The organism is Bradyrhizobium denitrificans, assembly GCF_013179005.1.
Taxonomy (GTDB): domain Bacteria; phylum Pseudomonadota; class Alphaproteobacteria; order Rhizobiales; family Xanthobacteraceae; genus Bradyrhizobium; species Bradyrhizobium denitrificans.
In genome coordinates this window covers 1-57,529 of the sequence record NZ_JABFDP010000023.1, presented here as the reverse complement: position 1 = coordinate 57,529, position 57,529 = coordinate 1, and the positions used below count along the sequence as shown (strand labels likewise).

General features: G+C 64.7%; 51 protein-coding genes (1 of these 51 cut by a window edge). 8 read left to right on the top strand and 43 right to left on the bottom strand.

Going from position 1 to position 57,529, the window contains the following annotated elements:
* Positions 1–269 carry the 3' portion of a toll/interleukin-1 receptor domain-containing protein gene (locus HL671_RS25085; protein WP_172239875.1) on the top strand. It extends 469 nt beyond the left edge of the window, so the window shows 269 of its 738 coding nt (coding positions 470–738); the start codon falls outside the window, past its left edge; it ends in the stop codon at positions 267–269.
* Between the two features lie 212 nt (positions 270–481).
* Here HL671_RS25085 and HL671_RS25080 read toward each other — a convergent pair whose 3' ends face one another.
* The 12 genes from HL671_RS25080 to deoC all read right to left on the bottom strand — a co-directional run bounded on the left by HL671_RS25080 (position 482) and on the right by deoC (position 13,802).
* Positions 482–1,249: a hypothetical protein gene (locus tag HL671_RS25080; protein WP_172239611.1), complete on the bottom strand. Its 768-nt coding sequence runs from the start codon at positions 1,247–1,249 to the stop codon at positions 482–484.
* An 82-nt stretch (positions 1,250–1,331) separates the two neighbouring features.
* Positions 1,332–1,712: a type IV toxin-antitoxin system AbiEi family antitoxin domain-containing protein gene (locus HL671_RS25075; RefSeq protein WP_246705923.1), complete on the bottom strand. Its 381-nt coding sequence runs from the start codon at positions 1,710–1,712 to the stop codon at positions 1,332–1,334.
* Between the two features lie 182 nt (positions 1,713–1,894).
* The gene (locus tag HL671_RS25070) at positions 1,895–2,158 is read right to left on the bottom strand and encodes a hypothetical protein (protein ID WP_172239608.1); all 264 of its coding nucleotides are present in this window, start codon (positions 2,156–2,158) and stop codon (positions 1,895–1,897) included.
* Between the two features lie 316 nt (positions 2,159–2,474).
* Positions 2,475–3,833 carry a tyrosine-type recombinase/integrase gene (locus tag HL671_RS25065; RefSeq protein ID WP_172239605.1) on the bottom strand — a complete coding sequence of 453 codons (1,359 nt, stop codon included), beginning with the start codon at positions 3,831–3,833 and terminating at the stop codon, positions 2,475–2,477.
* Positions 3,834–4,336: 503 nt separating this feature from the next.
* Positions 4,337–5,428: an ABC transporter ATP-binding protein gene (locus HL671_RS25060; RefSeq protein ID WP_172239602.1), complete on the bottom strand. Its 1,092-nt coding sequence runs from the start codon at positions 5,426–5,428 to the stop codon at positions 4,337–4,339.
* 83 nt (positions 5,429–5,511) lie between these two features.
* Positions 5,512–6,951 carry an extracellular solute-binding protein gene (locus HL671_RS25055; protein ID WP_246579368.1) on the bottom strand — a complete coding sequence of 480 codons (1,440 nt, stop codon included), beginning with the start codon at positions 6,949–6,951 and terminating at the stop codon, positions 5,512–5,514.
* Between the two features lie 48 nt (positions 6,952–6,999).
* Entirely contained in the window at positions 7,000–8,037 is a 1,038-nt protein-coding gene (locus tag HL671_RS25050; RefSeq protein WP_172239596.1) for a carbohydrate ABC transporter permease, read from the bottom strand.
* Complete coding sequence (locus tag HL671_RS25045) at positions 8,034–8,909, bottom strand: carbohydrate ABC transporter permease (RefSeq protein WP_041751785.1); 876 nt, start codon at positions 8,907–8,909, stop codon at positions 8,034–8,036. Before HL671_RS25045 ends, HL671_RS25050 begins: the two co-directional genes overlap by 4 nt.
* Before the next feature lie 8 nt (positions 8,910–8,917).
* Entirely contained in the window at positions 8,918–9,841 is a 924-nt protein-coding gene (locus HL671_RS25040; RefSeq protein ID WP_172239593.1) for a ribokinase, read from the bottom strand.
* A gap of 5 nt (positions 9,842–9,846) precedes the next feature.
* The gene (locus HL671_RS25035) at positions 9,847–10,302 is read right to left on the bottom strand and encodes an RbsD/FucU family protein (RefSeq protein WP_012047536.1); all 456 of its coding nucleotides are present in this window, start codon (positions 10,300–10,302) and stop codon (positions 9,847–9,849) included.
* Between the two features lie 81 nt (positions 10,303–10,383).
* A complete protein-coding gene (locus HL671_RS25030) occupies positions 10,384–12,771 on the bottom strand; it encodes an aldehyde dehydrogenase family protein (RefSeq protein ID WP_172239590.1) in 2,388 nt (795 codons plus the stop codon).
* A gap of 2 nt (positions 12,772–12,773) precedes the next feature.
* On the bottom strand, positions 12,774–13,802 hold the full coding sequence (deoC, locus tag HL671_RS25025; RefSeq protein WP_041751164.1) for a deoxyribose-phosphate aldolase: 1,029 nt from the start codon (positions 13,800–13,802) through the stop codon (positions 12,774–12,776).
* A 221-nt stretch (positions 13,803–14,023) separates the two neighbouring features.
* On the opposite strand from deoC, the gene HL671_RS25020 reads away from it, so the two are divergent.
* On the top strand, positions 14,024–14,818 hold the full coding sequence (locus tag HL671_RS25020) for a DeoR/GlpR family DNA-binding transcription regulator (RefSeq protein ID WP_012047539.1): 795 nt from the start codon (positions 14,024–14,026) through the stop codon (positions 14,816–14,818).
* Between the two features lie 72 nt (positions 14,819–14,890).
* Here HL671_RS25020 and HL671_RS25015 read toward each other — a convergent pair whose 3' ends face one another.
* The 14 genes from HL671_RS25015 to HL671_RS24950 form a co-directional block, all read right to left on the bottom strand.
* The gene (locus HL671_RS25015; RefSeq protein ID WP_148221571.1) at positions 14,891–16,039 is read right to left on the bottom strand and encodes a substrate-binding domain-containing protein; all 1,149 of its coding nucleotides are present in this window, start codon (positions 16,037–16,039) and stop codon (positions 14,891–14,893) included.
* A gap of 102 nt (positions 16,040–16,141) precedes the next feature.
* Positions 16,142–17,134, bottom strand: a complete 993-nt coding sequence (locus HL671_RS25010; protein WP_012047541.1) for an ABC transporter permease — start codon at positions 17,132–17,134, stop codon at positions 16,142–16,144.
* A complete protein-coding gene (locus tag HL671_RS25005; protein ID WP_041751165.1) occupies positions 17,131–18,711 on the bottom strand; it encodes a sugar ABC transporter ATP-binding protein in 1,581 nt (526 codons plus the stop codon). The genes HL671_RS25010 and HL671_RS25005 overlap by 4 nt, the downstream gene beginning before the upstream one ends.
* A gap of 640 nt (positions 18,712–19,351) precedes the next feature.
* Positions 19,352–20,446, bottom strand: a complete 1,095-nt coding sequence (locus HL671_RS25000) for a protein-glutamate methylesterase/protein-glutamine glutaminase (RefSeq protein ID WP_012047543.1) — start codon at positions 20,444–20,446, stop codon at positions 19,352–19,354.
* 13 nt (positions 20,447–20,459) lie between these two features.
* Positions 20,460–21,344 carry a CheR family methyltransferase gene (locus HL671_RS24995; RefSeq protein WP_049795537.1) on the bottom strand — a complete coding sequence of 295 codons (885 nt, stop codon included), beginning with the start codon at positions 21,342–21,344 and terminating at the stop codon, positions 20,460–20,462.
* Entirely contained in the window at positions 21,325–21,813 is a 489-nt protein-coding gene (locus tag HL671_RS24990) for a chemotaxis protein CheW (protein WP_012047545.1), read from the bottom strand. The genes HL671_RS24995 and HL671_RS24990 overlap by 20 nt, the downstream gene beginning before the upstream one ends.
* Before the next feature lie 41 nt (positions 21,814–21,854).
* The gene (locus HL671_RS24985) at positions 21,855–23,684 is read right to left on the bottom strand and encodes a methyl-accepting chemotaxis protein (protein ID WP_172239584.1); all 1,830 of its coding nucleotides are present in this window, start codon (positions 23,682–23,684) and stop codon (positions 21,855–21,857) included.
* A gap of 62 nt (positions 23,685–23,746) precedes the next feature.
* Positions 23,747–25,852 (bottom strand): HAMP domain-containing methyl-accepting chemotaxis protein, encoded by a 2,106-nt coding sequence (locus tag HL671_RS24980; RefSeq protein ID WP_172239581.1) that lies wholly within the window; start codon positions 25,850–25,852, stop codon positions 23,747–23,749.
* A 19-nt stretch (positions 25,853–25,871) separates the two neighbouring features.
* On the bottom strand, positions 25,872–26,339 hold the full coding sequence (locus HL671_RS24975) for a chemotaxis protein CheW (protein WP_012047548.1): 468 nt from the start codon (positions 26,337–26,339) through the stop codon (positions 25,872–25,874).
* Positions 26,339–28,408, bottom strand: a complete 2,070-nt coding sequence (locus HL671_RS24970; RefSeq protein ID WP_172239578.1) for a chemotaxis protein CheA — start codon at positions 28,406–28,408, stop codon at positions 26,339–26,341. The genes HL671_RS24975 and HL671_RS24970 overlap by 1 nt, the downstream gene beginning before the upstream one ends.
* A 120-nt stretch (positions 28,409–28,528) precedes the next feature.
* Entirely contained in the window at positions 28,529–28,849 is a 321-nt protein-coding gene (locus HL671_RS24965; protein ID WP_041751790.1) for an STAS domain-containing protein, read from the bottom strand.
* A gap of 302 nt (positions 28,850–29,151) precedes the next feature.
* The gene (locus HL671_RS24960) at positions 29,152–30,348 is read right to left on the bottom strand and encodes an acyl-CoA dehydrogenase family protein (RefSeq protein WP_172239574.1); all 1,197 of its coding nucleotides are present in this window, start codon (positions 30,346–30,348) and stop codon (positions 29,152–29,154) included.
* 137 nt (positions 30,349–30,485) lie between these two features.
* Positions 30,486–31,034, bottom strand: a complete 549-nt coding sequence (locus tag HL671_RS24955; protein ID WP_172239571.1) for a TetR/AcrR family transcriptional regulator — start codon at positions 31,032–31,034, stop codon at positions 30,486–30,488.
* A 19-nt stretch (positions 31,035–31,053) separates the two neighbouring features.
* Entirely contained in the window at positions 31,054–31,515 is a 462-nt protein-coding gene (locus tag HL671_RS24950) for a nuclear transport factor 2 family protein (protein ID WP_012047553.1), read from the bottom strand.
* Between the two features lie 264 nt (positions 31,516–31,779).
* On the opposite strand from HL671_RS24950, the gene HL671_RS24945 reads away from it, so the two are divergent.
* Positions 31,780–33,369 (top strand): ATP-binding protein, encoded by a 1,590-nt coding sequence (locus HL671_RS24945; RefSeq protein ID WP_172239568.1) that lies wholly within the window; start codon positions 31,780–31,782, stop codon positions 33,367–33,369.
* Between the two features lie 92 nt (positions 33,370–33,461).
* Positions 33,462–34,022: a hypothetical protein gene (locus tag HL671_RS24940; RefSeq protein WP_172239565.1), complete on the top strand. Its 561-nt coding sequence runs from the start codon at positions 33,462–33,464 to the stop codon at positions 34,020–34,022.
* A gap of 29 nt (positions 34,023–34,051) precedes the next feature.
* Here HL671_RS24940 and HL671_RS24935 read toward each other — a convergent pair whose 3' ends face one another.
* The 7 genes from HL671_RS24935 to HL671_RS24905 form a co-directional block, all read right to left on the bottom strand.
* Positions 34,052–35,437: an O-linked N-acetylglucosamine transferase, SPINDLY family protein gene (locus HL671_RS24935; protein WP_172239562.1), complete on the bottom strand. Its 1,386-nt coding sequence runs from the start codon at positions 35,435–35,437 to the stop codon at positions 34,052–34,054.
* A gap of 743 nt (positions 35,438–36,180) precedes the next feature.
* Positions 36,181–36,432 (bottom strand): hypothetical protein, encoded by a 252-nt coding sequence (locus HL671_RS24930; RefSeq protein ID WP_244424282.1) that lies wholly within the window; start codon positions 36,430–36,432, stop codon positions 36,181–36,183.
* A 224-nt stretch (positions 36,433–36,656) separates the two neighbouring features.
* Complete coding sequence (locus HL671_RS24925; protein ID WP_012047558.1) at positions 36,657–37,787, bottom strand: ABC transporter permease; 1,131 nt, start codon at positions 37,785–37,787, stop codon at positions 36,657–36,659.
* A gap of 3 nt (positions 37,788–37,790) precedes the next feature.
* Complete coding sequence (gene rbbA, locus HL671_RS24920) at positions 37,791–40,538, bottom strand: ribosome-associated ATPase/putative transporter RbbA (protein ID WP_172239559.1); 2,748 nt, start codon at positions 40,536–40,538, stop codon at positions 37,791–37,793.
* Entirely contained in the window at positions 40,535–41,635 is a 1,101-nt protein-coding gene (locus tag HL671_RS24915) for an HlyD family secretion protein (protein WP_172239556.1), read from the bottom strand. Before HL671_RS24915 ends, rbbA begins: the two co-directional genes overlap by 4 nt.
* Before the next feature lie 126 nt (positions 41,636–41,761).
* Positions 41,762–41,974: a hypothetical protein gene (locus tag HL671_RS24910; protein WP_041751167.1), complete on the bottom strand. Its 213-nt coding sequence runs from the start codon at positions 41,972–41,974 to the stop codon at positions 41,762–41,764.
* Positions 41,971–42,987, bottom strand: a complete 1,017-nt coding sequence (locus HL671_RS24905) for an AraC family transcriptional regulator (protein ID WP_172239553.1) — start codon at positions 42,985–42,987, stop codon at positions 41,971–41,973. Before HL671_RS24905 ends, HL671_RS24910 begins: the two co-directional genes overlap by 4 nt.
* 224 nt (positions 42,988–43,211) lie before the next feature.
* Between HL671_RS24905 and HL671_RS24900 the strand changes: the two genes are divergently transcribed.
* On the top strand, positions 43,212–43,634 hold the full coding sequence (locus HL671_RS24900; protein ID WP_172239550.1) for a GFA family protein: 423 nt from the start codon (positions 43,212–43,214) through the stop codon (positions 43,632–43,634).
* Positions 43,635–43,796: 162 nt separating this feature from the next.
* Complete coding sequence (locus tag HL671_RS24895) at positions 43,797–44,975, top strand: helix-turn-helix transcriptional regulator (RefSeq protein ID WP_172239547.1); 1,179 nt, start codon at positions 43,797–43,799, stop codon at positions 44,973–44,975.
* Between the two features lie 9 nt (positions 44,976–44,984).
* Here HL671_RS24895 and HL671_RS24890 read toward each other — a convergent pair whose 3' ends face one another.
* The 6 genes from HL671_RS24890 to HL671_RS24865 form a co-directional block, all read right to left on the bottom strand.
* Positions 44,985–46,931 (bottom strand): tetratricopeptide repeat protein, encoded by a 1,947-nt coding sequence (locus tag HL671_RS24890; RefSeq protein ID WP_172239544.1) that lies wholly within the window; start codon positions 46,929–46,931, stop codon positions 44,985–44,987.
* 83 nt (positions 46,932–47,014) lie between these two features.
* On the bottom strand, positions 47,015–47,758 hold the full coding sequence (locus HL671_RS24885; RefSeq protein WP_012047566.1) for a di-trans,poly-cis-decaprenylcistransferase: 744 nt from the start codon (positions 47,756–47,758) through the stop codon (positions 47,015–47,017).
* A gap of 38 nt (positions 47,759–47,796) precedes the next feature.
* Positions 47,797–48,177 carry a winged helix-turn-helix domain-containing protein gene (locus HL671_RS24880; protein WP_012047567.1) on the bottom strand — a complete coding sequence of 127 codons (381 nt, stop codon included), beginning with the start codon at positions 48,175–48,177 and terminating at the stop codon, positions 47,797–47,799.
* Positions 48,164–48,781: a hypothetical protein gene (locus HL671_RS24875; protein WP_172239541.1), complete on the bottom strand. Its 618-nt coding sequence runs from the start codon at positions 48,779–48,781 to the stop codon at positions 48,164–48,166. The genes HL671_RS24880 and HL671_RS24875 overlap by 14 nt, the downstream gene beginning before the upstream one ends.
* A 128-nt stretch (positions 48,782–48,909) precedes the next feature.
* Positions 48,910–49,206: a DUF3551 domain-containing protein gene (locus HL671_RS24870; protein WP_012047569.1), complete on the bottom strand. Its 297-nt coding sequence runs from the start codon at positions 49,204–49,206 to the stop codon at positions 48,910–48,912.
* 140 nt (positions 49,207–49,346) lie between these two features.
* The gene (locus HL671_RS24865; protein WP_012047570.1) at positions 49,347–50,321 is read right to left on the bottom strand and encodes a Bug family tripartite tricarboxylate transporter substrate binding protein; all 975 of its coding nucleotides are present in this window, start codon (positions 50,319–50,321) and stop codon (positions 49,347–49,349) included.
* A gap of 112 nt (positions 50,322–50,433) precedes the next feature.
* On the opposite strand from HL671_RS24865, the gene HL671_RS24860 reads away from it, so the two are divergent.
* Positions 50,434–50,844 (top strand): VOC family protein, encoded by a 411-nt coding sequence (locus HL671_RS24860; RefSeq protein WP_172239538.1) that lies wholly within the window; start codon positions 50,434–50,436, stop codon positions 50,842–50,844.
* Between the two features lie 16 nt (positions 50,845–50,860).
* Here the strand turns inward: HL671_RS24860 and HL671_RS24855 are convergent, their stop codons facing one another.
* The gene (locus HL671_RS24855; protein ID WP_012047572.1) at positions 50,861–52,189 is read right to left on the bottom strand and encodes a DUF2330 domain-containing protein; all 1,329 of its coding nucleotides are present in this window, start codon (positions 52,187–52,189) and stop codon (positions 50,861–50,863) included.
* Positions 52,186–53,010 (bottom strand): RnfABCDGE type electron transport complex subunit D, encoded by an 825-nt coding sequence (locus tag HL671_RS24850; protein WP_172239535.1) that lies wholly within the window; start codon positions 53,008–53,010, stop codon positions 52,186–52,188. The genes HL671_RS24855 and HL671_RS24850 overlap by 4 nt, the downstream gene beginning before the upstream one ends.
* Positions 53,011–53,166: 156 nt before the next feature.
* Between HL671_RS24850 and HL671_RS24845 the strand changes: the two genes are divergently transcribed.
* Positions 53,167–54,741: an AMP-binding protein gene (locus HL671_RS24845; protein WP_172239532.1), complete on the top strand. Its 1,575-nt coding sequence runs from the start codon at positions 53,167–53,169 to the stop codon at positions 54,739–54,741.
* An 8-nt stretch (positions 54,742–54,749) separates the two neighbouring features.
* Here HL671_RS24845 and HL671_RS24840 read toward each other — a convergent pair whose 3' ends face one another.
* Both HL671_RS24840 and HL671_RS24835 read right to left on the bottom strand, forming a co-directional pair.
* Positions 54,750–56,051 carry a cytochrome P450 gene (locus tag HL671_RS24840; RefSeq protein ID WP_172239529.1) on the bottom strand — a complete coding sequence of 434 codons (1,302 nt, stop codon included), beginning with the start codon at positions 56,049–56,051 and terminating at the stop codon, positions 54,750–54,752.
* Positions 56,052–56,165: 114 nt separating this feature from the next.
* The gene (locus tag HL671_RS24835; protein WP_012047576.1) at positions 56,166–57,275 is read right to left on the bottom strand and encodes an HD domain-containing phosphohydrolase; all 1,110 of its coding nucleotides are present in this window, start codon (positions 57,273–57,275) and stop codon (positions 56,166–56,168) included.
* Positions 57,276–57,529 lie beyond the last annotated feature (254 nt).

Sequence of the window (57,529 nt, the reverse complement as noted above, 5' to 3'; positions counted from 1 at the left end):
CAGCAAGCCTCGTCATTGCTTTGCTCGGCGGCTGGTGGACGTGGGACACCTACTACGCTTTTAAGACGCAATATTGCGCGGCAACCATCGAAAAGTTTGGCGTGCCCGAGTGCCTTGCCGAGCTCACGCCGGCAGAGTGGCAGGCGAGCTTGAGCTGGCGCCTGACTTCGCAGGGCGGCCGCTTACTGGAGAAGGCGCGGGTGAATGGGTTGGGAATTCCGGTAAGTTGGCAAGAAACCGATGCGCTGCCGAGCCTGGAGGATCTATGAGGATTATCGCACTCGCAGCGGCGACACAGCTTATCGCCTAGCCAGCGCTTGGTCATCCGAGGGGCCGCTGCGGGAGAATGCGTAGTGCTCGTGCGCAAACTCGGCGCAGCACTTCAAGCGGCAGCCGAGGCTTCCCTGCTCTGAAAGGCTCGCGCTCCTGATGCGGCGGTGGATGGCTCGCCAGCGCGCTTGCGATGAACGCATTGGGCGTCTTAAGACACGTTACTTCTCAGCTCGGCCGCGAGTGCAGCTTTCTGGTGCCCGATGGACGCATCAACCCGCTTGAACTCTGCGATGTCGAAAGTCCCCTCAATGATCTGCTCCTTTGTCGCCGTGAGGTGCCGGAACATATCCTGCACCAACGGCGCCATGCGCTCATCCTTGAAGGTTGCAATTTCGTAAGCGTGCGCCTCATCGTCCGCGAAGACGTCATGCGCAAGATCCATGATGCCGATTTCGAGCATATAGATGTCGCGGCCATACTGCTCATGCAGCTTGATTTGCAGCTCGGTGGCTTCGTCAAATTTGTAGAACGATTTACCAACAGTCGTGAGTACGGCATTGGTGCAGAGGGCGACGAGATAGAATTGCAGGGCATAGTGCTGCAATTCTTTAATGGTCCGATTCGACCACAATTGGCGTAATTTCTGAAGAACGATCTCTTTTCCGAGCGGCGTTCGAGCCTGCTTGAGGCAATACTCCCAATTTGCCCAATGCGCCTCGTTCAGGATTTCTCGCAGGCAGGTGGCGCGTTGACGCTCCCACGTCGGCTCCGAAGCAATCCTTTCCAAAGCCGGCGTTAGATAGTGGCGTCGATAATATTCGACGAGCGAGATTCGGACGCCTTCCCAGCGAACATGCAGATCCTGCATGGCCCGGACCAACTCCGCAGGAGCCGGCGGCTGACGGATCATGGATTCGCAATATGCAAAGAGATCGGGACGGCTCAAGGCGCGACGTCCGCCGGCTGTTTTCGCCATCAACCAAAGGTTCTTGCCGATCCCCATCCGTTGAGAATACCGGAAATTGCAATCAGGGAAAGGCGCTCCTTCAGTCCGGCGGCTAACTCGGCAGTCTAGGAACGAGGCGGTCCAGCTGCATGGGTGGGTTGGTGGCCTGCGGTTCGCGGTCCTTGGGACCGATGGCCATCCAGACCATGGAGGGCATGACGTCGGTGAGGTCGTGGAAGGCAAGCGCCGAGGTCAGCGCGATAACCCCCTTGGGCGCGCGTTTGGCGGCTTCGGCAAGAGAGTGGTGGGTCTCGATGGGCGCGTCGGGGAGTTGATAGAGCCCGCGCCCCAGTTGGGCGACAAGACCGTTTTGCTTCATGCGGGCAATAGTCGCCGTCGAGACGCCTGCGGTCGCGAGTTCGGAAGAGCGCGCGATGCCGCGCTCCTTGAGGAAGGCGATCGCACGATCCTGTTGCGTCGGGCGCTTAGCCATGCCTGACGATCTAATTCGTCGGATATAACATATTTATATCCGACATTTTGTATCAGACGGAACTTCGGCTGACAATCGGTAAATGTTCCGCCATCAGCTGATACGTATAGCTTTCCTATGGTTCCTGGGGTTAGCTCCGCTTGTCAGGAGGGGAGCCGCTCGGTTCCAATGAAGAAGCTGGATCATCTCGTCACCACCCACTTGATGGAACGCCCAATCAATCTTGAGCGGTTAACGGCCAATCTGGCCTCGGTGTTGGGCAAAGACAGCCGAAAAAGGCGATTGGTCGATTGGCGCTTCTCACCATCCAAACCGAGGTCACCGAAACGGACGAAAAATTGAAGCGCCTTTACAAGATGGTCGAGGATCACATCACCGGTCTCAATGATCTGCTCAGGCAAAGAATCGCGAGGCTCAAGTTCGACCGGGATCGCGCCAAAACGCATTGGAACGGATCAAGTCCAGACGGCCGGCGCCACGGTCTTGGATCGGAAGCCATTAATCGTTTCGGCAGGCAATGCGCGAGAATATCACCTCCGGCGATATTCCTTTCCGGAAGGTCTATATGCAGGGGGTGTCGTTGACCCAATCAAGGTCGACGACATTGTTATCCGTATTATCGGACATAAGGCGACGTCGGACCAGGCGTTGTCGGCCGCGTCGTGACGGCTGGCGGTGTTCGCAGGTGTGTAACGAAGTGGCGCACCCGAAACGATTGAAACGTCTGACCTTAGATTTGTAATCTGCAAGTCACAGGCATCGCTAGGCAGCGAGGCTCCTCTGATCTTCAACCTCGGCGGCCCGGTCACCGACAGCTTGAGCTAAGAAACGAGCCAACGCTGCTTTCCGCGAGTCGCGATCGAGTGCGTAAGCAGTTTGCTTGAATTTCACCCCGTCGAGGAGCCCTTTGATGTAGCCCGAAACTGTATCGGCGGCCATGATGAGCGCGGTGTCGAGTGTATGGATGTACTTGCTGGTGACGGAACCCTTCGAATGGCCAACCAGCGCTGCGATCGTAACCTCGGTAAAGCCGAGATCGTTCGCAATGCTAGCAAAACTGTGGCGCAGCACGTGAGGCGTGAAGTTTGGAAGCGACGATTTGCTGAACAACTGTTCCCAGTGGTTTGGAAAGCTGCCGAATGCGTTATCGTCCCCGTACCCCGGGAAAACATAAGAACCGACTTTCTTTCTCTTTCGGGCGTCCATGAATTCCACTACAGGAAGCCCAATCGGTCGGATTGAGGCTCCCTCCTTGCTGTCCGCTAGACGGAAACAGCTCGACTCGGTATCCACTTCCGACCACCTCAGGCCGATGATTTCACTACGACGGCAGCCGGTCAGCGCGATCTGGCGGATGATGTCGACCGTTATGGCGTACTTTTCGTCCTTTGCTGCTTCTTCCAGCATCTCACCCAGCGTCCGGTACTCGGCCTCCGTGAGCCGACGATTGCGGACATTGTCCTTCGGCTTGCGAATGCCGTGGGCTGGATTGTGCTCGATGATCCCGGCCTCCACCGCATAGGTGAGAATGCCCCCGAGGAGACCGACGGTTCGCGTTGCCGTGCCAACGCCGCCACGTACATTGGCTCGGCCACGAAGCTTCTTGGTCTTGACGCTGGCACGAGTCTTCCCGGCCATGATGTCCTTCAGGACCTTGTTGACGTCTGCTTTGACGAGATCCTTGACTCGGCGTGTGCCAATCAACGGAATGATGTGACGATGGATGCGCCCAGTGTCCGTCACCAACGTTGTCGACTTCTTCGGGCGTCCGCCCTTGCCTAGAATAAGACCCGCTTCAAAGTCTTTGAGGTAGAGTTCGCAGAGCTCCTTGACCGTCACCGCCTTGTGGTCGAGCTGCCGCTCCTCGGCCGGGTTGTCACCTTGTGCGACCCGCCCCAGCTGAATCTTGGCTTCCTTACGGGCAAGCTCAGGCGTCCAAACACCGTGAACCCCGATGCTATAGCGGCGAGAGCGGCCCGCTGAACGGTATTGAATTAGGTAGCTGCGCTTGCCCGACTTGAAGACGCGCAGGCCAAAGCCAGGCAGTTCGTCATCCCAGATCACGTAGTCTGTGCTTTGAGGTTCAGCGCCTTCGACAACGCGTTTACTGAGCTTAGGCATGGATTTTCTCTCCTCCGAAGCCCGTCTTCCGCGTAAGCACCACGTAAGCACTTGGAGGAAAACAGGAGCGTGTCGCAGGATATGCCCGGCGCAGGCTCATTCCAGATTCGATAATGATTAGAGTGGGATATCGTAGCATTGGATGTCCTGGCGTTTTCTCGCGCAGTACAACTTAAAATGCTCCGAAGGCAAAGGTCACACGTTCGAATCGTGTCGGGTGCGCCAGCGTTTCTGTCGGTCTGCCAACGCCTTAGAGCGTTGGTGGCAGCTCATCGGAAGCTCCTCGAACCAGCTGGTTGCACCCTGGTCACACGGGAGGAGCCGTTTGCATGGCGAGCCTGCGTCCAGACACGGCATGAGCCAAGTCCAGATCAGACATCACGGTCCCGCAGCGCCGGCCAAGTCGTTCCAGGCCAGATCCGGCGCCCAGCGCCCCAAGCAGAACCCCATACGACGTTCTTCGCGAGCGATGGCGACGTGGACCGCCGCGCCGGTGCCGCCGTTCAGGGAATGGCCATCCCCGTCGCCTTGTCGAAGAGGTGCGTTCGCTCCAGGTCGAGAGCGACGTCGATGAATTGATCGGGCGCCGCAGCCACCCCCACCGGCATCTGCGCCGTGAACGGAAAGGCGCCGACAGTGCCGATCACCAGCGTATGCGGCCCGAGCGGCTCAACGTCCTTCACCAGCAGGCGGATGGAAGCGCCCGCCGGGGCGTCCTGCCGCAGCACGTGGTCGGGGCGCACGCCGAGAACAACCGGCTTGCCGACGCTGCCTGCATAGGCGGCCTCCCGGGATTTCGGCAGTGTCAACGCCGTCCCCGACGGCTCGGTGAACACCAGCGCGCCATCGCGGGCGAGGATTTCGCCGTGAACGAAATTCATGCTGGGCGCGCCCATAAAGCCCGCCACGAAGAGATTGCTGGGCTTCTCGTAGATCGTGATCGGATCGGCCGCTTGCTCGATCCGGCCGCGATTCATGACCACGACGCGATCGGCCATGGTCATGGCTTCGACCTGATCATGCGTGACATAGACGATCGTCTTGGCGAGACGGCGATGCAATGACTTGATCTCGGTCCGCATCTCGATGCGGAGCTTGGCATCGAGGTTCGACAATGGCTCGTCGAACAGAAACACGTCCGGACTGCGCACGATGGCGCGGCCGATCGCCACGCGCTGGCGCTGCCCGCCGGAGAGCTGCTTGGGCCGGCGGTCGAGATATTGCTCGAGCTCGAGCACCCGCGCCACCTCCTGGACGGCTTTCGCGATACTGGCGCGTGGCTCGCCGCGTACCTTCATGCCGTAGCCGATGTTCTCTCCGACCGTCATATGCGGATAGAGCGCATAGTTCTGGAACACCATCGCGCAATTGCGCAGGCCGGGACGCAGCTGCGTCACATCGCGCTCGCCGATACGGATGGTTCCGCCGGTGACCGTCTCCAGCCCCGCGATCATCCGCAACGTCGTGGTCTTGCCGCAGCCCGACGGGCCGACAAGCACGACGAACTCCTCGTCGGCCACGTTCAGATCGAGCCCCTCGATGATCTTGTAGGGCCCGTATGCCTTGCTGACGTTCTCGATCTCGACGCGCGCCATGGAATCCTTTTTCCGTCCTCTCTGTCGACGGCCAACCCGCCCGGATGAGGCTCACGCGTCATCCGGGCAGGCCTCAGCGAACACTACTTCTTGGGCGGAAGCCCCATCGCCGCGCGATAGGCGGCAAGTTGCTTCGCGCGGCCGAACTCGTCGGTCAGGCGATTCCATTCCTTCGCAATCGCGTCCAGCGCGGCCTGCGGCGTCGTCTGGCCCGCAAGCGCCTTGCCAAGCTCGATCTCCACAACCTCAGTGTAGGAGAAATAGCCGGGCAGACGCATGTCGAGCGCGACATTCTTGCCGTTGATGGATTCGGCCTGCGCGCCGAGATACTCCTTCGCTTCCGCCGGCGAGAAGATCTTGCTCCACAATTCCAGATTCGCGGTGTGCGACTTGCGGTAGGGATTGACGCCGGTGCCGCCGGTGATCGCCGCCTGGCCGGAGACTTCGGGACTCGTCAGCGTCTTCACGAAATCCCAGGCCGCCTTCTGATTCTTGCCCGCGTTCGGGACACCGACTTGCCAGCCCCCAAACGCCATGAAGGGCGCCGGCAGGACCGCCGGGAACTTGTCCCACTTTTTCGTCTTCGCGTTCCAGATCTCGTCGGAGCCGGGCAGCACCGCAGAGCCGACCTTGCCTGAGATCTTCGACTGCTTGGGGTCGGCCGCAATCACGCCGGTGTCGCCCCAGCCGATCGATTCCGCGACCTGGCCGCCGGCGACCGCCGCGTTGACCTCGCCGAACGAGAAGTTCAGCGCGTTGGGCGGCCCGAGCTTCGATGCGCGGATATACTCTTCCAGCCCCTTCACCCAGCCGGGATTGTTGATCTGGGCATCCATCGTTTCGGGGTCGAAGAACATCGCGCCCGGATAGTTCGGATTGTTGGTGTAGGCGGCGGCGTGGCTGAAGAAGAACCAGAACTGCTGGCCGCCGCGACGGAAGGCTTCCGCGGTGCCCCAAAGTCCCTTATCCGGACGCTGGAAGAACTCCGCGATGTCGAGATATTGCTTCCAGGTCTTCGGCGGCGCCAGGTCATAGCCGTATTTGGCCTTGAACGCGTCCTTCTCCTTGGGATCGCTGAACAGGTCGGTGCGATAGGTGTAGGTGTGGACGTCACCGTCCATCGATTGCGAATAGATCTTGCCTTCCCACACCATCAGGCGCTCGCGATAGGCCGGCTCGATATCGTCCCAATCCTTGCCGGACTGCATGTCCTTGGGCATCTCGCTGAGATAGGGAACGAAGTCAGGCAGCCATGCCGGGGCGAAGCTGACCAGATCGAAGGTCGCATCCGAGGAGGTCAGCGACGTGACGATCTTCGGATAGAGCTCAGACCACGGAAACTCGACGACATTGACCTTGCCGCAGGTCTTCTTGGTCCATTCGTCCGCGCCAAGCTTGAGCGCGGAGGCTATATACGGTCCGGTCTGCGTCGCCACCGTCAGGGTGACGCCGGAGTAATCCGGGCTACAGGCCGCATGCGCCTGGCTCGCGGCGCAACCCATCGCGAGCGAGGTGGTCAGCATCAGAAACGTCCGTCGTAACATCGTCCAGTCCTCCCTAGATGATTTTTGCTATTTGATTGCCCCGAGCAGCAGGCCCGACCGCATCATGCGGCTGAGCAGGCCCGCCATGATCATCATCGGAACGATGGCGACGAGCGCCGCGGCGGAGATCGCCCACCATTCGTCACCGCGCTGACTGTTCTGTCCCGCCACCAGGATCGGCAGCGTCTGCCATCTGGAATTGGTCAGGAACAGCGCGAACAGGAACTCGTTCCAGACGAAGGCGAGCGTGATCATGAAGGTCGCGAGCAGCCCGTTCATCGACATCGGCACCACGATGCCGAGGAAGATGCGCCAGCTCGGCACGTTGTCGACCATCGCGGCTTCCTCCACCTCGATCGGGATCGCCTCGAAGAAATCCCGCATCAGCCAGACGACGATCGGCAGCGAGAACGCGACGTAGCACAGCGTCAGGCCAAGATAGCTGTCGACGAGCTGGAAGCCGAGCCGGCCAATTTCGCTGTAGAGCAGATACAACGCAAAGGCCGTGACGATCGGCGGGAACATGCGCTGGCTCACAAACCAGAACAGGATGTCCTCATTGCCGAGGATCGGGCCCGGCAACGGCAGCCGGTTGGCGATGATGGCAGCGACCAGCGCGATCGGAAACGCCAGCAGCAGCGCCTGCGGCCGGGTGAATCCGAGAGTGTTGTTGAACAGCAGATAGGCGCCGAGTGCGAGCAGGAAGAAGATCAGGCCTGCGCCGAACCGAACCTTGAACTCGAACCGCACCAGAGCATAGGCCGCCATCGCACCGATCGCGGTGGCGATCGCTGCGGCGGACAGGCCGACGATCGTCGAGTTCAGGAACGTCCGGAAGAACTCACCCCGGACCCCCTGGTAGAGATCGATGAAGGGCTGGAGGGTCGGCGTGAAATCGACGAAGGGGATGTAGGTCGGGCCGCCGACCACGCCCGGCGGCGTCTTGAAGGCGGTCACCACCACCCAATAGAGCGGGAACGTCGTGATCAGGCACCATGCAAACACGCCGACCGCGACGAGGCGCCGGTTCCAGCTCGACAGTCCGGTGAGGCCCCGCCGGCTCATCGCCGCTTCTCCAGATGCGGCCGCAACAGGGCCAGATAGGTGACGCCGATGATCGTGATGGCGATCAGGAACAGGAAGCTGAGCGCGGACGTGTAGCCGAGATTGAACTTCTTGAAGCCCTCCTGATAGGCGAACAATGTCAGTGTCTCGGTATCCACGCCAGGTCCGCCGCCGGTCATCACGAACACGGTGTCCATGATCTTGTAGCTTTCGATCAGGCGGATGAACACGACCGCGCCGGAGATCGGCAGCATCATCGGAAACGTGATGCCCCAGAACTGCTGCCAGGCGCTGGCATTCTCGAGCTCAGCGGCCTCGTAGACGTCTTCGGGAAGCGTTTGCAGGCCGGCCAACATCATCAGGATGATGAACGGCGTCCACTGCCAGATCTCGACCGCGATGATGCAGGCGAGCGCCCAATGTCCATTGGTCAGGAACGGCAGGTTCGCCAGGCCGAACATCGACAGCAGCTGGTTGAGCGGTCCCATGGTCGGATTGAAGATCATGCGGGCCACCAGTGCGACGGCAACAGGGGCCAGCAGCATCGGCAGCAGCAGGGCGACGCGAAACAGCCGTTCGCCCGGCACACGCGCATTCAGCGCGAGCGCGACGCCGAAACCAATCACATATTGCAACCCGACAGCGATGAAGGCGATCAGCGTCGTCGTCAGGATCGCATTCCAGAAACGCGGCTCCTGCAAGAGCGAGGCATAATTGCCGAACCACACCACGCGCGGCGGAATCGGCGGAATCAGCCGATAGCTGAGGAAGCTCGTGGTCAACGAGTAGATCAGCGGAAAGATCGAAATCGCCAGCACGACGAGCACCGCCGGCCAGATGAAGACATGCTTGATGGGATCATTCCGCAGCATGGCGCCGATCACTTCTGCAACAAGGCCTCGATCTCCGCCCGCCGCGGCATGGCAGGCGCAGTCCCGGCACGCGTCACGGAAATTCCGGCCGTCGCCGAACCGAAGCGCGCGGCCTCCAGCGGATCGGCGCCGCCCGCCAGCGCGGCCGCAAAGCCGCCGACGAAGGCATCGCCTGCACCGGCCGTCTCGACCACCTTACCGGCGGCAAATGGCGGCACGTGCAACGAATGATCTCGCCCGTGGAACAGTGCGCCACGCTCACCCAAGGTGATCAGCGCGGTCCCGGCCCCCTTGGCCAGCAGCGCGTCTCCCGCCCGGCGCGCGCCGGCAAGATCGCTCACCGCGATCCCCGTCAGCGCCTCGGCTTCGGTCTCGTTGGGAACGACGTAATCACATAATGCAAACAGGCGGTCGTCGAACGCGGTCGCAGGGGCCGGGTTGAACACCGTGATGCTGCCCGCGGCCCGCGCGATCTCGAGCCCGCGCTGCGCTGCGGCGACCGGCTGTTCGAGCTGGGTCACGAACACGCGGCTGCTGCGGATCGCCTCCGCCGCGGCATCGACATCCGCCGCGCCGAGACCATCGGCCGCTCCGCTCACCACAATGATGGCGTTGTCGCCGCGCGTCTCGTGGACATAGATGAAGGCGGCACCCGTCGGCGCGTCCGCCGTCCTGGACACGCGCGGCCGAATGCCCTCGGCTTCCCACGTCTTGACGGCAAGTTCACCGAAGGCATCGGCGCCGATCCGCGAGATGAAGGTCACCTCCGCGCCCGCGCGCGCGGCCGCGACGGCCTGGTTCGATCCCTTGCCGCCCGGTCCCATGGCAAATCCCGAGCCTGCGATGGTTTCGCCGATCGCAGGCATGTTGCCGGCCCGGAAGGCCAGATCGACGACGAAGATGCCGAGAACGGCGACGCCACTCTTGCTCATGATCGTCACTCAGCGTCCGGGGCAATGACGCCCTTGCAGAACAGGAAACAGCCGTAGAAGCGCCGCTCGCCGGTGGCGATCACGCAATAGGCTCGCTTGGCTTGCTCATAGAAGGCGTGGCGCTCGACCCCGACCAGCGGCCAGGAGCGCCCCTCGGCGCGGTCGATCACGGCCTGGACCTCGCGTTGGACCGGAGGCACCTCCTGGGGCTGGCCGACGATCTCCATCCGTATCGCGGCATCGTCCACGAAGGTGTCGAGCGGCATCACCGAGAGAATGGCTTCGATCGCCTTCGCCGTGCTGACGTTATCGATGCGGAGTAGCTCGCCGAATGTGGTCTGGCGCGCAATGGAGTCAGCAGGGAAGTTGGTGTCGCAGACGACAAGACGATCCCCGTGCCCCATCGCGCGCAAGGCGTAAAGCACGTCGGCATTGAGCAGTGGATTGATGCCCTTGAGCATGGTGTGTCCTCCCTCGTCTTTAAAAATTGCCCGGACTCTGACGGTCCGGATGCCAATCCATCTCACCGCAAGGTGACGATTCTAGTCTCCATAGGGAATCCAGATATTCTTCACCCGAACCGCGTGGCGCAGCAGGATCGGGCCCTCGCTGGCCGCCCTGTCGTACCAATCGAGCGCCAGTCCGTGGTCGACCAGTGTCCGCTTGAGGTTTCCGACCGACAGCCGCTCCGCCATTGTCGAGGCCTCCTGCGAGCCGAACACCCAGAGTGCGTCGACATCGTCGTGCTCGGCAAGAACCTTTGCCAGCGCATCGCGCTCGCCTGTCACGATATTGACGACTCCTGCCGGCACGTCGGATGTCTCCAGCACCTGATAGAAATCGGTGGCTGCCAGCGGGTGCCGCTCGCTCGGCACCGCGACGACGCGGTTGCCCATCGCGATCAACGGTGCCACCAGGCTGATGAAGCCCAGCAGCGGCGCCTCGTCAGGACAGACCACGCCGACCACGCCGATGGGCTCGTGCATGGCAAGCGCGACGCCGCGCAGCGGCGGTGTGTGGATCGTCCCCTCATATTTGTCGGCCCAGGCGCCATAGCTGAACAGCCGCTCGATGCTCGCCTCGACCTCCGCGCGCGCCTTTGCCGGCGAGACGCCGGTCAACTCGCCGATCCGCCGCGCGAACTCGTCGCTGCGCGCCGACAGATTCTCGCCAAGGTAGTAGAGGATTTGGGCGCGATTATGCGCCGTCGCCCGCGCCCACGCTTCGGCCGAACGCGCGGCGGCCACGGCGTTACGGATGTCCTTCCGATTGCCCTCGCCGACTTCACCCAGGGGCTTCCCCTTCGGAGACAGCACCGCGCGCGCATAATTTCCATCGGGGCGGACCTGCTTGCCGCCGACAAACAGCTTGGCGGTGCGGTCGATCGACGGCGTGCCGAACCCAGCGCCCTCCGTCGAAGCTTCGGGGAGCGGCGGCAGCTTGGCGCGCGCTGTCCGGCCGCTCCACGCCTTCGGCTTGAGATATTCGTAGATCCCTTCCCGGCCGCCCTCGCGGCCGAAGCCGGACTCCCGGCAGCCGCCGAAGCCGACGCTGGCATCAAACAAGTTTGTTGCATTGACCCAGACCACGCCGGCCTGAAGTTTCGGCGCGATATCGAGCGCCAGGCCGATGGTCTCGCTCCACACGCTGGCCGCAAGCCCGTAGCGCGTGTTGTTGGCGAGCATCACCGCCTCATCCGGCGTGCGGAACGTCATCGCGACCACCACGGGTCCGAAGATCTCCTCGATGGCCACGGTCGAGGACGGATGCACGTTCCACAGCAAAGTCGGAGGATAGAAGCAGCCCTCAGCGGGGATGGCTCCGGATGCCTGATATTTCTCGGCCCCCTCCTTCACACCGGTCTCGACCAGCGCCTTGATCCGCTCGAGTTGCACCGGCGCAACCACCGCGCCCATGTCGATCGTCTTGTCGAGTGGTGGCCCCACGCGCAGCGTCTCCATGCGGCGGATCAGACGCCTGCGGAACGTTTCTGCGATCCCCTCCTGCAGCAACAGCCGCGATCCGGCGCAGCAGACCTGCCCCTGGTTGAACCAGATCGCATCGACCACGCCCTCCACGGCGCCGTCGAGATCGGCATCCTCGAACACGATGAACGGCGACTTGCCGCCGAGTTCGAGCGTCAGCGATTTGCCGCTGCCTGCGGTCGATTGCCGGATCAGACGACCGACCTCGGTCGAGCCGGTGAAGGCGATCTTGTCGACGCCGGGATTGTCCACCAGCAAGGCGCCGGTGGCGCCGTCTCCCGTCACCACGTTCAAGACGCCGGGCGGCAGGCCCGCATCCGCCGCCAGCTCCGCGAACAGCAGCGCGGTAAGCGAGGTGAATTCGGCCGGCTTCAACACCACGGTGTTGCCGGCCGCCAGCGCCGGCGCGATCTTCCAGGCCAGCATCAGCAGCGGAAAATTCCACGGGATGATCTGGCCGATGACGCCGACCGGGACATGATCGGCGAATTCGCGCTCCTGCAATTGCGCCCAGCCGGCGTGATGCAGGAAATGGCGCGCGGCCAGCGGCACGTCGAGATCGCGGGTTTCCCTGATCGGTTTGCCATTGTCGATCGACTCCAGCACCGCAAACAGTCGCGCGTGACGCTGCAGCATGCGCGCCAAGGCATAGAGATGGCGGGCACGGCCATGGCCGCCGAGCTTTGCCCATGGCAATTGTGCCGCGCGCGCGGCGCCGACGGCGGCCTCGACATCGGCGGCGACGCCTTGCGCGATCCTGGCCAGCGGCTTGCCGGTGGCCGGCTCGATCGTCGCCAGATGCTTGCCCGAAGCGGGGGCTGCGAATTTGCCGGCGATGAAATGCCCGAACGTCGCCTCGTGCCGTTTCAGCCAGGCGCGCGCCTCGCCGTCCGCCTCGGGCGCCGAACCATAGTCCATGGTGTCAAAGTAATGCGCGATACTCATGATCAGCCCACGGGATGACGGTTGAAGGCCGAGTAGCGGCCGGTGACGTGATGCTCGAGCTGGCGCTCGATATCGGCAAGCAGGCTGGATGCGCCGATGCGGAACAGCTCCGGCTCCAGCCAGTCGCGCCCCAGCTCCTCCTTCATCAGGAACTGGTAGTTGAGAACGTCCTTCGCGGTCGAGATTCCGCCGGCGGGCTTGAAGCCGATCTTGAATCCGGTGCGCTCCTCATAGAGCCTGATCATGCGCAGCATCGCCAATGTCACCGGCAGCGTGGCGTTGACGCCCTCCTTGCCGGTCGAGGTCTTGATGAAGTCGGCACCGGCCATCATGCAGACCATCGACGCCTTGGCGACGTTGCGCAGCGTCTTCAGGTCGCCGGTCGCCAGGATCGTCTTCAGATGCGCAGCGCCGCAGGCAGCGCGGAAATCCCGCACCTCGGCGTAGAGCGCGCGCCAATCACCGGTCAGCACATGCTCGCGCGTGATGACGATGTCGATCTCCTGCGCACCGTCGTTGACGGATGCCTCGATCTCCTTGAGCTTCAGATCGTGCGGGATGAGACCTGCAGGAAATCCGGTCGAGACCGCGGCGACCGGAATGTCGGAGCCGTCGAGCGCCTCCACCGCGGTCGCGACGAAGCGGTGATAGACGCAGATCGCGCCCGTGTGCAGCCCGCGCCCGGCAAAGCCGAGGGCCGCGAGGAGATCGCCGCGCAGCGGCGCGCGCGCCTTGGCGCAAAGACGCTTCACGCGCTCGGTCGTATCGTCACCGTTGAGCGTCGTCAGGTCGATGCAGGTGATCGCCTTGAGCAGCCAGGCTGCCTGCGCATCCTTCTTGACGGTACGCCGGCCGGGCAGACTCGCAACGCGGCGCTCGGCGGCGGACAGATTGATCCTGATCTCGTCGACCCAATCCATCTCCAGCGCGCGGCCGCTGTTGCGCGCAATGGCATGCGTGTGATTATGATCCCGCCCATGCGGCTGCACCGGCACTGCGGATGGATTTGGTCTCAAGACGCCCTGCGCCATCGGTACGCCGTGCGGTGCTAGCGAATCGGCAGAAGCGCCGGATTGACTGAATATGCCCACTGCGACATGCGCTCCTCCCATCCTTCGCCTCTGCTGCCCGCCATCGCGCGCAGAACCTGGCCGCCGGACCATATGTTATTATTGTAACATTTCGACGTTGCTAAACTCACATCATTGTAAGATCATTGTCAACCAGATAAGCAAGCGCGGTGACGAAGAAGATGGCTGAAACACCGACCGCACGTTCCAGCGAGTCCCGCGTCCAACGTCTGCAACGGCTGCGGCGCGCCGTGGAGACAAGCGGCGCACTGCATCTGAAGGACGCCGCCGACTTGCTGAAGGTGTCGGAGATGACGGTCAGGCGCGACCTTGCCGGTCCGGAGGCGGCGCTCGCCCTGCTCGGCGGCTATGTCGTCAACGCGGCGTCGCCGACCGGCATCAAATACGCATTCGAGCAGGAAATCGACCAGCACACGCAGGACAAGCGCCTGGCCTGCCGGTCCGCAGCCGCCTCGATCAAGGAAGGCGACACCATCTTCATCGACTGCGGCACCACCATGCAGTCGCTGGCGGATTGCCTGCCCGAGGACATGCCCCTGTCGGTGATCTGCTATTCGCTGAACGTCGTCACGATCGTCACCCGCCGGCCTGCAACGCAGGTGATGCTGATGGGCGGGCTCTACCATCCGTCGTCGCAGTCGTTCTCGTCGGACGACGGCCTGTCCTATCTGCGGCGGCTCGGGGTCAACAAGGCTTTCATCTCGGCCGGCGGCCTGCACTGGACCCGCGGCGCGAGCTGCTCGAACTTTCACGAGGTCGCCATCAAGCAGGCTGTGATCGCCACTGCGATGGAGAGCATCCTGGTGGTCGACGCCAGCAAGCTCGGCAGCCTCAAGCCGGCATTCTTCTCGGACGTGAGCTCGTTCTCGCGCATCATCGTCGGCGGCGCGGTGCCATCAGAGACACGCAAGCACTTCCGCGGCCTTCCGGTCGAATACGTCACCGGCGCAGCCTGAAGCGGCGGGTCGCCCGATCAGCTCTGCTGAATGATGCGCGGCTCCGTAGAACCGCGCATCGCTATTGCGAACTCAGTTGCAGGCCGGCTTTGCCTTGTTGCAAGCGTCCACCAGCTCGGGCGGCGGTTCCTTCTTGAAGACGGTCTTGTAGGATTCCAGCACATTCGACTGGGTGACCGGCAGCGACTGCACGCCGATCCAGCCGGGCGTTTCCTTCCCCAACAGCGCATTCATCATCGCCAGTGCCTCGGCGACGCCCTGGTCATAGGGACGCTGCGAGCCGGTCGCCTTCAGCGGACCGCCCTTGGCAATCTCGATTGCCGATTGCAGGCCGAGATCGACCGTCGTCATCGGAATATCGATGCCCTGGGCCCGCATCGAGCTCAGCGTGTCGAGTGCCGGCTGATCCCACACCGCGTACAGTCCCTTGACGTCGGGATTGCCGGTCAGGAAGTCGCCCGCGATCTGCGAGACCTTTGGCGGATCGGTGAAATCAACCTGCTTCATCTTAATGTCGGGCCGGTTTGCTTTCATCCACTCCCGCACGCCCTTGGTGCGCTCGTTGGTGCTGAAATAGTCGACGCCGAAATTCACGAGGCCGATCGTCGCGCCCTGCGGCACGCAAGACGCCAGAATCTGGGCCGCGATCTGGCCGTTGCCCTGGCTGTCGGCCGAGACCATCGTGACATATTCCTCGGGGTGCTTCAGGCCGGTCGGGATGCTGTCCATCAGCACGAGCTTGATGCCCGCCTTGGCGATCTTCTTGTAGGTCGGCGCCGTCGCGGTGAAATCGACCGGGATCGAAATGATCCCGTCCGGATGCTGCTGGATGGTGTTCTCGATATCGGCGATCTGCTTATCCACCTGATATTCGGCGGAGGCGACGCCCGTCACGGTCACGCCGTACTTCTTCAGCGTATCCGTGATGCCCTGGATCTGGAGCTGCGACCAGTCGAGGTTGACCGTCTGCATCGAGATGCCGACCTTGAAGTGCTTCTCCTTGATCTTCGCGGCATCGGCCTCCGACAGCGCCAGCACCTCGGGCGACGCCGCCTTCTCGCCGTGCGGCCCTTGGCCCACGATCGATTTCGGCCCGAGCTTTGCGAGATCGACGCCCTTGACGCAGGTCGCGGGCACGTCGGCGCGGGCCGGGGAGATCGCGGAGACGGCCGCAGCCATCAACACGGTCAAAGGCAAGGCTTGTCGCAAGATTGGTGTCATCGTTTCCTCCATGTTGGTCGCGGATTGTCGGAGGGCGAGCGACCTTGCCCCTCCCCACGCCGCGCGATGAGCTTGTGGCTCAGACGCAGCGCGAGACCTTGATTAGCGTTTCGTGAAAGCAACGGCGGCCACGATGATCGCGCCCTTGATCACGAGCTGCATCGGCGAGCTCACGCCGAGCAGGACCAGGCCGTTGTTGAGCGTTCCGATGATCAAGCTGCCGAACAGCGTCCCCAGGATGTAGCCGCGCCCGCCGAACAGGCTGCAGCCGCCGAGGATCACCGCCGCGATGACGTCGAGCTCCATGCCCTGCACGACGTCGGGCCGCGCCGCATGCGAACGCGCGGAGAGCACCAGCGCGGCGAGCCCCGCCAGCGTGCCGGTCAGGACGAAGGCGGCGGTCGTGATCAGCTTGGTGTTGATGCCGGAATAGAGCGCCGCGGTCGGGTTGCCGCCGACCGCATAGATACGGCGGCCGAACACGTTGTAATGCAGCAGCAGGATGCCGACGATCATTGCTGCCAAGGTCCAGGCGATCGGAACCGGAATGCCGAGCAACGTGCCTTCGCCGAAGATCGCGAAATAGGTTTCGTTGGTGATGATGACCGGCTTGGTGTTGGTCACCATCATCGCCAGTCCCCTTGCCATGCTGAGCGACCCCAGCGTCACCAGGAAGGACGGGATCGATAGCTGCGTGGTCAGGATGCCGTTGAGCAGTCCGACCAGCGCGCCGGTGCCGAGCCCGGCCACGGCCCCCACGATCCAGCTGTTGTTGATCTGGCTCATCGCCAGAGCGGCCGCCATGCCCGACAGCGCCAGCGTCGATGCAACGGAGAGATCGATCTGACGTGCGATGATGATGAAGGTCATCCCGACCGCAATGATCGACACCAGCGTCGTCTGTCGTCCGATATTCAGGAAGTTGTCGACCGAGAGGAACCAGGGCGACGACAGGCTGAACACGACCAGCAGGATCACGAAGGCGATGTACAGCATGTAGGGCCGCTCGCCCCGCAGCAGACTCTGCAGAATCCTGCGGCGCCGGTCGGACCGGGTCGACGAAGCGACGATGTTGGGTGCAGTCAGTTCGGTCATGCGGGAAGCTCTTGCAAGTGGCCCGGCGCGGAGGCCTGGTACATCTGGAGGAGATGGTGCAGCTCCTCGGCATCATCGATCTCGCCGCGCGTGAGCGTGCGAGCGACGCGCCCGTTGACGATCACGGAGATGCGGTCGCAGAGCGCGATCAATTCAACGAGGTCGGACGAGACGACCAGAACCCCGCTGCCGTCGCGGGCGGCATTCCGGATCACGGCGTAGATGTCCTCGCGTGCACCGACGTCCACGCCGACCGTCGGTTCGTCCAGGAGCAGCACACGGGGCCGCGGATCATTCCATTTTCCGAACACGACCTTCTGCTGGTTGCCGCCGGAGAGCGTCCTGACCGGGCTAGAGGTGCCCTGCGCTTTCACCGCAAGCCTGGCGACCGCGGTTTCCGCACGTCTGGCTGCAGCGCGCCGCTGCATCCAGCTCCAGCGCGAGAAATGCGGAAGCCGCGGCAGTGTGACGTTTCGCTCGATCGAATGGTCGAGAACCAGCCCCTGCACGTGCCGGTCTTCCGGCACCAGCGCGACGCCCTGTTCGATCGCATCGGCTGGCCCGCTGGGCCGCCATCGCCGGCCATCGATCTCGATCGTGCCGCTCTCGAGCGGCCGCAGGCCGAACACCGTCTCCAGAATCTCCGTACGTCCGCTGCCGATCAATCCGGCGAGTCCGTGGATCTCGCCCTTCAGCACGGAAACATCGATGGCGCGAAGCCGATCGTTGGAGACGTTCGACAATGACAACACCGGCGACGGATCTATCTTGCGCGGCGCGGCAGGCTCGGCGCGCGAGCTCATCGATGCCGAACGAGCGGTTCCGACGATGGCGCTGACCAGCCGCTTCATGTCTGTCTCGGCGGTGACGAAGGTGCCGGCGTCGGCGCCGTCGCGCAGCACAGTCACACGCTGCGAGATCTCGAACACCTCGTTGAGCCGATGGGTCACATAGATGACGCCGACGCCGCGGCGCGTCGCCTTTCCGATCGCGTCGAACAGGATCCGGACTTCATCCGATGTCAGCGAGGAGGTCGGCTCGTCGAGGATCAGAAGCCGAACGTCGCCCAGCAGCGCCTTTGCGATCTCCGTCATCTGACGGTAGGCGAACGGGAGTGAGCCGACGGTCGCTCTCGGATCCAGGGGAATGCCGAGCTCTGTCAGGAAGGCCTCGGCCCTGGCCATCAGCGCCCGCTGCCTGACGAAGCCGAGAGCCGCGCGTGGCTCGCGCCCCAGCAACAAATTGTCCGCAACGCTCAAGGATTCGACGAGGCTGAGGTCCTGATAGACGACGGCGATCCCCGCGGCGCGCGACTTCGCCGGGCTGTCGAATTCCACCCGCCGGCCGGCGATCTCGATCGTGCCGCTGTCGAGGGCATGAACACCGCTGAGAATCTTGATCAGCGTGGATTTGCCGGCGCCGTTCTCGCCGAGCAGCGCATGCACCTCGCCGGCCCGGACCTCCAGGTTGACGTCGCGAAGTGCTCGCACGCCGCCGAAGCGCTTGTTGATGGCACTCACCCTCACAAGCGCGGTCGACGGCAGAGAGTCTGCTGCAACCGAACCGGACAATTCCACGCTTTCCTCCCGCCGCCCCGCGCGATGCTGGTACGATGGTGACATATTGTTATTTTTACAACGTTATATGTTATAATTCTATCATATCGGATGGCCTGTCAATGGCCGATCGCATCGCCGCAGCGATTGACCGCGGGCTCCATGCAGTTTGTGCGTTTGCGAATGCCGCCTCAGGGGGGAGGAGCCGACGTCAGCCGAGCCGGAATCGAGCGACCTCCGGGAGGCTTGTCGTTACGGGCCTGCCGCGTCACCCTGCAGAGGCGCCACCAGCCTCTTGCGCGCCGACAGCGGCTGAAGCCGGAACTCCCAGGACCCGGAACCTGCAGAGCCAGCAAGTGACGATGTGGGACGATGCGCCCCTGTCACGGATCACCTCGGCTGCTGCGAGGCGCGTGATCGGGCGATCTTTGGTCGTTTGACGGCAAGGTGCTCGCCGCCGAGGGTCACCTCGAGCGGCGCCGATAAAGAGAGCCAGGTCGGCACCGACCTCTCAGGCGGAGCGGATCTCTTGTTGGTTCGTTGAACGTCGCATCGCTGTCTTTCGAACGCCGCGCGCCTGGCACACTCGTCTGCGCACGGCAGACGACTGATTTTTGCCAGACAGGCTCGGCGCTCGCTCGGCTCGCCGACCGCGCCCGCTCTATTCCGCCGACGCCACCTGCCCGGCGTGATGCCAGGCCATGATCTCGCGCGGGATCTGATCGAGCCCCACCACCTTCTCGACGGCTCCGCAGGCGATCGCCTCCTTGGGCATCCCGAACACCACGCAGCTCTCCTCGTTCTGCGCACGTGTGGCGGCGCCGAGCTTGCGCATCTCCAACAGGCCGCGCGCGCCATCGTCGCCCATGCCGGTCATGATCACGCCGAGCGCATTGCGCCCGGCATATTGCGCAGCGGAGCGGAACAACACGTCGACCGAGGGGCGGTGACGCGAGACCGGGGGGCCGTCCTTGATCGCGATGTGGTAGCGCAGGCCCGAGCGCTGCAGCAGCATATGGCGGGCACCGGGCGCGATATAGGCGCAGCCGGCCTGCACCGCTTCGCCATCCTCGGCTTCCTTGACGTGGATCGCACAAATGCCGTCCAGCCTGCGGGCGAAGGCAGCCGTGAAGCCGGGCGGCATGTGCTGGACGACGAGAATGCCAGGACAGTCCGCCGGCAGCGCTTCCAGCACATCGGAGAGAGCTTCCGTGCCGCCCGTGGATGCACCGATGCAGACGATTCGCTCGGTCTTCGGGCGTGCGCGCATCTCCACCGGCGGCGGCATGATCGCATCCGCCGTCAGCTTCTTCTCGATCACCGGGCGGCGTTCGTTGCGCGGCCGCACCCGTGCGCGCGCCGCCGATTTGACCGCGTCACGCAGCCGTGCCGAGGCCTCGACCAGCGCCTGGCGCGTATCGACGCGCGGCTTCGGCACGATGTCGACCGCGCCGGCCTCGAGCGCCTCGAACGTCAACTGCGACCCCTCCTCCGTCCCGGCCGAGCAGATGACGACCGGGATCGGCCGCTGCGCCATGATCTTGCGCAGGAAGGTCAGGCCGTCCATTCGCGGCATCTCGATGTCGAGCACGATGACGTCCGGCAGCTCCTTTTCCAGCCGACGCGCAGCGGCGAACGGATCCGCCGCGGTGCCCATGATCTCGATGTCGGGATCCTCGCCGAGGATCGACGTCATGATCTGGCGGACCGACGCGGAGTCGTCCACGATCAGCACACGCACCTTTTGCCTGGTCATGTGATCGCCTCGCCTAGACCGTGAAGATCGTCGGCCGAACCTGCTTGAGGCCCGGGACAATGCTTTGAACCATCGATTCGGAATGTCCCACCAACAGGAACCCCCCCGGCCGCAGATGCGAGCACAGCCGGGTGACGACCTTACGCTGAGTCGGCTTGTCGAAATAGATCAGGACGTTGCGGCAGAAGATGACGTCGACGTCGCGATCCACCGGATAGGTCGCATCCATCAGGTTCATGCGCTGGAAGTTGACGCGGCTGCGCAATTCCGGAACCACCCGGCACTCGGCCCGCGAGGGATCGCGCGAGCGCAGGAAATAGCGCTTGGCCAGCGGCTCCGGCACCGGGGTCAGGGCCTCGATGTCATAGATCGCCTTTTGTGCCATCCGCAGCACGGGATTCGAAATGTCGGTTCCGAGAATCCGGAACTCGGCACGCAATCCGCTGCGCACCATGTCATCGAGCACGATGGCCATCGTATAGGCTTCCATCCCGGTCGAGGCTGCGGCACTCCAGAGCTTGAGGCCGTGCACGCGACCGGCGCCTCCCCGCAGCTTCATCAGCTCGGGAATCGCGGTGTGGCGCAGGAAATCGAAATGGGCCGGCTCGCGGAAGAAGTCGGTCTTGTTGGTCGTGACCACATCGATCAGATGGACCAACTCGTCCTCGAACTGATCCTCGTGGAACAATGCATCGACATACTCGCCGATGCTGGAGAGACCGAGCGCGCGCACGCGCTTCTGCAGCCGTCCTTCGAGCATGAACCGCTTCGCGGGCGGAAGCTTGATGCCGACCTGCGCTTCGATGAGCTGCGACAGCGCACGGAAATGCGGTTCAGACAGCGACCCGAAGCTATCGAATGTCTCCGCCCAGCGGACCTCAAGCTGCGGCTGGGGCATGATCATCGCGGGCGGCAGCGGCAGGCAGGCTGGTATGGGCCATCAGCTTGGCCAGATCGAACAGAATGACGAATTTGTCGCCCTTGCGTCCGATCCCGGCGATGTAGTCGGACTTCCAGCGGCCTCCCACCTCGGGCGCCGGTTCGGCCGAGCTCTCGTCGATGTCGGTCACCTCGAACACGCAATCGGCGACGAAGCCCACGCCAACCAGGCGGTCGCCGACGGGCACATCGAGGATGATGATCCGGGTCGCCTCGGTCGCGGCCGTGCTCGGCAAATCGAGCTTCAGCCGGAGGTCGACGATCGGATACCCGCTGCCGCGCACGTCGATCATCCCGAGCAGGAAATGCGGTGCGTGGGGCAGCCGCGAGATCGGCCGCATATCGAGGATCTCGCGGACATTACGGATGCTGATGCCGAATGTTTCTCCCGCCAGACCAAGCGTGAGATATTGTGAGGTCTCGGCCATGCTGTGTCCTGTTCCCTGTCCTCTCCGACACGCCCTCCGGACTAACGCCGGAAATCCGCGTCGCGTTCGTCTTCGCCGTCATCCAGGCTGAAGGTGAAGCCGCCACCGCCGGCGGCGGCGGCCTTCACCGCCCGCGCCGGTTTGGCCCGCCCTGGAACAGGCTTCTTGGCGCCCCGGTCGGCCGCAGCCATGCTGGCGGCCTTGGTCCGCAGCTGGCTGACGGCGGCATCGATCGGCGCAGAGCTGTCCGCGTCGTTTTCCACGGTGCGCCCGTCGATGCGGAAATAAGCGATGGTGGATTGCAGCTGATCGGCCTGCGCCGCAAGCTCCTCCGATGTGGCCGAAACCTGCTCCGAGGCGCTGGCGTTCTGCTGGCCGACCTGGTCGAGCTGCTGGATCGCCTGGTTTATCTGAGCCGCACCCACATCCTGCTCGCGGCAGGCGACGGTGATTTCAAGCACCAGCTCCGCAGTCTTCTTGATGTCGGGAACGAGCTTCGCCAGCATCGCGCCGGCATCCTGCGCGACCTTGACTGTCTCGGTGGACAATTGGCCGATCTCGGTGGCCGCAGCTTGGCTGCGCTCGGCGAGCTTGCGGACCTCTGAGGCGACGACCGCGAAACCCTTGCCATGCTCGCCGGCACGCGCGGCCTCGACCGCCGCGTTGAGCGCGAGCAGATCGGTCTGGCGCGCGATCTCCTGCACGATCGTGATCTTGCCGGCAATGGTCTGCATCGCCTCGACGGCGCGGCCGACGGCGGTGCCGCTGGCCTCCGCATCCTTGGCGGACTGCGCGGCGATCTTCTCGGTTTGGCTGGCGTTCTCCGCGTTCTGCTTCACATTGGCCGCCATTTCCTCCATCGAGGACGATGCCTCTTCGGCCGAAGACGCCTGCTCGGTCGCGCCCTGAGACAATTGTTCCGCGCTGGCCGAGAGCTCCTGGCTTCCGGCGGAGACGTTCTGCGCCGCGGTCAATGCCTCCGATACGATCTGGCGCAGCTTGCTGACCATCCGCTCCAGCGCCATGCCGAGCGTGTCCTTGTCGGACATCCGCTTGGCTTCGATGATCAGATTGCCGTTGGCGATCTCGTCCGCCACGTGCGCCATCTGCTTCAAGTTCGATGTCATGGCGTTCAGCGAGGTGATGAGGTCGCCGACTTCGTCGTTGCTCTTATGCGCGATCGTCTGGCTGAGATCGCCGATCGCCACCGCCTCGGCGAGACCAACGGCACGGCTGAGGCCGCGGCTGACGTTGATGGCGATCCACAGCGCGGCCGCGACGCCGAGAACGAGCGCGACGCCGACCACGCTCATCAGCAGGATCTGAGCACGGGAGCCATCCGCCCGCGCCTGTTCGGCACGCGACGACATCAGTCCCTGGACATAATGCACATAGTCGGTGAGCGCGTTCGTGGCCTGCCCGACAGATTTGCGACCCTCCGTCATCGAGGCAACCGCGCCCTTCGCGCGATCGGCCTTGCCCACCTTGAATGTCTCTTCCTGCGTGGCGTTGAACACCGCATATTGCGTGGCGAACTGATCCAGCAGCTTGCGTCCGTTCTCGGTCGCGCCGGCGTAGATCTCATCCTTGACCTTGTTCATCGTCCCGCGCAGCGTCGCGTTTTCGGTCGTGAAGCGATCGAATTCCGCATCCGTCGCGGTCAGCAGCGCGTTCTTCTCCGCCCGGACCTGGAGCAGCAGCGTCGTCTCCAGCTCCATGGCTTTTTCCATGCGGCCGGCCGCCGCGACGATGCTCTCCGTGGTCGCGATCGTGTCGGACAGTTTCGTATAGCCCACTGCGCCTGCGATCATCGACAGCAGGATCACGGCGCCGAACGACGCCGCCAGTTTCGCCTTGACCGTGAATCTCATCTTTGACCCCCTCGGGAATTCACTCTGCTCATGTCATGGTTGGTACGGTTGCGCCGGATTTCTCAGAAGCGCTTGAACTCATCATCTCGATCATCAGTGCCGCTGGCGAGGTTGAATGCGAAGCCCGAGCCGCCTCCGGCCACGCGCACGGCGCGAGCCCGCCTGGGTTTCGGTGCCGGCGTCTGCACGCCGCGCTCGGCCGTGGCCATCGCCGATGCCTTGCTGCGCAGCTGAACGACCGCACGCTCGATCGGCTCCTCCTGCGGCCGGGACGCCCTCGGCGGTGATGTCGCGGAGTCGATGCGGAAGAACGCGATGGCGGACTGCAGCTGCTCGGCCTGCGACGCGAGTTCCTCTGATGTCGCGGACACCTGCTCCGAGGCGCCGGCGTTCTGCTGCCCGACCTGATCGAGCTGCTGAATGGCCTGATTGATCTGGGCGGAGCCGAGATCCTGCTCGCGGCAGGCTACGGTGATCTCGAGCACCAGTTCCGCAGTCTTCTTGATGTCGGGCACGAGCTTCGCCAGCATTGCTCCCGCGTCCTGCGCCACCTTGACGGTCTCGCTGGAGAGCTGGCCAATTTCGGCCGCCGCGGCCTGGCTGCGCTCGGCAAGCTTACGAACCTCTGATGCGACCACTGCAAAGCCGCGACCGTGCTCTCCGGCACGTGCGGCCTCGACCGCCGCATTGAGCGCCAGCAGGTCGGTCTGCCGCGCGATCTCCTGCACGATGGTGATCTTGCCGGCGATGGTCTGCATCGCCTCGACCGCACGGCCGACGGCAGCGCCGCTGGCCTCTGCATCCGCGGCTGACTGCGCCGCAATCTTCTCGGTCTGGCTGGCGTTCTCAGCGTTCTGCTTCACATTCGCGGCCATCTCCTCCATCGAGGAGGATGCCTCTTCAGCCGACGACGCCTGCTCGCTGGCGCCCTGCGACAACTGCTCCGCGCTGGCCGACAACTGCTGGCTGCCGGCGGAGACGTTGTCCGCGGCCGTCAGCGCATCGCTGACGATCTGGCGCAGCTTCTCGACCATCTGATTCAACGAATTGACGAGATCACCGACTTCGTCGTTGCTCGACACTTGGGCGGTCTGGGTCAGATCGCCACCGGCGACCGCGCTGGCCAGCCCGACGGCGCGGCCGAGCGCGCGGCTGATGCCGAGCGCGATCCACAGCGCCGACCCCACCGCGACCAGCAGCGACACGATGACGGCCCCCATCATCAGCATCTTGGCGCGCGAGGCCTCCTGGTCGGCCTCGGCGGCCTGCTCCGACATGGATTTGCGCAGATAAGTGATGTAGTCGCCCGAGGTCGCGATCGCGGCATCCGCATTCGCCTTGCCATCGGTCGAGGCCAGCATGCCACCGCGAATATTGCCGCCTTCCTTCACAATGTTGCCGACCTGGGTCAACATCTTGGCCAGACGATCCGTCTGGGCCGTGAGCGCCGAGGGCGACAGGCCGGCGGCGCTCAGCGCGGCGCTGCCGCGCTGCGTGGCGGCCCGCAACGCATCGATGTCGATCAACAGCGCCTTGATCGTCGCGTTGAGGTCATCCAGGCTCGTCACGTAGTACGACAACGACAGGTGCTTCTGGGCGGCCTCGCTCTGGGTCCGGATGGTTTCCAGAGCCAGAAGAGCGTTGCTGCGCTCGATCGACGGAGCTGCGCGGCCCGCCTCGGCCGCCAGGCCGTCGAGCACCGCGGTGAACTCCTTCAGGATCGGCACGCCTTCCGCGGTCCACAGCTGGAAGCCGCGATTGTTCGAGTTCATGATCGAAAACTTGATGACCTCGTCTTCGGTCGCGTCCATCTTGTCATAGGCTGCCGAGAACTTGTCGAGCAGCTTCCGTCCTGTCTCGGTCGCGGTCGCATGGACCTCGTCGCGAAGCCGTTTGACCTCGGCACGATTACGCTTGATCTCCTCGGTGATTTTCGTGACCTCGGCCTCGGTGACCGCCGCAACGACATCCCGCTCCTGCCGCGTCTGATCGAGCACGTAGTTCTGCAACTGGCCGATCTTGTCGATGCGCTCCGCACGGTGCACGAGGCTGGACGTCGTCTCCGCAAATTGCGTCAGCTTCATATAGGCCAGCCCGCCGGTGACCCCCGACAGGACGATGATCGCACCGAAGGCGCTGGCAAGCTTTGCCTTGATCGTAAATCTCATCATTGCCTCGATTTGGGCTCTAGTGGAGGATGCGTTCCATGTTGGGAACGATGACGAACTCGTCCCGCCACTTGGTGATGAATCGAATGAATTCGGGCTTCCAGTTCACGCCAACGCGCGGCGTCTGCTGCGTGTCGGCGTGGGAGATCTCGGTGACTTCGTAGACCTTGTCGGCGATCAGTCCAACCAGGACGGGCTCATCGTCGATCGGGATCTCGATCACCACGATCCTGGTATCCGCCGAGGCGTCGGTCAGAGGCATGCCGAAGCGAAGCCGGAGATCAGCCAGCGGGACGATGTTGCCGCGGACATTGATGATGCTCGGCACGAACGGCTTGGCCCCGGCGACCTTCGTGACCGGAACAGGATCGATGATCTCGCGAACAATCGCGGCGTCGAGGGCGAATTTCTCGTCGCCGAGACCGATCATCACGACCTGCAGGATCCGCGCGTGATCGGCTGAGGCATGTTCGGCTTGTCCCGTCATCAGGCGGCCTCGTTCAGATGGTGCTTGTCGGCATGGGCCTGGGCGAGCCCGACGAGCTGGGCGACGTCGAGGATCAGCGCGGCGGTGCCGTCGCCGAGGATGGTGGCGCCGGAGAAGATCGTGACATCGGAATGCAGCTTCGACAGCGACTTGATCACGGTCTGATGGTTCCCGATGATCTGGTCGGCAACCAGCCCGACGCGGGTCTCGCCGGTCGAGACGATGATCGTCTTCTGGTAGGTGTCGGGCGAGACGGTCGATTGCAGAATGTCGCGCAGCATCAGATAGGGCACGAGATCGCCGCGGATGTTGAGGAAGTGGCGGCCGCGGGCGCGCTGGTCCTCGGCGGTCAGCTCGACGCACTCTTCCACGGCCGACAGCGGGATGATGTAGCGGGCATCGCCGACGCGGATCAGCAGGCCCTCAATGATGGCGAGCGTCAGCGGCAGCCGCAGCGTGACGGTCGTACCCTCGCCCGGCCTGGTCGAGAGATCGATCGACCCGCGCATGGTCTCGATCGTGCGCTTAACCACATCCATGCCGACGCCGCGCCCCGAGAGCGCGGAGATGGTCTGGGCCGTCGAGAAGCCCGGATGGAACATGAACTGGTGGATGTCGGCATCGGGCAGCTCGGCGCCGGGTGCGATCAGCCCCTGCTCCTCGGCCTTGGCGCGGATGCGCGCCGTGTTGAGACCCGCGCCATTGTCGCGAACCGTGACCAGAACCTGCGCGCCGGAATGGACGGCGTGCAGCTCGATACGCCCTTTTTCCGTCTTGCCGGCGGCCGCGCGTGCCGCCGTCGCTTCGATGCCATGGTCGATGGCGTTGCGGATCAGATGCACCAAAGGATCGGCCAGGCATTCGATCATGGTCTTGTCGAGCTCGGTGTCCTCGCCCGAGGTGACGAGGTCGACCGGCTTCGACAGCTCCAGCGAAAGATCGTGGACCAGTCGGCGGAAACGCCCGAAGACCGAGCCGATCGGCACCATGCGGGCGCCCATGGTCGTATCCCGCAGGCTGCCGGCGAGGCGCTCGATCTCTTCGGCGATCAGCTTGACGGATGGATCCGAACTCGTCGCGGCCAGCTGGCTGAGCCGCGCTTGGGCGATGACGAGCTCACCGACGCGGTCCATCATCTCGTCCAGGCGCCGCGCCTGCACACGCACGGTCGCGGTGGCGCGGTCGTCACCGCGCTTCTGCTCGTCGCGACGCGGCTCCGAGGGAGACGAAATCGAGGGAGGCGAATGCGAGGCCGGCGACCGCGACGGAGCGGTGGGAGCGGTGGAGACGTTCACGTCTGGCGCCGTCGTCGGATGCTGGTCGGCGGCCGGCAGCTCGGACTGCGCCAGCGGCGTCACCGACAGCACCATCTCGTCGATGACGAACATGAAGATGTCGTCGATGACCTCTCGGCTGCAGTCCGAATGCAAGGTCACGTCCCATTTGAGATAGCACTCCTCCGGATCGAGCGCATCGAGCAGCGGGATCTCGTCGGTCAGAGCAACGGCGAAGCAGGGACCGAGCTTGCTGAGATCGTCGAGGAAGTTGAGCGGATTGGAGCCGTTCCTCAGGATATGCGACTCGAACTCCAGATGAAGACGCCAGCCGACCGCGGCGGCGCCGCTTTCAGCGGCCGCAGCGGCAGCGACCGGCGGCGCGCTGGGCGGCGGCACCGCGCTCGCCTCGTGCGGCTCAGCCGGCGCAACGAATTTGCGCAGATCGTCGAGGATGGCGTCGCCGATGATCGCATCGGTCCCGTCGGGCGACTCGATCAGCGAGCGAATATAGTCCTTGGCCGACAAGGCCACCGTGATCAGCTCGCGCGTGGGCGAGATCTCGCCCTTGCGGACCTTGTCGAAAGCGGTCTCGAATTCGTGCGTGAAGGCCGCGACCCGTTCGAAGCCGAACATCGCGCCCGATCCTTTGATCGTGTGCAGGGCGCGAAAGGCGGAGTCGACGAGATCACGATCGTCGGGGCGCTCGCAAAGGTCCAGCAGGGCACCTTCCAGCGTCTCGAGAAGCTCGGTTGCTTCCAGGCGAAAGGCCTGCGTCCAATCAGGCTTGCTCATGCGCGCACCGGCCGGCTGGAGCTGATAGAACGTGGTCCGGCACGCAGGGAGTGACGGTCGAATGGGCCGAGCCTGCGCGTCTGGCGCCTGGCGCGATGACGATGAGTGTGCCGCATGCCATTATCCGACATCCTTCGTCGTGAAGTGATGGCCGGCTTCGGCGTCACCGGGGAAGCCGGCGCGCCGAATGACGCTGCGCAGAACCTGCGACGGCGCCATGAGGGCCACGGCCTGTCCCCGCTCACGTCCGGTCTTGGCTGTCGAGATGAGCAACTGAATGGATGTCACGTCGGCCCGATCGACGCAGGAGCCGTCGATCTCGAGTTCGCCTCGCTGCGCGAGGGCGGTCCGGATCATCTCATAGACTTCGCGGATCGCTGAAATGCTGCAGTCGGCCGGTAGTTTTACGGCCTCTTTGGATTTCAGGTACTCGGACACGATCACCTCACAGCGCGAACATTGCGGCGGGATCGTGCGAAGGCGGAACTTAGGGATTCGCTAAAATGCTTCGCGATTCCGGGCGAGAATCGCTCTTCCCCGGAATACCACGGGTGATCCAACAGCGAACTATGCTCACTCGCGTGCATTCGGCAGCGCTGTCGCACGCCGCCTCACCGGTGCGACGCATCGCTGATGGCTATCAGTTCGACGCGAGAGATCGAATACGGGCCGGTCGACATCTCATCGGATGGGCGCGCCGGCGGACTATTCCGTTGGCGGACCGACGGCCGGAGCTCGACGCATCACGTGCGAACGAGCCCCGCCCGGGCTTTCTGGAATTCGCGGGCGACGATGAGCTTCTGCACCTCGGTCGCGCCTTCATAGATGCGCAGCGCGCGAATCTCGCGATACAGGCTCTCGACGATCTCGCCCTTGCGCACACCACGTCCGCCGAACATCTGCACGGCGCGGTCGATCACGCGTTGAGCTGTTTCGGTGGCTGCGAGCTTGGCCATGGCCGCCTCGCGCGTGGTCGGCAGCTTCTGCACGTCGCGACGCCATGCCGCGCGATAGGTCAGCAGCGCGGCAGCATCGGTGTCGGTGGCCATCTCGCCGAACGCGGCCTGGGTCATCTGCAGGTCGGACAGCGTGCCACCGAACATGCGCCGGGTCTGCGCATGCGCCTGCGCCTCGTCGAGCGCGCGGCGACCGAAGCCGAGCGCGGCTGCGGCGACGGAGGCACGGAAGATGTCGAGCGTCTGCATCGCCAGCTTGAAGCCGCCGCCGGGTGCGCCGAGGCGGCGGCTCGCGGGGATGCGGCAATTCCGCAACCGCAGAGTGGCCAGCGGATGCGGCGCGATCACCTCGATGCGCTCGGCGACCGAAAAGCCGGGATCATCCGGGTAGACGACGAAGGCGGAAATGCCGCGCGCGCCCGGCGCCTCGCCGGTGCGGGCGAACAGCGTGTAGACGTCGGCAATGCCGCCATTCGAGATCCAGGTCTTTTCGCCGTCGATGACGTAATCATCGCCGTCGAGCCGCGCCGCACAGGCCATCGCGGCGACGTCGGAGCCGGCGTCCTTCTCCGACAGCGCAAAGGCGGCCAGCCATTCGCCAGCCCGCACCTTGGGCAGAACGTGCGCGCGCAACGCAGGCGAGCCGCCGAGCGCAATCGCGCCGGAGCCCAGCCCCTGCATGGCGAAGGCGAAGTCCGCGAGGCCGTCGGCATAAGCGAGCGTTTCGCGCGACAGGCAGATCGCGCGCGAGTCGATGGCGGCAGCGTCCGCATCGGGCGCCACGACCGCACTGTCGAGCAGCCCGGCCGCGCCCAGCGCCCGCACAATCTTGCGGCAAGAGGCATCGACATCGCTGTGATCAACCTCATCGAGGCTGCCAGACATGACGAAGCGGTCGAGCGATTCGCACAGCGCGCGATGACGCGGCTCGAAAAACGGCCAGTCCAGCCAGTCGCGCGGAATCACCTTGGCCGAAGAACTCATGGTCTGCCTCGCTGCTGGATTGGACCCGTACCGCCGCAGGCGGCATTCCGGGCAATTATTTTAAACCTAAAATATTCGCGCGAAAATCCGTCTGTCAAGCCAAAGCGCCCACGGTCAGGGCCGCTGGCGGCCGCGGATCATGCGAGCCGCGCCCGTAGCCGCGCCAGCGCGCGGCCGAACACGGCGTCGTCTCGCATCGCGCGCGCCAGCACCAGCGCGCCCTGGATGCCGAGCACGGCCTCTTCGGCGCTGTCATTGGCCGCCCGCACCTCCCAGCCGCGTCGCACCAGCGCATCGCGCAGGGCCGCGATCCAGCGCGTGAAATAGCCGGCAATGACCGCGGCGAAACGGTCTCGCGTTTCGTCGAGCGCAAAGGCGCCGACCAGGCACACACGTCGCCCCGAGCGGAAATAATCATCGACGGCGCGCCACATGCGAGCGATCGCCACATCGGGCGGATCCTCGCGCAGCGGGGCGAAGACCTCGCGCTCGAACCAGGCGTCGACATGCGCGAGCACGGCGCCCGCCATCTCCTCCTTCCCGCCGGGAAAGAAGTGATACAGGCTGCCCTTGCCCAGCGCCGTCTTCTCGGTGATGCGGCTGAGCGAGGTGCCCTCGAAGCCGAACTCGCGAAACACCTCGGCGATCAGCGGGATGACGTCGGCGCGCTCATGGAGCGTCCGCATGGCGCGGCGATCTCGCGATCTACAATCCCAATTCCGTCAGACCGGGATGGTCGTCCGGCCGCCGTCCGAGCGGCCAATGGAATTTGCGCTCGCTCTGCATGATCGGCAGATCGTTGATGCTGGCGAAGCGGCGCTGCATCAACCCGTGCGCATCGAATTCCCAGTTCTCGTTGCCATAGGACCGATACCAATGACCGCTGTCGTCGTGCCACTCATAGGCAAAGCGCACTGCGATCCGATTGTCGGTGAAGGCCCAGATTTCCTTGATCAACCGATAGTCGAGCTCCTTCGCCCATTTGCGGGTCAGAAACGCGACGATCTCGGCGCGGCCGTTGACGAACTCGGCGCGGTTTCGCCAACGGCTATCCGGCGTGTAGACGAGCGACACGCGTTCGGGGTCGCGGCTGTTCCAGCCGTCTTCCGCCAAGCGCACCTTCTGGGTGGCGGTCTGCAGGGTGAAAGGTGGGGCAAGAGCGGCCATCATCGTCTCCTTCTGTACTATTCGGGATATCATGTACCAATCGGTACACTGCGTCAAGCCGCCGCAGACAATGTGCGGTTGATGGGCGCGCTTCGGTCGCGTGACGAACGTGCCGACCCTGATCGCGGTGCCGCTCTACCAATCTGCGGCGACGGCGCTGAGCACGCTTGTGTGCTGAACGGAAATTGGCTGATCTGCTGAGGGAACCGGCTGGGTCGCGGGGACGACACGACCTACCGATCGCACGTATGGGGATGGCTCGAGATGACGACGCTCACGCCGCACGGCGAGTGCTTGCTGTGGACGCCAGAACTGATCTGGGTGAATGCGGTCTCAGATCTCCTCATTTCATTCGCCTTCTTCGCGATCGCGTTTGTGCTCGCCTACATCGTCTACCGGCGCCGGGATTTTCAGTTCAGCTACATTTTCTGGGCCTTTGCCCTGTTCGTCAGCATCTGCGGAATGACGCGACTGATCGAGGTCCTGACGATCTGGATCCCGGCCTACGTGCTGGAGGCCGCGACCAAGGGCTTTCTCGCCTTCATCTCGGTCGGCATCGCGGCGGCGCTGCTGCTGATGCTGCCGCGCGTCCTGACGATGCCGTCGCGCGCCGAGCTGCGGCTCGCTTATGCGCAGCTCGAGGAGGAGACGCGACAGCGGCGCACGGCCGAGGCCATGGTCAAGCGCTTCCAGGAAATCGAGGCGACGGAAGCCCAGGTGCGGCAGGCGCAGAAGATGGAAGCGATCGGCCAGCTCACCGGCGGCGTGGCGCACGACTTCAACAACATCCTGACCGTGATCACCGGCACCATCGAGATCCTGGCCGAGGCCGTGAAGGACCGTCCGCAGCTGGTGCAGATCACCAGCCTGATCAACTCGGCCGCCGCCCGCGGCGCGGATCTCACCAAGCACCTGCTCGCCTTCGCCCGTCGTCAGCCGCTGCAGCCGCGCAGCGTCGACATCAACGGCCTGGTGGTTGATACCGCGCGCCTGCTGCGGCGGACCTTGGGCGAGCAGATCGAGATCGAATCCATGCTGGCGCACGATTCGGCGCCGGCCATGATCGATCCGAGCCAGCTGTCGACCGCGATCCTCAACCTCGCGCTCAACGCCCGCGACGCGATGCCCAATGGCGGCAAGCTGACCCTCGAAACCAAGAACGTGCTGCTCGATGCCGCCTATGCGCGCATGAACCCGGAAGTGGTCCCGGGCAATTATGTGATGATCGCGGTCAGCGACACCGGCGAGGGCATCCCGGCGAATCTGCTCGACAAGGTGTTCGAGCCATTCTTCACCACCAAGGATGTCGGCAAGGGCGTCGGTCTCGGGTTGAGCATGGTCTACGGCTTCGTCAAGCAATCCAACGGCCATATCAAGATCTACAGCGAGCCGGAACATGGCACGTCCGTCAAGCTGTATCTGCCGCAGGCCACCGCCGATTCCGATCTGCTGCTGTCCGAGACGAGCACCGCGGGGATGGAGCGTGGCGACGAAACGATCCTCATCGTCGAGGACGATTCGCTTGTGCGCGAATACGTCACCGCCCAGATCAAGCGGCTCGGCTACACCACGCTGGCCGCCAGCAAGGGGGACGAGGCGCTCGCCATCATCGACAGTGCCACGCGCATCGACCTGCTGTTCACCGACATCATCATGCCCGGTGGCATGAATGGCCGCCAGCTCGCGATCGAGGCGGTGAGGCGACGCCCGGATCTCAGGGTGCTCTACACTTCAGGCTATACGGAGAATGCGATCGTCCATCACGGCCGCCTCGATGCCGGCGTGCTGTTGCTCACCAAGCCTTATCAGAGCGCCGATCTCGCGCGTATGATCCGCACCGCGTTGAACTCATGATTGCCATTCCGGCGACGGATGATCCGGCTGGCATCCGGACCCGTTTCCAAACCGCGGCTCCAAGACGATCTGCAGACCTGAGGTAAGCGTGAATGGGTAAATTGTTCGGACGCTGGCTGGCCGCCGTTCAGGCCTATGCATCAGCCGACGATCCGCAATCCGACATCGCCGCCAAGGTGGCGCTGGTCATCGTCTCCAACCAGCCATTCTATCCGCTATATCTACATGCCATCGCCGGCGCCGCAGCGTGGCCGGCCTGGCTGACCTTGCTCACGACGCCGTTCTTCGCCGCCGTGCCTGTGCTGGCGCGACGCAACCCGTTTGCCGGCCGCGCCCTGATGGTGCTGGCCGGCACCGCAAACACCGTGTTCTGCGTCAAGCTGTTCGGCGCGCAGAGCGGGGTCGAGCTGTTTCTTATTCCCTGCGCCCTGCTCGGCGCCATGCTATTTCGTCCCGACGAACGCATCCGATCGCTGCCGCTGCTCGCGCTCCCGTTCGTGTGTTATCTGCTGATCGATTCCCGGCTCGGCGAGCCGGTGATGCGCGTCGCCGAGGCCAGCTACGTTTCGCTGGTGTCGATCAATGCGATGAGCGTCGCCGCCCTCACCGCCCTGATCGGCCTGCTCGCCGCGGCGCGCATGGCCACGGAGTGAGCCGTCCTTTGGAGGCGGCCCATCTCAGATCAGCCGGGCCGCGGTGATCCTGGCGGCGCCGCCGCGGCCCAGATCGGCTCTCGTCCAGCGCCGCGCCGCCGCCGGTTCCACATCTGCTCGTAGAGGTCGTGCAGCGATCGGGCGTAGGCGGCCGCATCGAACAACGGGGCCGTCAGGCGGTTGCGCGCGAGCCGGGCCTTGGCCGCCAGCAGCAGGTCCGGCTCAGCCGCAAGCGTCAGCGCGACCGCGACGTAATCGGCCTCGTCGGACGCAATGAGCTCGGGAAGACCGACCGCATGCAGCAGGCTGCCGGCCACCCGCGAGGCCAGCGTGTCGCCCGCGCAGGTGACGATCGGCACGCCGGCCCAGAGCGCGTCGCTCGCCGTGGTGTGCGCCCCGTACGGCGCGGTATCGAGCACGAGGTCGGCGAGCTGCAGCCGCCGCAGATGCTCGCTCTGGCCGATCTGCGGCGCGAACACCAGGCGATCCGGCGATACGCCCCGGCGCAGCGCCTCGCCGCGCAGATTGCCCTGCGCCTGGTCGGAGGCCAGCAGCCACAGCACGCTGTCGGGGGTCGCTGCGAGCAGGCGGCACCACAGGTCGAACACGGAAGGCGTAAACTTGTAGGCCTGGTTGAAGCAGCAGAACACGAAGCCTGTCTCCGGCAGACCCGCCTCGGCGCGGCTCGGCAGCCGGCCGAGCGCTGCCCGGCCATGCGGCTGATAGGAATGCGGCATATAGGCAAAGCTCTCCGCGTAATCGGCGGCCGCTGCCAACGGCGTCAGGAACGGATCCGTGATGATGTAGTCGCAGATGCCACTGCCGAGCGTGCCGGGATAGCCGAGGAAGTTCACCTGAACCGGCGCCGGATGCAGCATCATGATCCCGGTCCGCGCGCCCCGGGTGAAGCCCTTGAGGTCGACCAGGATGTCGATGGCCGCCGCATGAACCGCCGAGGCGGCGTCACTGTCGGTGGACGCCGTGATGTCGTGAAAGACCTCGAACGCGCCGCTGAGCCGGCTGCGCATCGCGCCATGATCATTGCCCCCGAACGAGAAGGCGTGCAGCTCGCAGCGCGTCCGGTCAGTGGCTTCGAGCGCCTCGATCAGGAGATGGGCGGTCGCGTGGTCGTGGAAGTCGTTTGAAAGGTATCCGACACGAAGCTTGTCGCGAACCCCCAGGTCGAAGCGGAAGTTCAGCCGCGTTCGTTCCGGCACGCTGGCCGCGACGCGATCCCGCACCCACAGCTCGGAACAGCGACGATGCTCGCGCGCGCTCATTCCGGGCACCGACAGCATCAGGAACGGCGGAATCTGCCCCGATCGCGCCTGCGCCAGCGAGCGCCGCGCGGCCGTCGCCGACTGGGTGAAATCGTCCCATGCACACATGCTGCGGTCGCGCCCGAGCGATCTCATCCGAGTCCCTGCGTCGCCGGAGCCGCCGGCCGGCTCAGTCTGAGCAAGTCTCGCGCCAGCCTTGCCGGCGCGAAACGACCCACGCCCTGCGACGAGGCCGCCGAACAACCCGCTTCGGTACTTGCCGCGCAAGTGAGTCGCCCGTCGGGCCGTCCGAAGCGCTGCCGCGCGTCTGCTCGGCCGTTTCAAGGACGAAAGGCGCATGCGGCAAAACCCTGATTTTGCATTCCGGCTCAAGTCCATGACTGCTGTCCAGACGGCAGCACGGAAACATTCTTCTTTCGTTTTTCCGGAATTTAATGTCTGCTGGGCCCAGACCGCCTCGGGCAGAGGGCGTATCGCGGTCGTCACGACACGCGAGGCGGGGAGCGATGGCCGCGACGGATCGCTGCAGTCCCTTCGGGAGTGCCGACGAACGGTTCGTTGCGGACGGTGAAGTCGTGTGGTCCTGGCACCCCGATGCTGGTGTCTTCAGCGCAACACGCATGCGTCGTCGCTGATACGGTGGCCAGAAAGCCCGGTGCACCGAGGAGAGCACGTATAAGCCGTAGCCGATCGCGCAGGGAGGGCCGGGATTGCCGGCTGAACCTGTGGTTCCTGCCCCGTGCATGTCTTCACGCACGGGGGCCACAGGCACCGGTCGGTGCCTGGTCTTCCCTGCCCCTCTCGTTTGCGGAGGGTCCATCGTCAGCACAACTCGGGCGCGGAGCGCGCCGCGGGAGTGAAATGCTTTCGCCTGGGAGCTACGCAGCCATGTGCCAGCGCGATGGCGCGGAGGACGGCGCATGATGGTTCATGTTCGCCGGTGCTTGCAGCGGCGCCTGACGCGCGAGGAAATAGGCCTCGAGCTCGGCGACGGCGCGGCCTTCCCATTCTGCGGCCTGCGCCAGCAGCGAGTCGCGCTGATGCGGCCGAAACGCCGCGGTCTGCCGATACAAGGAGGCGACGGTGCGATAGCGCCGCACGTTTTCCAGAACCGCTTCCCCATTCATCATGATGGCTCTCCCCTCTCCGTCCCCCTCAGGACGTGCCGACGGTGCACCAGCGCGATTTTCCAAATCGTTATCGGCGCAGGCAGGTGATCGGCATGGTTGGAGAAGCGTTGCCGCCAGATCCGCTGGAAATTGCGCTGGACGATCGCCCCGCAGGGTCGGCGGAGCCGGAGCGTTTACGCGCTGGAAACCCTGTCGCGCTGGCAATCGCCGTCGTGGCTTTCCCGTCACGCGCCAGCTGCAGCGATGGCCGCCCGGAAGCGGCGCAAGGTGAGCGCCAGGACCAGCGCGCCGATGCCGGCCACCGCCAGAAATTGCGGCCAGACCACATCGAGCCCGGCGCCGCGATACAGGATCGACTGGGCGAAGGACACGAAGTGGGTCGACGGCGACGCCTGCATGATCGTGGCGAGCCAGACCGGCTGGCTTTCGACCGGCGTCATCGCACCGGACAACAGGTTCATCGGCACCGCCACCAGGATGTAGAGCAGGCCGAGTTGCGGCATCGATCGCGCGATGGTGCCGAGAAAAAGACCCACGGCGGTGGCGAAGAACAGATAGAGCACTGTCCCGGAGAGAAAGAGCGGAACAGACCCGTTGATCGGAACCTGCAGATACCAACGCACGACGACGTAGAGAGCCACTGCAACGGCGACCGCGATGACCAGCGCATTGGCCCAGATCTTCGACATCGCGATCTCGAAGGGCGAGAGCGGCATCACCAGGAGATGATCCATCGTGCCATGCTCGCGCTCGCGCACCAGCGCCGCGCCGGCCAGGATGATGGCCAGCATGGTGACGCTGTTGATGATGCCCATCACGCCCTCGAACCAGGCGGTGGTGATGTTGGGATTGAAGGCGATCCGCGTCACCAGATTGACCGGCGCCTGCACCGGGACCTCCGAGCGGGCGACGAACCAGGCCACCTCGGTCGTGATGATCTGGAGCGCATAGCCCGAGCCGATCCCGGCCTGGATCATCGCCGTGGCGTCGACATTGACCTGCACCGACGGCTTGCGCCCGGCGAGAACGTCGCGCTGGAAATTCGGCGGAATGTCGAGGACGAAGGTGAAGCGGCCGCTGTTCATCAGCGGCTCGACCTCGCGCTGGGTGATGGAGATGGGGCGCTGGAAATAAGGCGGCAGGAATGCAGCTGCGATGCGGCGCGACAGCTCGGAATTGTCCTCGTCGACGACGGCGATCGAGGCGCGGTGCAGCTCCTGGGAGCTGCTCTGCGCCTGGCTGATCACCGCCACCGTGAACGAGTAGATCACGAGCCCGATCAGCACGACGTCGCCGAACAGGCTGCGCAGCTCCTTGGTGCCGAGCCAGAAGATGTTGGACAGCGAGCGAACCATGGCTCAGCGCTCCTGCTTGGGCAGCATGAGAAGGCTGAGCCCGGTCAGCACCGGAATGAAGACGAGCAGCACCAGGATGTCGGCGCCGACATCGGCGAAGCCGAGCCCCTTGGTGAAGGTGCCGACGGTGATCGGGCGATAGTAGGTCATCGGAAAGCCCATGCCGATCACCCGGGCCACGCCGGACAGCGACGACACGGGCACCAGCATGCCCGAGAACTGGGTTGCCGGCAGCACCGTGAGGATCGCGGTGCCGAACAGCGCCGCGATCTGGGTTCGGCAGAAGGTCGATATCAGCATGCCGAAGCCGGTGGTGGTGAAGACGTAGACGAAGGTGCCGACCAGCAGCGGCAGAAAAGCGCCCTTGAGGGGAACCCTGAACAGGACGATGGCCATCACATACATGACGGCGAAGTTGACCAGTGCGACCGCAACATAAGGAAGCTGCTTGCCGAGCAGGAATTCGAGCCGTGTCACCGGCGTGACATAGAGATTGGTGATCGAGCCGAGCTCCTTTTCGCGGACCACGGCGAGCGCCATCAGGATTGCCGGAAACAGCGCCAGCAACAGCGCGATCGTGCTCGGGGCCATCGCATAGATGCTGTCGAAGGCCTGATTATACTTGAAGCGGATCTCGACATTGACCGGCGAGGCCGCCTGCGGCTGCGTCGTCTTGACCGCGGGGTCGGAGAGATAGAGCTGATGCGTGCCCTCGAGATAGCCGCGGATGGTCTCGGCCCGGAACGGCATCGCGCCGTCGATCCAGGCCGACACGAAGGCCGGCCGGCCGCGCTTGATGTCAGCGCCGAAGTCGGGCGGGATCTCGATCGAGGCCTTGATGTCGCCGCTCTTCATGCGGCGCTCCAGCTCGGCATAGTCGGCCAGCGGCGGCTTCTCGACAAAATAGCGCGAGCCGCGCAGCTCCGCGAGATAGGCCCGGCTCTCCGGCGACTGGTCGCGATCGAGCGCGGCAAAGGTGAGATTATTGACATCGGTGGAGATGCCGAAGCCGATCACGATCATCAGGAACGCCGTTCCGAACAACGCGAACATCAACCGGATCGGATCGCGAACCAGCTCCAGACCTTCGCGAATCGTATAGGCTAGCAGCCGCCGCAGGCTGAAGGCCGACCGGCGCTGGCCATCCCGGGGGCGATCGATCGGATCAGGATCCGCCTTCGCTTGCGTCAATGTGACCGGCGGGTCGGCAACGCCGGCGTCCTGTTCGAGAAAGGCGATGAACGCCTGCTCGAGCGTCTGCACGCCCTTGGCCCGGATCAAGCCGTCGGGCGTGTCCGTTGCCAGCACGCGCCCCTCATGCATCAGCGACAGGCGGTCGCACCGGGCTGCCTCGTTCATGAAATGCGTGGAGACGAAGATCGTCATGGCGTCCTGGCGCGACAATTCGATCAGGAGCCGCCAGAATTCATTGCGCGCGACGGGGTCGACGCCCGATGTCGGCTCGTCGAGGATCAGCAGGTCCGGCTTGTGGACGATCGCCACCGCGAGCGAGAGCCGCTGGCGGATGCCGAGCGGGAGGTCCGCGGCGAGACCGTCGATGTGCTCGGTCAGATCGCAGCGGTCGATCAGTTCCGCGATCCGCCGCTCGGCCTCCGCCGACGGCAGATGAAACAGCCGCGCATGCAGCACCAGGTTCTGCCGCACGGTGAGCTCGCCATACAGCGAGAAGGCCTGCGACATGTAGCCGACGCGGCTGCGCGATTCATGATTGCCGGCCTCCATCGAGCGGCCGAAAATCAGCGCCTCGCCGGCGCTCGGGGGCAGCAGCCCGGTCAGCATCTTCATCGTCGTGGTCTTGCCGCAGCCATTCGATCCGACGAAGCCGAAGATCTCGCCTTTGCGGATCTGGAAGTTCACGCCGTCGACGGCGGTGAAGTCGGCGAACCGGCAGGTCAGGTCGCGCGCGACGATGACCGTCTCCTGACTGCCATCGAGCTCGGATTTCTCCGGCATGTCGGCGGAGCGACCATCCGGCCGCTGCGGCAGCAGCGCGACGAAGGCCGCCTCGATCGAGCCTCCACCGGTCTGCGCCTTGAGCTCGGCCGGCGTACCGGTCGCCAGAATGCGCCCCTCATTCATCGCGATCAGCCAGTCGAACCGCTCGGCCTCCTCCATATAGGCGGTGGCGACGATGACACTCATGCCGGTGGCGCTGCGCGCGCGCAGCCGGTCGATCAGATCCCAGAACTGGCGCCGCGACAGCGGATCGACCCCGGTGGTGGGCTCATCCAGGATCAGGAAGTCCGGATCGTGGATCAGCGAGCAGCACAGGCCGAGCTTCTGCTTCATGCCGCCGGAGAGCTTTTTCGCCGGCCGGTCGGCGAAGTCGGACAACGCCGTCGCCTCCATCAGCTCGGCGATGCGCCAGTCGCGCTCGGCTCTGGTCTGGCCGAACAGACGGGCGAAGAACGCGATGTTCTCACGCACGCTCAGATCAGGATAGAGATTCTTGCCGAGCCCCTGCGGCATGTAGGCGATGCGCGGGCAGACCTGTTCGCGCGCGCGCCGGTCGGCCATGTCGGCGCCGAGCACGACCGCCTGGCCGCTCTGGATCGCCCGCGCGCCGGCCAGGATCGACAGCAGCGAGGATTTGCCGACGCCGTCCGGTCCGATCAGTCCGACCACGTATCCCGCGGGAATCGCGATCGAGACGTTATCGAGCGCCACGACATCCCGGTAGCGCTGCGAGACCTCTCTGACGACCGCGACCGGGCTTTCGCCAGAGGTCATGGCGCGGCTTGCAGGCGCGCCGGCCACGCCAGGTCAGCGTTCCACTTGACATACGCGACGCCGGGCAACCCGCTTCGCACGGCATCAGCATGCGCGGCCAGCCTGTCCTGATCGACGCGGACGCGGATGCGGAACATCAGCTTGTCGCGTTCGCTGCGGGTCTCGACGGTCTTCGGCGTAAACTGCGCCTGGCTTGCGACGAACGACACTTTGGCCGGAATGGGACGATCAGGATAGGCATCGAGCACGATACGCGCCTCGCTGCCGACCTTGATCTTGCCGACCTCCTCGGTCGGCAGGAACACGTCCATATAGACATAATTGACGTCGAGCATGGTGAAGACCTTGCCCCCGGCGCCGAGCACTTCGCCGATATTGGCGAGGCGATATTGGATGCGGCCGGCCTTCGGCGCGATCAGGGAATTGTCGGCGATCTGAACCGTGTAGAGCGCGACGTCGTGACGGACCGCTTCGAGCGCCCGCTCCGCTTCCGCCACCTTGGCCTGCGCACCGGCAAGGCCGGCGGTGGCGGCGCCGAGCGCCTGCTGGCGCTGATCGGCCAGTTCCTTGGTCGTCCAGCCGTTCTGCAGCAGGCTGCGGGTGCGCTCCATCTCCTGCTCGGCCAGCGTCTTCTGGGTCTGCAATTGGACGAGATTGGCGCGCGCCTGATCCACCACGTGCTGCGCCTGCTCGGCCTGGGCTCCCGCCTTCGACAGCGATTGCTGCAGCTCCCTGGTGTCCATCCGTGCGACAATCTGGCCAGCCTCGACGAGGTCGCCGATATCGGCGCGCAGCTCGGCGACACGTCCGGCATATTTGGTGGCGATGTCGATTTCGTCGGCCTCGATCCGGCCGTTGCTCATGCTGATGCCGATCGGCAGCGGCGGATGTAGACGCTGCCACCAGACATAACCGGCACCTCCAGCGCCACCGATCACAATCATCAGCACGAGAAGTGGCCACCATCTTCGTTTCGGCGGGACCGCATGGGCCGCGACCACCGGCAATGCGGCGCCATGCGCCGATGCCAGCGGCTTAGCCGGCGGCCGGTTCAGCGGCGCCAGATCGGCCACTTTCTCGGTTTCCTGCTGATCCATGCACCAACGCCTCTCTTTCCCGGAGCAGGCGCTTCGTTTGCCACAGCCGAAGGGAACTCCATTGATACAGCTCAACAGCGATCGCGCCGCTGCGGTCCAGCCGCAGCGATCGTGATCACGTTTGAGTTAGGGCGCGGAGTCCGAGGTCGCGATCGCATGGATCAGGATCAGGCTGCCAAAGATGACGAACAGCGCAAATGCCTGGAATTCGCGCAGCGACATGTCGAGCAGAGCCATGATCCACTCGGCCGGCAGACCCGCGACCAGCAGCAGAAGAAAGGTGCTGGCTGCAATGAAGATACTGTCGAGAATTTTCAACGCGATCGTCTTGGAGGTCATTCGACGGCTCCGCCAGAGCATGCGTTCAAACGAAGGGCACGGCCGCAGACGCGATCGCCGCGGACCTCGCGCGGCGTCAGCCCGTATTGGCGGCGGAACGAGCGATTGAAATGCGACAGGTCACCGAAGCCGACGTCATAGGCGATGCTCGCGATCGCCAGCGAACGACAGGCGGGATCGCACAGCATGCGATGCGCATTGGTCAGCCGGACCCCGGAGAGGAAGGCGGAGAAGGTGGTGCCGTCGATCTCGAACAGGCGCTGCACATAGCGCGGCGTCACATTCAGCTTGTCCGCCACGACGACGATCGAGAGATCGTGACGGGCACTGTTGGCAAGGATGAAGGCCTTGGCGAGCTTCAGCCGCGCGGCGCGCAAGCCTCTCGCACGCATCGTGTCGCCCAGATCAGCCGTCGGACCGATCGCCAAGGCCAGCAGATCCTGCACATGACGTATCGAGAGATTGAGCAGCTGGGTCTCGATTGCGTCCCCGCTGCTCATCAGCCAGCTCGCATAATGGTCGAGCAACTGCAGCGCGCCCCGGTCGGCTGGAATCGGCCGCATGATGGCGTCCTCGACGCTGACATCGGCGGCTTCGATCGCCATGCGTGGAACAAGCAGCGTGAACGATCGGCCGGGGCTTGCGCGATGGAACGCGCACGGATCGGCACCGCTCAGGAGGACGGCCTGCCCTTCGCGCAACTCGCAGCTCTCGTTCCCCGATGCCACGAAGGCGACGCCGTTGCGATTGATCGCGAGAATGACGTTGTCGGCGCCGTGGGCCAGGTAGCAGCCGGATCGCGAGACCCGCGCCGGAGTGGCCCAGGCATCGAACAGCTGCAGGCCGGGCAATGTCATCGCGCGATTGCGCGCCTTGAAGACGACCTGCGGCGCGGGCTCGAAATCGACGCGCAGCATCACCTGACCGTAGTGCTCGCGCCAGAGCGCCGCCCGCTCATGCTCCGGAACATGGTCGGTCGAGAATTCGACAATGCGAGAATTGAGGTCTGACATGCAATCACCCCCGACCTTTGCACTGAAATGCCATGCGGGGATCGATAGCGCCGAGGCGATGCAACGGGCGTCCTCCGATCAGGGGACGGCTCACGTGACACGAGCGTCGAATGTGAACTGGATCACGTGCGGTCGTGCGAACCCTGATGATGGTCGTTGCGGCCCAAGACGCATCCGCCCTGGAATGATGCCGTTCGCCCGTCTCACAACTGATGAGGACGAGGATGATGCTGTCTGGACGATGCTTTTGCGGAACGGTCGAAATCGAAGTGTCCGGCGCGCCCGAAGCGATGGGCTATTGCCACTGCCGCTCCTGCCGGTCATGGTCCGGCGGACCGGTCAACGCTTTCAGCCTTTGGAAGCCGGAAGCTGTCAGAATCACGTCCGGGATTACACATCTCTCGATGTTCCAGAAGACGCCGCTGAGCCAGCGGCAATATTGCGCCAAATGCGGCGGCCATCTCATGACCACGCATCCGCCGCTCGGACTGATCGACGTGTTCGCGGCGACGCTGCCGGAGCTGGAATTTCAGCCGGCGGTGCACGTCAACTACGCGGAGACCGTATTGCCGGTGCGCGATGGCTTGCCGAAATTGAAGGATTTTCCGCGCGAATTCGGCGGTTCCGGCGAGACGATGACAGAATAGCCGGGCGCAAGCTGGAGGCTCCGAGGCACGGATCGCATCCGGGGCCTCACAACGGATGACCTGGACAAGCCTGGCCATCGCTCCGCGTGCCGCGATCGGGATTCGTTGAACCTCGCGCGCTCCCTGGCGACCCATGAAGGGAATGAACTCATCGCGACAGGGTTGACCGTTCAGGCCGGCACGGCTGGCCTGGGCCAGCGCAGCGAGGTCACCGTGCGGAGCGAACTCTATGCGCAGGCGCTTGACGCCATCTATCACGGCTTTACGGAGCCGGACGGAATCGAGTCCGCATTGGAGTCGGTCAAGATCTTGATGGGCGCCGAAGGCGCGACCCTCGAAGTGATCGACAAGGCGGCACGCCGGCCGGTGACGTTTCAGAGCAGCGGCGTCGCATCGGCCGAAGGCGACGACTATCTCGCGCATTTCGCGCCACGCAATCCGCGCCTGCCGGTGGCGCTGAGCCAGCAGCAAGGCGGACTGTGCTGGGACTATCAGGTCATGGATGAGCGTGCCATGAACCGCGATCCGTTCTATGCCGAGTTCCTGCCGCGCGCCGGGCTTCGTTATTTCCTCTCGGTGGTGCTGGAGCAATCGCCGCAAAGTCTCGTCGCCTTCACCGTGCAGAGGACAGCGGCGCAGGGTCATGTGAGTGCGGCCGAGATCAAATTGATGCAGCGCCTGGCGCCTCATTTGCAGCGCGCTTACCGGATGCGGAGCCGGCTTGCCGCCGCCTATGGCCGCGGTGCCACGACGGGCGCGCTCGATCTTCTGAAGGATGGCGTCGCCTTGCTCGGCGCCAAGGGCGAGACCGTGTACCTCAATCCGAGCCTGCAGGCGATCTCGGCCGAGAGCGGATTGTTCCGGGTCGACAAGCGCGGAATTCACTTCAGCTCCGCAGATCTCCGCAGCCGCTATGCGCGCGCATTCGCCACGGCGGCGCGCGCCAGCGAACGTGCTGAGACAGACGCGGTCACCGACTTTGTGGCCGCGCGCGCCGACGGGCTGCCGCCCTGCACCGTCTCGCTGCGCGCGTTGCGGCATCCGCGGCTGCGCGCCGACGGCTCCGACGCCGCCGTGATCATGCTGGTGCACGACCCCTTGCGGGAGAGTGTTGCTGCACGCATGCTCCAGGAGCTCCATGGCCTGACCAGAGCGGAAGCGGAGCTCGCCTGCGCGTTGAGCACCGGCATGACGGCCGTCGAATACGCCGCGCGGCGCGGCGTCAGAGTCACCACGGTCTACACCCATCTGAAACGAACACGGGAGAAGACCGGATGGCGCAGCGTCGCCGAGCTGACGCGGCGCGTCCACGAGATCTCGATCGGGCTGCGGACGAACTGACCGCCGGATCTATTCGGGGGTGAAGCCTGCGGCCTGCGCCACAAGCGCCTCAGCGATCCGGGCGACGACATCGACATAGTCGCGGCGCGCGTCCTGGCGGAACAGCCGTACGTTCGGATACCAGGGACTGTCGTCCCGCCCGAGCAGCCAGCGATAGTCCGGCGTATAGGGCAGCATGATCCAGGTCGGCTTGCCGAGCGCGCCGGCGAGATGCGCAACGCTGGTGTCGACGGTGATGACGAGGTCGAGGCTGTCGATCAGCGCGGATGTGTCGACGAAATCGCGGATCTCGGCGGTGAGATCGAGAATGTCGCTACGCCGCTCGAGCTGCACCTTGTCGTGCGGGCGCGGCTCCTTCTGCAGGCTGATGAAGCGCACATCGCGGTCCAGCAACGGCTCCAACGTGGCCAGCGGCATCGAGCGATTGTGGTCGTTGAGATGGGCGGGATTGCCGGACCACACCAAGCCGACCCGGAGTTTGTCGTGCCGGCCGAGCCGTTGCTCCCACGCCGCCAGCCGCTCTGCCGGTGCAGGCGGCAGATAGCGCGGCACGGCCGGGATGGTGTCCAGGCCGGTCGCAAACGCGAGCGGAAGGCTCGACAACGGGCAATGATAGTCGATCGCAGGCACGGCATCGATGCCGCGGGCAAGACATTGGGCCACGCCATTCAGCCCCGACAACAGCGGCTGCAGCACCGCGTCGACCTCGAGCACGACGCGCGCGCCCTGCGCGGCGACCAGCGTGGCGTAGCGCGCGAACTGGATCGTGTCGCCCAGCCCCTCGTCGCTATGCAGCAGGATCGTCTTCCCCGCGAGCGGCGCGTCAGCCAGCCACAGCGGCACGTCGAAGCTGCGCTCGACGAAGCCGACCGCGCGGCATTGGCGCCCCCATTCGCGCGCGGCCCAGCCGCGAGCGAAATCGCCGGTCAGCAGCCGGAACAACGCGGCGTTCCAATGCGCATCGGCAAGATCCGGCTTCAGCGCCACGGCGCGATCGAAGCTCGCGAACGCCTCATCAAAGCGATGCAGCTCGGCCAGCGAGGTGCCGCGGTGATTATAGAACTCCGCGGTCTGCGGCCGCAGCGCGATGGCCTTGTCGAACACGGCGACGGCCTCGTCGTGCCGGCCGAGATTCTGCAGGATGCAGCCATAGCTGTTGGCGATGTCGGGATCATGCGGTGCCAGCACATGCGCGCGCTGCCCGCAGGGCTGCGCATCCTGGTAGCGGCGCAGCCGCCGCAGCGCGATGGCCTTGAGGCAGAGCACGCCGGCCTGGTCCGGACGGACGGCGAGCGACCGGTCGAACCGCGCGATCGCCTCGTCATAGCGTCCGGCATCGAAATGAACCGCGCCGGCCTTGTTGGCGGCGTCGACATGATCGGGCGTGGCTTTCAGCACCTGATCGAACGCCAGGGCCGCCTCGTCACGGCGGTCCTGAGCTTCGAGCACCTCGCCGAGACGAAACCACGTCGTTGCGCGATCGGGCGCGAGCTGCAACAGGCGATCGCAGGCCAGCGCCGCCTCGGCATGCCGGCCAGTCCGCTGCAGCAGCTCGCCGAGCGCGTCCCAGCAGTCCTGCGCATCCGGCCGCAGCTGCAGCGCACGATCATACGCCTTGATGGCGTCGTCGAGCCGGCCGGCCGACCGCAGCGCCTCGGCAAGACCGATCAGGGACTCCGGTGCGGAGATGTCCAGCCTGATCGCCCGAGCGAACCATTCGATCGCATCATCGAAGCGCTTGAGCGCGAGACAGACCTGGCCCATCGCGCGAAGCGCATCGACGGAGCCGGCATCGAGGCTGAGCGCGCGACGGCAGGAGTCCTCCGCCTGCACCAGGTCGCCAGCTCGCAGCAGCCGCACGGCGGCAGCGCACAGGGCATCAGCCGTCGTCTGGGAATGGGACGACCCGGGTTTGCCCGGAGATTTGCCGACGGGCCGCCGCGGCTTGTGCTTCATCTCGGATTCTCTGCGCTCGCGGGACCAGCGGTAGATGATTCCCCGATGCGCGGAAAGATTGTGGATTGCGCTCTCGCGCGCAATCAAAGAGTCGGCGCGGGCGCAAGCGGCACCGCGTCGAGACCCCCGAACCGGCGCTCGCGGCCCCGGAACGAGGTCAGCGCCTGGGCGAGATCCTCGGCATCGAAATCGGGCCACATCCGCTGGGTGAAGTGCAGCTCGGCATAGGCGCCTTCCCAGAGCAGGAAATCCGACAACCTTTGTTCGCCGGAGGTCCGGATGATCAGGTCGACATCCCGCAGGCCGGCTTCGCCGGTGACGAGATCGGAGAAGGCCTCCCGCGTGAGCGCATCGACGTCACGCGCCTTTGCCGCGGCATGCAGGATCGCGTCGCGCGCCGAATAGTCGACGGCGATACGCAGATGGAGGGTGGTGCCGTCGCGCGTGGCCGCTTCGGCGCGGCCGATGGCATCGGCAATGCCGCCGGGCAGGCGGTCGCGACGGCCGATCACGGACAGACGGACGCCGTTGCGCACCAGCGATTCGACCTCGCTGGCGAGATAGACCCGCAGCAGCGCCATCAGACCCATGACCTCCGTCCGGGGTCGCCGCCAATTGTCGCTGGAGAACGCATAGAGCGTCAGCGTGCCGACGCCCTGATCCGGGGCGGCCTCGACGACACGGCGGATCGCCTCGACGCCGGCTTCGTGTCCGCGCAGCCGGGACAGCCCTTGGCGTGTCGCCCACCGGCCATTGCCGTCCATGATGATGCCAACGTGAAGGCCGTCCACCACAGCAGGCGATTTGAGTTGCAGCCGACTTTGCATTGCAAAGCTCCAGGTCAAAAAAAACGCAAATGAGAGATTCAGGCGCGGCCCGGGACGAACCCGACCGAGGATGGCGAAGGCTCCTTGCCGGCCGCAGCCGCCGCATCGCGAACGAGCCTTTCGAGCACCGCAAGGTAGTCCAGGAAACGGCGCCGGCCTGCTTTGGTCAGCCGGCACGTGGTGTGCGGACGGTTGCCCTCATACCCCTTGGTGACCTCGACGAGGCCGGCCTCCTGCAGGACCTGCAGATGACGCGAAAGATTGCCGTCGGTCAGCCCGCACAATTGCTTGAGATCGGCGAAGGCGAGGCCCTTCGGATGCGCCATCAGCGACGTCAGCAGGCCGAGTCGCGCCTTCTCATGGATGACACGATCAAGGCCGTCATAGGAAAACGGCGCACCGCCGTCAGTCTTCGACATCGGAATCTCCGGTCGCAAAATAGAGAATGCCGGCCATGAGCGCCTGTCCGACCGCAAAGGGCAGGCCCATGGTCCAGGGCGACAACGCGTGGCTCACGCTGCCGAGCAGCAACACCGCAAAGCCGGCCAGGAAATAGAACGCGCCGGCCAGCGCGACCGTGCGCGGGAGCGAGCGCACCGAGGCGAACACGCCGAGCGATGTCAGGATCTGCCACAGGCCGGGAAGCATCCACAGCGCCTCGGGCGCGAACTTCCACAACAACACGGCCAGCAGCACCCCGGCGATGCCAGCGGGCAGAAACTGTTCGACCGCCTGATGGATCATCGCGTCGGCGAGGCCGGAATGATGGCGGCGCGAGCGCGCGCGCATCTCCACCCAGATCATGGACAGCGAAATGCAGGCAGCCGCCGCCCAGCCGAGCAGGAACAGCAGTGGATCCGCGGCCGGGTCGCGCAACACCACTTGCTGAATCGCGGCCGTGGCGAGCGCCACCACCGCCGTGGCGGCCATCGTCGCCGGCCCGTAGCCGCGAAACGCGGTGCCTGCTGCCAGTTGGCTGCGGATCGCGATGATATCCGCCAGCGCCTTGTCGAGGTCGCGCATGTCTCACCTGAAGCCGTGGCCGGCGCGATTAACTTTGCAATACAAAGTATACATGACCGCAAAGTTGAGGCAAGCCCGTCGTCACGGCCGACCGCCGGGAATCATCCCGTCGCACAGCATTCGGAACCTCAGTAATAATTATAGCGGTGGACACGGCGCGGCGGCGGCATGTCGACATAGACGGAGGGGCCACGGCGCGCGGGATCGAACGCGACGCGCGGATTGATGCCGCAACCGGCGCTGCGTCCCGAGGCGCTAGCGCGGCATTGCTCGAAGGTTTCGTAGGAGCATTCGCCGGGATAGCCGACGCCCCTGCCCTGCACACACCAGGGATAATCGTGGCCGGCAAAGGCCGGTGCGGCACCGCCGCCGCTGACCAATGCAACGCCGACGAGGCCGGCCGCCATCATCATCACCTTGCGCATGATCTGTTCCTCCTGAGGCGAGCAGGTTGCAACACATCGGCATGGTTAAAAAACGACAAATCGGCGGAGCGCGTCGTCAAACAAGGCGATGACGTGTCGCGCATGCGGCACGCCATGTTTCGAGCCAGCTTCCCGTCGCGTCAGTCAAGCTTCAGGCCGGCGAACTCGACGACCTTTTTCCATTTGTCGGTTTCGGCAACGATCTGCGCCCCGAACTGATCGGGCGATTGGATCAACGGCTCTCCGCCGAGATCGACCAGCTTCTTCTTGATCTCGGGCTCGGCGAGAACGACGTTCACCTGCTTGTTCAGCTTCTCGATGATCTCTTTCGGCGTATTCTTCGGCGCGCCCATTCCAAACAAGGCGCTCGCCTCGTAGCCCGGCACGGTTTCGGCAATCGCCTGCACGTCGGGCAATTGCGCCGAGCGCTCCTGGGTGGTGACGCCGAGGGCGCGCAGCGAGCCTGAGCGGATATGCTGGATGATCGACGGCATGTTGTCGAAGATGACCTGGACCTGGCCGCCGAGCATGTCGGTGATGGCCGGCGCCGCACCACGATACGGCACATGCTGCATCTTGGTGCCGGTCATGGCCATGAACATCTCGCCGGACAGATGCACCGAGGTGCCGTTGCCGGACGACGCCATGTTCACCTTGCCCGGGTTTTCCTTGAGATAGGCGATGAATTCGGCGACGGTCTTGGCCTTGATATCGTTGTTGACGGTCATCACGTTGGGCACGCGATTGAACGAGGCGACCGGCGCGATGTCGCGCACGAAGTTGAACTTCAGGTTCGTGTAGAGGCTGGCATTGATGTAGTTCGCCGGGTTGACCAGCAGCACCGTATAGCCGTCGGCGGCCGCATTCACCACCGACTCGGTTCCGATATTGTTGCCGGCCCCCGGCTTGTTCTCGACCACGAATTGCTGACCAAGCGTCTCGGACAGGCGCTGTCCGATCAGCCGCGCCAGGATATCGGTCGCCCCGCCCGGCGGATAACCCACCACGAAGCGCACCGGGCGGGCCGGATATTCCGCGGCCGATGCGAAGCGTACGGCAGCGACGGATGGGACGGCGGAAGCGAGCAGGCCTAATGCGCGGCGACGTGAAATCATGCGTTTCCTCGACGTTTATCGTTGAGCGGCCATTCGCGGACCGCCGAAGAATGGTGTAACAGACTCCCGCGACGACGGCGAGTTCGACGTGTCACCAGGGGAGGAGCAGGCCATGCCGGTCAAGATCGACGCACTCGACCATCTGGTCATCAATGTCGCCGATGTGGAGCGCACGACCGCCTGGTATCAGAAAGTCCTGGGCATGACACTGCAGGTGTCCGATCCGGGCCCTGGCCGGGCCAAGCGCACGTCGCTGCATTTCGGCAGCCAGAAGATCAACGTGCGACCGAAGGACGCGGACAAGGTGGACTGGTTCACCGCCGATCACGTGATGGCCGGCAGTGACGATCTTTGCTTTTTGACCACCAGCACTCCCGAGGAGGTCGTCGCCCATCTGGACGCGCTGGGCATCGCCATCGAGGAGGGCCCGATCGCCCGGCAGGGAGCCCGCGGCACCCTGCGCTCGGTCTATTGTCGCGATCCCGACGGCAGCCTGATCGAAATCTCGTCGTACCAGGACTGAGCCCGAGGGCTGCGCGTCACTTCAATTCGCCCTCGCCGCTCTGCGCCATCTTGGCGACGATCTCGCTGCGCGGCCAGCCGGTCAATGCGGCGAGATCGGTCGCCTCCTTGGCGAAGCGCGCGGTAAGTCTGTCCTGATAGGACCTGGCCGCGTCGCATTTGGCCTCGCCGCGCCACGGATGATGCTGCACGTAGCGCCCCTGGAAGTTGCTGCGGTCCCTGGTCTCCGTGAACACGATGTCCTCGGGAAACGTCTTGGCGTCGTAGCGGACGTGCAGCCGGGTCACGAAGGCATCGGAGCCGCCGCCGCGGCGCACGGCGCTGAACGCCGTGTCGTCGCTGCTGCCGATCCAGCGCGCCCCGAGCTCGGCCAGTTCCTTGTTGCTCATGGGATCGGCGGCACAGGGATCGCACCATCCCATGTCCCAGGCATATTCGACGAACACCGCCTGCATGTTCTCGCGCGCCACGGCGCGCTCGAACACCGCCTTGTAGAACGGGCCGAACTCGTTCTTGACGTAGAGCGGAACGTCGATGTCGGTGGGGATCTTCACGGTGCGGTAGTTGGCGGCTTCGATGCGGCCGCTCCTGGTGAGTGCGTAGATGATGAGATCCTGCGGCCCTGCGGCATTGACCGTGCCGAGCCGCAGCGGCACCATGAACTTGGCGCTCTGGTAGCGCACCTGCAGGGGACGCAGGGTGCCGTTGCCGACCGCCTTCATGCGCTCGACATTGACCTTGGCGACGAAGAACCGCATGCCCTGCCTGATGTAGCTGCCGAGCACGGCCTCCGCACCTTGCGGAATGCGATAATCATTGTCGGTCAGCCAGCGCGTCAGGCCGTCGCTCTCCTGCGCCGACAGGATCAGCACGTCGTATTCGGCGACGTCGTAGCTCGCCTCGATGGTGACGCCGTATTGGCGGGACAGGGATGCCTCGCCTCTTGCAACCGCGGACGGCATCGGAGCGCCAGGAGCCATGCGGTACATGATCGGATGGCACGGATCCTCATCGTGATACTCCACCAGCCGCGGCGCGGTATAGCTGTCGAGATGGTCGATCGTCTTCGGTTCGACCACGCCGATCTGCTTGCGTTCGATGAAGGTCGGCACGGGGACGACGACCGCAAACTCCTTCACGTCGCCCTCGAAGTCACTGGCCATGGTGATCGAGGTCTGTTCACCATCCCGGGCCAGCACCACCTTCGAGGATTTGTTGAACAGCTTGGCATCCGCCTGCGCGACGTAGAAGCCGCAGAAGGCATTGGCCGGGACCACGGCCGCGTGGGCCAGGATCGCAGCCGTGGCGACACAAGTCCGGAAGATCTTGTCGATGCGCAGGGTCATGTCGAAACTCCTTTCGGAACGGAAGGACGCCAGGAAAAGCGCGCGGCCGGCACGAGCCGGTCGAGCACGAGCGTGAGCGGCGACAGCGCGATCAGCGCGACATAGAGCGCCGGACGCATCTGCAGAACGAAAGCCAGATAGTGCGCGGCCACGGCCACCGTGACCGCGAAAAGCAGGCGGCCCACGCGCGAATCCGGCGTTGTGCGCGGGTCGGAGATCATGAAGAAGGTGAAGATCAGCAGTGAACCGCTCTGCAACTGGTGCAGCGGAATAGCGATGGGATCGCCGAGCCAGGCGGCACGCAGCAGCAGCAGTGCGGCGTGGCTGGCGAAGAAATAGATCGCGATATCGACACGGTGCGAGGCACTGAGCACCAGAATCGCGAACAAGCCGGCCAGGGTTGCGAACCAGATCTCGGCGCCCCATTGGCCCGGCGAGATCCACACGCCGCGCGTCGTGAACAGCAGCACCACGATGGCAAAGCCGGCGGGATTGAAGACGTGCTTGCCGTCGACGCGGAGCACGAATTTCGAGCCGATCGCGATCAGGGCCGCGGCGGCATGCAGCCACAGCGCATCGGCGCGCAGCAGCAGGCTGAGCGACAGCCCGGTGATCAAGGGCGACTTGGCATCGAACGGCACACCGGAGAGGCGGCAGCCGACGGCCTGTGTGAGCAGCGCCGTCGCAACGGCGATCAGGCTTGCCACAGGACGCGCCCCGAAATCGATGATCGCGAAATTGACCGCCTGCAGTGTCGCCAATGCCGCGATCTGGAAATAGCGAGCATCGGGCAACCGCCATGGTCGTGGCCAGGTCAGCATGCAAACCTCCGGGCGCATTTTGCCGCGCCATTGGTCGCGCGCGACGAAAGGCGGGTTCAATCCCGATTTGATTGCAGAGGCGCGGAATGGCAAAAGAGCCTGCAAGACCACATCAAGCGGCCGGCAGTGCCCGCATATCAATGACCGGGAGGACAGATGAACGGAATCAGCATGGCGCGGGGCACGGTGACGCCGTTCGACGGCATGGACGTGCCGTGGCTGCTCAAGCTGCGCAGCGAGACCCGGCGTGACCATCCCTTCCTGATCTGGGCGCCGTTCGATGCCCCGGCGCGCCATTGGAGCTACAGCGCGTTTCATGAACGGGTCGGCGCATTGGCCGCCGGCCTGGTCAAGCGCGGTGTGAAGCCAGGCGATGCCGTGCTGATCCATCTCGACAATTGCGTCGAGGCGATGCTCGCCTGGTTCGCTTGTGTCGAGCTTGGCGCGCTTGCCGTGACCACCAACACGCGCTCCGCCGCCGCGGAGATGAGCTATTTCGCCGAGCATTGCCGCGCCGTGGCCGCGATCACCCAGCCAGCCTATGCCGAGATGGTCTCGGCGCATTGCCGCGGCATCCGCTGGCTTGCGGTGATCTCGCATGATCCGGGGCAGCCGGAAACGGCCGCCGTCGGCGTAGGCGACCGTTTCGAAACGCTGTTCGCCGACAGCGCCGACCGGCCGCGGCGGCCGGTCGATCCCTTCGCCCCCTGCAGCGTGCAATACACGTCAGGCACGACATCGCGGCCCAAGGCGGTGCTGTGGACGCATGCCAATGCGCTGTGGGGCGCCAAGGTCAACGCCGTGCATCAGGACCTGCATCAGCACGACGTACACCAGACCTATCTGCCGCTGTTCCACACCAATGCGCTGGCCTATTCGATGCTCGCGAGCCTGTGGGTCGGTGCCAGCTGCGTGATCCAGCCGCGCTTTTCGGCCAGCCGGTTCTGGCCCGTGGCGCTGGAGCATGGCTGCACCTGGACCTCGACGATCCCGTTCTGCATGAAGGCCCTGCTCGACCAGGAGGTGCCGAGGGATCACAAATTCCGGCTCTGGGGCACCGCGATGTCCGAGCCTATGGCGTTCGCCAAGTTCGGCATCAAGATCATCGGCTGGTGGGGCATGACCGAGACCATCACCCACGGCATTGTCGGCGACATCGACCAGCCGAACACGCCGATGTCGATCGGCCGCGCCGCGCCGGAATACACCATCCGCATCACCGACGATGACGGCCGGCCGACGGATGTCGGCGGCACCGGCAACCTCGCCATCAAGGGCGTTCCCGGACTGTCGCTGTTTGCAGAGTATCTCTACAACGCGGAGGCGACGCGGACGAGCTTCGATGCCGACGGCTTCTTCCTCACCGGGGATCGGGTCACACGTTTGGAGAACGGCTTCATCAAGTTCGGCGACCGCACCAAGGACATGCTCAAGGTCGGCGGCGAGAATGTCGCGGCGTCCGAGATCGAGCAGGTGATCATCACGGTGCCAGGCGTGCGCGAGACTGCTGTGGTCGCCAAGAAGCACCCGATGCTCGACGAGGTGCCGGTCGCGTTCGTGATCGCGCAGGATGGCATTCCGCGCGACCAATTGCCTGAAACGGTGCTGGCGGCCTGCCGCGCGGGACTCGCCGACTTCAAGGTGCCGCGCGAGGTCAGGCTGGTCGACGAACTGCCGCGCTCGACACTTGAGAAGGTCGCGAAAGCCGAGTTGCGCAAGCTGCTCGACTGAGCGCGGCCTCAGGCCATCGTCACACGGATCGGCAACGTCTTCGGTCCGTTGACGAAGGTGGCCTGGGTCATCTTCACCGGACCGGCCAGCGACAGCGCGCTCAGGCGCGGCAGCATCTCCTCGAACAGGATGCGCATCTCGAGCTTGGCGAGGTGCTGCCCCAGGCATAGATGCGCGCCATAGCCGAAGGCCACGTGCCGGTTCGGCCGGCGGTCGCAGCGGAACCTGTCGGCCTCCTCGAACACGGCCTCGTCGCGATTGCCGGACGCGTAGCACAGCATCAGCCAGTCGCCCTTGGCGATCCGCCGGCCGCCGAGCTCGGTGTCCGCGGTGGCGCTGCGCATGAAATGCTTGACCGGCGTCATCCAGCGGATCGCTTCGTCGACCAGCCCCGGGATCAGCTCGGGATCGGCCTTGACACGCGCGAACTGCGCGGGGTCCTCGGCCAGCGCCCAGATCGCGCCGGCCGTCGATGACGAGGTCGTGTCATGGCCTGCGGTCGCAACGATCATGTAGTAGCTGGTGCGGTCATGCAGCGGCATGTCCTCGCCGTTGATCTTGGCATTGGCGATGACGGTGGCGAGATCGTCGCGGGGATGGGCCCGGCGGTCTTCGGTGATGCGCTGGAAATAGGCGGCGAAGTCGGCCACGACGGCCTGCAGCATCGCCGCGAACACCTCGGCCGACAGCGCCTCGCGCACCCGTGCCGTGTCCGGGTCCTGCGGACCGAACAACTCCTGCGTCAGCTTGAGCATGCGCGGCTCATCCGCCTCGGGCACACCCAGAATCTCCATGATGACGTGCAGGGGATAGCCGAGCGCGACATCGGCGACGAAATCGCAGACGCCCCCATTGGCCGCGGCCTTCGCGGCCATGCGATCGACCGTGGCCCGGGCGATCTCGCGGATGCGCGGCTCGAACTTGGCGATATTGGCGGGCATGAACCAGCCCTGCGTCAGCGCGCGATATTTCGGATGATCCGGCGCATCCATCTGCACCAGCGAGCGCACCAGATTGGGCTGGCCGGTGATCTTGTGGACGCGCTCCAGCACGGCCTTGTTGGTCAGAGTCGTGGCGCGGTCCGCGTTGTGGAACAGGTCGTTCTGGCGGCTGATCGCGAGAATGTCGGCATGCCGCGTCACCACCCAGAACGGATCGAACGCGTCGAGCTGCGCGCGGCCGAGCGGATTGTTGGCGCGCAGCCAGCGATAGGCATCATGGATGCGGTGATCGGCGTAGCACGCCGGATCGACCAGCGCGGCCGCGATGTCCTGGGGAATCGCTTCGTCGGCCGATGCGGCTGCGCCCATCCCGTCTCTCCCGCCTATTGTCTTTATTGCGGCAAGAGTAACGGACCGCGCGCCGGCCGCACTTGCGTCCAGCGGCTGCGGAGAGGGTCAACGGATGCGCGCGGCGCGATCCGGTCAGTGGGCGCCCATGGCGACGGGACGGAACGCCTGCAGCAGCTGCTGGTCGAGCTTCGACCCCATACTCTCCATGATCGAGAACGCGCGCGCATGCGAGAAGGCCGGCCGATAGGCCCGGTTCTCGATCAGCGCGGCATAGACGTCGACGATGGTGGTCAGGCGCACGATGTCGCTGATCTGCTCATTGTGCAGAGCATCGGGATAGCCGGAGCCGTCGAGGAATTCGTGATGATGCAGGATCACGTCCAGCATCTCCGGCGGGAAGCCGCCCTGCCGTGCGAGCGCCTCATAGCCGCGACGCGGATGCTGGCGCAGGATGGCGATCTCCTCGGCAGTCAGCTTGCCCTGCTTGTCGAGCACGGCGACCGGAATGAACGCCTTGCCGACATCGTGCAGCAGCGCTGCGCGCACCAGGCGGCGCTGGTCTTCCTCGCGCATCCCGAGATGGATCGAGAAGCCGACCGCAAAGCCGGTCACGTACAAGCAATGCCGATAGGTGTCGTTGTGGTGGCAGCCGACGATGGTCAGCCACTCGCGCAGCGAGGAGTGCTTGATGGCCTTCAGGATCTTGCTCTCGGCGGCGACGATGTCCGCCATGGTCAGCGCGACGCCGTCCGGCAGCTTCTCGAACATCTTGACCATCACCGCCTGCGCGGCCTCGACGCCGCGATTGAGCAGCTTGCCGCGATCGGTCTCGTCATAACCGTCATCGGCGGGCAGAGCCGAGCGGATCCGCTGCAGCACGTCGGCCGGGCTGAACGGGCGTGCGATCGTATCGGTGGCGCCGAGCGCCCAGGCCTGCATCGTGGCATGGTGCAGCGCCTCGGCCAGCACGAACAGGCGCGGCACCTCGCTATAGGCGCGCGACGCAAGCTTCTTGCGCACGCGCTGCACGCTTTCCGGCGAGCGCAGATTGATGTCGACGATCACGCCGGAGAAGCGGTTGCCGGGATTTTCCGGAATCTCCGTGGTCGCCATCATTTCGACATCGCCCACCGAGCGCAGGATGCGCGCCAGCTCGCTGCTCTGGTCGCCGCGATCGGAGGCGAGCAGGAGATGACGCCTGGTCGCGGTCTCGGTCGCGGTCTGCTTGGCTGTCGCGCTCATACGTGCTCGCCCCTGCGGTTTGCTGCGCATGCACCCTATCCGGATGCGGGTTCGTCGCGGCTTAACCGGTTCGTTCAAGCTGTCTGCTTTCCGGTAAGCGGGACGTTAAGAGCATCGGCCGATTTTCGCAGTATTCATCGGCGGTGCCGACAAACAAGAACCGCCGGAGACGGCCTCCGGCGGCTCCCAGATCAAGCAGTGCACGCCCGATGCGCTACGCCTTCATGTTGGCCTTCACCGCTTCCGCGGTGATC

Coding starts and splice junctions, on each gene's coding strand:
- HL671_RS25080 (WP_172239611.1), bottom strand. CDS start 1,249: ATGGCGAAAACAGCCGGCGGACGTCGCGCCTTGAGCCGTCCCGATCTC.
- HL671_RS25075 (WP_246705923.1), bottom strand. CDS start 1,712: ATGGCTAAGCGCCCGACGCAACAGGATCGTGCGATCGCCTTCCTCAAG.
- HL671_RS25070 (WP_172239608.1), bottom strand. CDS start 2,158: ATGCGTTTTGGCGCGATCCCGGTCGAACTTGAGCCTCGCGATTCTTTG.
- HL671_RS25065 (WP_172239605.1), bottom strand. CDS start 3,833: ATGCCTAAGCTCAGTAAACGCGTTGTCGAAGGCGCTGAACCTCAAAGC.
- HL671_RS25060 (WP_172239602.1), bottom strand. CDS start 5,428: ATGGCGCGCGTCGAGATCGAGAACGTCAGCAAGGCATACGGGCCCTAC.
- HL671_RS25055 (WP_246579368.1), bottom strand. CDS start 6,951: ATGCTGACCACCTCGCTCGCGATGGGTTGCGCCGCGAGCCAGGCGCAT.
- HL671_RS25050 (WP_172239596.1), bottom strand. CDS start 8,037: ATGAGCCGGCGGGGCCTCACCGGACTGTCGAGCTGGAACCGGCGCCTC.
- HL671_RS25045 (WP_041751785.1), bottom strand. CDS start 8,909: ATGCTGCGGAATGATCCCATCAAGCATGTCTTCATCTGGCCGGCGGTG.
- HL671_RS25040 (WP_172239593.1), bottom strand. CDS start 9,841: ATGAGCAAGAGTGGCGTCGCCGTTCTCGGCATCTTCGTCGTCGATCTG.
- HL671_RS25035 (WP_012047536.1), bottom strand. CDS start 10,302: ATGCTCAAGGGCATCAATCCACTGCTCAATGCCGACGTGCTTTACGCC.
- HL671_RS25030 (WP_172239590.1), bottom strand. CDS start 12,771: ATGAGTATCGCGCATTACTTTGACACCATGGACTATGGTTCGGCGCCC.
- deoC (WP_041751164.1), bottom strand. CDS start 13,802: ATGGCGCAGGGCGTCTTGAGACCAAATCCATCCGCAGTGCCGGTGCAG.
- HL671_RS25020 (WP_012047539.1), top strand. CDS start 14,024: ATGGCTGAAACACCGACCGCACGTTCCAGCGAGTCCCGCGTCCAACGT.
- HL671_RS25015 (WP_148221571.1), bottom strand. CDS start 16,039: ATGACACCAATCTTGCGACAAGCCTTGCCTTTGACCGTGTTGATGGCT.
- HL671_RS25010 (WP_012047541.1), bottom strand. CDS start 17,134: ATGACCGAACTGACTGCACCCAACATCGTCGCTTCGTCGACCCGGTCC.
- HL671_RS25000 (WP_012047543.1), bottom strand. CDS start 20,446: ATGACCAGGCAAAAGGTGCGTGTGCTGATCGTGGACGACTCCGCGTCG.
- HL671_RS24995 (WP_049795537.1), bottom strand. CDS start 21,344: ATGCCCCAGCCGCAGCTTGAGGTCCGCTGGGCGGAGACATTCGATAGC.
- HL671_RS24990 (WP_012047545.1), bottom strand. CDS start 21,813: ATGGCCGAGACCTCACAATATCTCACGCTTGGTCTGGCGGGAGAAACA.
- HL671_RS24985 (WP_172239584.1), bottom strand. CDS start 23,684: ATGAGATTCACGGTCAAGGCGAAACTGGCGGCGTCGTTCGGCGCCGTG.
- HL671_RS24980 (WP_172239581.1), bottom strand. CDS start 25,852: ATGAGATTTACGATCAAGGCAAAGCTTGCCAGCGCCTTCGGTGCGATC.
- HL671_RS24975 (WP_012047548.1), bottom strand. CDS start 26,339: ATGACGGGACAAGCCGAACATGCCTCAGCCGATCACGCGCGGATCCTG.
- HL671_RS24970 (WP_172239578.1), bottom strand. CDS start 28,408: ATGAGCAAGCCTGATTGGACGCAGGCCTTTCGCCTGGAAGCAACCGAG.
- HL671_RS24960 (WP_172239574.1), bottom strand. CDS start 30,348: ATGAGTTCTTCGGCCAAGGTGATTCCGCGCGACTGGCTGGACTGGCCG.
- HL671_RS24955 (WP_172239571.1), bottom strand. CDS start 31,034: ATGCGGACGCTCCATGAGCGCGCCGACGTCATCCCGCTGATCGCCGAG.
- HL671_RS24950 (WP_012047553.1), bottom strand. CDS start 31,515: ATGGCCGCTCTTGCCCCACCTTTCACCCTGCAGACCGCCACCCAGAAG.
- HL671_RS24945 (WP_172239568.1), top strand. CDS start 31,780: ATGACGACGCTCACGCCGCACGGCGAGTGCTTGCTGTGGACGCCAGAA.
- HL671_RS24940 (WP_172239565.1), top strand. CDS start 33,462: ATGGGTAAATTGTTCGGACGCTGGCTGGCCGCCGTTCAGGCCTATGCA.
- HL671_RS24935 (WP_172239562.1), bottom strand. CDS start 35,437: ATGAGATCGCTCGGGCGCGACCGCAGCATGTGTGCATGGGACGATTTC.
- HL671_RS24930 (WP_244424282.1), bottom strand. CDS start 36,432: ATGATGAATGGGGAAGCGGTTCTGGAAAACGTGCGGCGCTATCGCACC.
- HL671_RS24925 (WP_012047558.1), bottom strand. CDS start 37,787: ATGGTTCGCTCGCTGTCCAACATCTTCTGGCTCGGCACCAAGGAGCTG.
- rbbA (WP_172239559.1), bottom strand. CDS start 40,538: ATGACCTCTGGCGAAAGCCCGGTCGCGGTCGTCAGAGAGGTCTCGCAG.
- HL671_RS24915 (WP_172239556.1), bottom strand. CDS start 41,635: ATGGATCAGCAGGAAACCGAGAAAGTGGCCGATCTGGCGCCGCTGAAC.
- HL671_RS24910 (WP_041751167.1), bottom strand. CDS start 41,974: ATGACCTCCAAGACGATCGCGTTGAAAATTCTCGACAGTATCTTCATT.
- HL671_RS24905 (WP_172239553.1), bottom strand. CDS start 42,987: ATGTCAGACCTCAATTCTCGCATTGTCGAATTCTCGACCGACCATGTT.
- HL671_RS24900 (WP_172239550.1), top strand. CDS start 43,212: ATGATGCTGTCTGGACGATGCTTTTGCGGAACGGTCGAAATCGAAGTG.
- HL671_RS24890 (WP_172239544.1), bottom strand. CDS start 46,931: ATGAAGCACAAGCCGCGGCGGCCCGTCGGCAAATCTCCGGGCAAACCC.
- HL671_RS24885 (WP_012047566.1), bottom strand. CDS start 47,758: ATGCAAAGTCGGCTGCAACTCAAATCGCCTGCTGTGGTGGACGGCCTT.
- HL671_RS24880 (WP_012047567.1), bottom strand. CDS start 48,177: ATGTCGAAGACTGACGGCGGTGCGCCGTTTTCCTATGACGGCCTTGAT.
- HL671_RS24875 (WP_172239541.1), bottom strand. CDS start 48,781: ATGCGCGACCTCGACAAGGCGCTGGCGGATATCATCGCGATCCGCAGC.
- HL671_RS24870 (WP_012047569.1), bottom strand. CDS start 49,206: ATGCGCAAGGTGATGATGATGGCGGCCGGCCTCGTCGGCGTTGCATTG.
- HL671_RS24865 (WP_012047570.1), bottom strand. CDS start 50,321: ATGATTTCACGTCGCCGCGCATTAGGCCTGCTCGCTTCCGCCGTCCCA.
- HL671_RS24860 (WP_172239538.1), top strand. CDS start 50,434: ATGCCGGTCAAGATCGACGCACTCGACCATCTGGTCATCAATGTCGCC.
- HL671_RS24855 (WP_012047572.1), bottom strand. CDS start 52,189: ATGACCCTGCGCATCGACAAGATCTTCCGGACTTGTGTCGCCACGGCT.
- HL671_RS24850 (WP_172239535.1), bottom strand. CDS start 53,010: ATGCTGACCTGGCCACGACCATGGCGGTTGCCCGATGCTCGCTATTTC.
- HL671_RS24845 (WP_172239532.1), top strand. CDS start 53,167: ATGAACGGAATCAGCATGGCGCGGGGCACGGTGACGCCGTTCGACGGC.
- HL671_RS24840 (WP_172239529.1), bottom strand. CDS start 56,051: ATGGGCGCAGCCGCATCGGCCGACGAAGCGATTCCCCAGGACATCGCG.
- HL671_RS24835 (WP_012047576.1), bottom strand. CDS start 57,275: ATGAGCGCGACAGCCAAGCAGACCGCGACCGAGACCGCGACCAGGCGT.